The sequence below is a fragment of the Streptosporangium saharense genome, from assembly GCF_014203715.1.
Classification (GTDB): Bacteria; Actinomycetota; Actinomycetes; order Streptosporangiales; family Streptosporangiaceae; genus Streptosporangium; species Streptosporangium saharense.
In genome coordinates this window covers 108,536-165,485 of sequence record NZ_JACHJP010000013.1, presented here as the reverse complement: position 1 = coordinate 165,485, position 56,950 = coordinate 108,536, and the positions used below count along the sequence as shown (strand labels likewise).

53 protein-coding genes and 2 riboswitches (2 of these 55 cut by a window edge) are annotated in these 56,950 nt (G+C 69.8%); of the genes, 19 read left to right on the top strand and 34 right to left on the bottom strand.

The features are described 5' to 3' along the window. The 5 genes from FHS44_RS37340 to FHS44_RS37320 all read right to left on the bottom strand — a co-directional run. Positions 1-325, bottom strand: partial view of a glycosyltransferase gene (locus tag FHS44_RS37340; RefSeq protein WP_184724639.1) — the 5' portion only. 767 nt of this gene lie to the left of the window's left edge; only the first 325 of its 1,092 coding nucleotides appear in the window; the start codon lies at positions 323-325; the stop codon falls past the left edge of the window. Further along, positions 322-1,125, bottom strand: coding sequence for a hypothetical protein (locus FHS44_RS37335; protein WP_184724636.1), 804 nt, complete (start codon positions 1,123-1,125; stop codon positions 322-324). Before FHS44_RS37335 ends, FHS44_RS37340 begins: the two co-directional genes overlap by 4 nt. Before the next feature lie 156 nt (positions 1,126-1,281). Then, complete coding sequence (locus tag FHS44_RS37330; protein ID WP_184724633.1) at positions 1,282-3,432, bottom strand: (Fe-S)-binding protein; 2,151 nt, start codon at positions 3,430-3,432, stop codon at positions 1,282-1,284. A gap of 172 nt (positions 3,433-3,604) precedes the next feature. Beyond that, positions 3,605-4,225 carry a TetR/AcrR family transcriptional regulator gene (locus FHS44_RS42605; RefSeq protein ID WP_184724630.1) on the bottom strand — a complete coding sequence of 207 codons (621 nt, stop codon included), beginning with the start codon at positions 4,223-4,225 and terminating at the stop codon, positions 3,605-3,607. Further along, positions 4,222-5,055 carry a sugar phosphate isomerase/epimerase family protein gene (locus FHS44_RS37320; protein WP_184724627.1) on the bottom strand — a complete coding sequence of 278 codons (834 nt, stop codon included), beginning with the start codon at positions 5,053-5,055 and terminating at the stop codon, positions 4,222-4,224. The genes FHS44_RS42605 and FHS44_RS37320 overlap by 4 nt, the downstream gene beginning before the upstream one ends. Positions 5,056-5,223: 168 nt before the next feature. Between FHS44_RS37320 and FHS44_RS37315 the strand changes: the two genes are divergently transcribed. The 3 genes from FHS44_RS37315 (at position 5,224) to trxA (ending at position 6,697) form a co-directional block, all read left to right on the top strand. After that, complete coding sequence (locus FHS44_RS37315; RefSeq protein WP_184724625.1) at positions 5,224-5,922, top strand: class I SAM-dependent methyltransferase; 699 nt, start codon at positions 5,224-5,226, stop codon at positions 5,920-5,922. Between the two features lie 83 nt (positions 5,923-6,005). Further along, the gene (locus FHS44_RS37310; RefSeq protein WP_184724623.1) at positions 6,006-6,386 is read left to right on the top strand and encodes a MerR family transcriptional regulator; all 381 of its coding nucleotides are present in this window, start codon (positions 6,006-6,008) and stop codon (positions 6,384-6,386) included. Further along, positions 6,383-6,697, top strand: a complete 315-nt coding sequence (gene trxA / locus FHS44_RS37305) for a thioredoxin (protein ID WP_184724621.1) — start codon at positions 6,383-6,385, stop codon at positions 6,695-6,697. Before FHS44_RS37310 ends, trxA begins: the two co-directional genes overlap by 4 nt. A 44-nt stretch (positions 6,698-6,741) precedes the next feature. Here the strand turns inward: trxA and FHS44_RS37300 are convergent, their stop codons facing one another. The 6 genes from FHS44_RS37300 to FHS44_RS37275 are packed head-to-tail and all read right to left on the bottom strand — an operon-like array spanning position 6,742 to position 12,553. Continuing rightward, positions 6,742-7,728: an LLM class F420-dependent oxidoreductase gene (locus FHS44_RS37300; protein ID WP_184724619.1), complete on the bottom strand. Its 987-nt coding sequence runs from the start codon at positions 7,726-7,728 to the stop codon at positions 6,742-6,744. After that, positions 7,725-9,311, bottom strand: coding sequence for an ABC transporter substrate-binding protein (locus FHS44_RS37295; RefSeq protein WP_221461754.1), 1,587 nt, complete (start codon positions 9,309-9,311; stop codon positions 7,725-7,727). Before FHS44_RS37295 ends, FHS44_RS37300 begins: the two co-directional genes overlap by 4 nt. Then, entirely contained in the window at positions 9,308-10,066 is a 759-nt protein-coding gene (locus FHS44_RS37290) for an ATP-binding cassette domain-containing protein (protein ID WP_184724616.1), read from the bottom strand. Before FHS44_RS37290 ends, FHS44_RS37295 begins: the two co-directional genes overlap by 4 nt. Continuing rightward, entirely contained in the window at positions 10,063-10,830 is a 768-nt protein-coding gene (locus FHS44_RS37285) for an ABC transporter ATP-binding protein (protein ID WP_184724613.1), read from the bottom strand. Before FHS44_RS37285 ends, FHS44_RS37290 begins: the two co-directional genes overlap by 4 nt. Further along, positions 10,827-11,612 carry an ABC transporter permease gene (locus FHS44_RS37280; protein WP_184724610.1) on the bottom strand — a complete coding sequence of 262 codons (786 nt, stop codon included), beginning with the start codon at positions 11,610-11,612 and terminating at the stop codon, positions 10,827-10,829. Before FHS44_RS37280 ends, FHS44_RS37285 begins: the two co-directional genes overlap by 4 nt. Further along, on the bottom strand, positions 11,609-12,553 hold the full coding sequence (locus tag FHS44_RS37275; protein ID WP_184724607.1) for an ABC transporter permease: 945 nt from the start codon (positions 12,551-12,553) through the stop codon (positions 11,609-11,611). Before FHS44_RS37275 ends, FHS44_RS37280 begins: the two co-directional genes overlap by 4 nt. A gap of 192 nt (positions 12,554-12,745) precedes the next feature. Here FHS44_RS37275 and FHS44_RS37270 point away from each other — a divergent pair, with 192 nt between their 5' ends. The 3 genes from FHS44_RS37270 to disA all read left to right on the top strand — a co-directional run bounded on the left by FHS44_RS37270 (position 12,746) and on the right by disA (position 16,179). Beyond that, a complete protein-coding gene (locus FHS44_RS37270; protein ID WP_184724604.1) occupies positions 12,746-13,588 on the top strand; it encodes a helix-turn-helix transcriptional regulator in 843 nt (280 codons plus the stop codon). 10 nt (positions 13,589-13,598) lie between these two features. Next, the gene (radA, locus tag FHS44_RS37265) at positions 13,599-14,999 is read left to right on the top strand and encodes a DNA repair protein RadA (protein ID WP_184724601.1); all 1,401 of its coding nucleotides are present in this window, start codon (positions 13,599-13,601) and stop codon (positions 14,997-14,999) included. Between the two features lie 79 nt (positions 15,000-15,078). Then, positions 15,079-16,179 (top strand): DNA integrity scanning diadenylate cyclase DisA, encoded by a 1,101-nt coding sequence (gene disA / locus FHS44_RS37260; RefSeq protein WP_184724598.1) that lies wholly within the window; start codon positions 15,079-15,081, stop codon positions 16,177-16,179. Positions 16,180-16,182: 3 nt separating this feature from the next. Here disA and FHS44_RS37255 read toward each other — a convergent pair whose 3' ends face one another. Then, a complete protein-coding gene (locus FHS44_RS37255) occupies positions 16,183-17,058 on the bottom strand; it encodes an HhH-GPD family protein (RefSeq protein ID WP_184724595.1) in 876 nt (291 codons plus the stop codon). 122 nt (positions 17,059-17,180) lie between these two features. Between FHS44_RS37255 and FHS44_RS37250 the strand changes: the two genes are divergently transcribed. Then, positions 17,181-17,873: a hypothetical protein gene (locus tag FHS44_RS37250; protein ID WP_184724592.1), complete on the top strand. Its 693-nt coding sequence runs from the start codon at positions 17,181-17,183 to the stop codon at positions 17,871-17,873. Between the two features lie 358 nt (positions 17,874-18,231). Here the strand turns inward: FHS44_RS37250 and FHS44_RS37245 are convergent, their stop codons facing one another. The 6 genes from FHS44_RS37245 to FHS44_RS37220 form a co-directional block, all read right to left on the bottom strand. After that, positions 18,232-19,182, bottom strand: a complete 951-nt coding sequence (locus FHS44_RS37245; RefSeq protein WP_184724589.1) for a TIM barrel protein — start codon at positions 19,180-19,182, stop codon at positions 18,232-18,234. 349 nt (positions 19,183-19,531) lie between these two features. Further along, positions 19,532-22,039 (bottom strand): ATP-dependent Clp protease ATP-binding subunit, encoded by a 2,508-nt coding sequence (locus FHS44_RS37240; protein ID WP_184724586.1) that lies wholly within the window; start codon positions 22,037-22,039, stop codon positions 19,532-19,534. Between the two features lie 265 nt (positions 22,040-22,304). After that, entirely contained in the window at positions 22,305-22,637 is a 333-nt protein-coding gene (locus FHS44_RS37235) for a histone-like nucleoid-structuring protein Lsr2 (RefSeq protein ID WP_184724583.1), read from the bottom strand. 459 nt (positions 22,638-23,096) lie between these two features. Next, entirely contained in the window at positions 23,097-23,330 is a 234-nt protein-coding gene (locus FHS44_RS37230) for a hypothetical protein (RefSeq protein WP_184724579.1), read from the bottom strand. 674 nt (positions 23,331-24,004) lie between these two features. Next, a complete protein-coding gene (locus tag FHS44_RS42600) occupies positions 24,005-25,186 on the bottom strand; it encodes an RDD family protein (protein WP_184724576.1) in 1,182 nt (393 codons plus the stop codon). Positions 25,187-25,432: 246 nt separating this feature from the next. Further along, positions 25,433-26,017 (bottom strand): amino-acid N-acetyltransferase, encoded by a 585-nt coding sequence (locus tag FHS44_RS37220; RefSeq protein ID WP_184724573.1) that lies wholly within the window; start codon positions 26,015-26,017, stop codon positions 25,433-25,435. 335 nt (positions 26,018-26,352) lie between these two features. Further along, a riboswitch (cyclic di-AMP (ydaO/yuaA leader) is annotated at positions 26,353-26,503 on the top strand. 5 nt (positions 26,504-26,508) lie between these two features. Between FHS44_RS37220 and FHS44_RS37215 the strand changes: the two genes are divergently transcribed. Continuing rightward, entirely contained in the window at positions 26,509-27,555 is a 1,047-nt protein-coding gene (locus FHS44_RS37215; protein ID WP_312863976.1) for a C40 family peptidase, read from the top strand. 131 nt (positions 27,556-27,686) lie between these two features. Here FHS44_RS37215 and FHS44_RS37210 read toward each other — a convergent pair whose 3' ends face one another. The 4 genes from FHS44_RS37210 to FHS44_RS37195 all read right to left on the bottom strand — a co-directional run bounded on the left by FHS44_RS37210 (position 27,687) and on the right by FHS44_RS37195 (position 33,423). Further along, entirely contained in the window at positions 27,687-27,935 is a 249-nt protein-coding gene (locus FHS44_RS37210) for a helix-turn-helix domain-containing protein (protein ID WP_246436638.1), read from the bottom strand. 612 nt (positions 27,936-28,547) lie between these two features. Continuing rightward, positions 28,548-30,005, bottom strand: a complete 1,458-nt coding sequence (gene lysX / locus FHS44_RS37205; protein WP_221461775.1) for a bifunctional lysylphosphatidylglycerol synthetase/lysine--tRNA ligase LysX — start codon at positions 30,003-30,005, stop codon at positions 28,548-28,550. Between the two features lie 95 nt (positions 30,006-30,100). After that, on the bottom strand, positions 30,101-30,883 hold the full coding sequence (locus tag FHS44_RS37200; RefSeq protein ID WP_184724565.1) for a type III pantothenate kinase: 783 nt from the start codon (positions 30,881-30,883) through the stop codon (positions 30,101-30,103). Further along, positions 30,883-33,423, bottom strand: coding sequence for an L-aspartate oxidase (locus tag FHS44_RS37195; protein WP_184724562.1), 2,541 nt, complete (start codon positions 33,421-33,423; stop codon positions 30,883-30,885). Before FHS44_RS37195 ends, FHS44_RS37200 begins: the two co-directional genes overlap by 1 nt. A 179-nt stretch (positions 33,424-33,602) precedes the next feature. On the opposite strand from FHS44_RS37195, the gene FHS44_RS37190 reads away from it, so the two are divergent. Continuing rightward, positions 33,603-34,118 carry a hypothetical protein gene (locus FHS44_RS37190; protein WP_184724560.1) on the top strand — a complete coding sequence of 172 codons (516 nt, stop codon included), beginning with the start codon at positions 33,603-33,605 and terminating at the stop codon, positions 34,116-34,118. Between the two features lie 8 nt (positions 34,119-34,126). Here the strand turns inward: FHS44_RS37190 and FHS44_RS37185 are convergent, their stop codons facing one another. Then, positions 34,127-34,927, bottom strand: coding sequence for an SDR family NAD(P)-dependent oxidoreductase (locus FHS44_RS37185; RefSeq protein WP_184724557.1), 801 nt, complete (start codon positions 34,925-34,927; stop codon positions 34,127-34,129). Between the two features lie 76 nt (positions 34,928-35,003). Between FHS44_RS37185 and FHS44_RS42125 the strand changes: the two genes are divergently transcribed. Continuing rightward, complete coding sequence (locus FHS44_RS42125; protein WP_312863975.1) at positions 35,004-35,618, top strand: TetR/AcrR family transcriptional regulator; 615 nt, start codon at positions 35,004-35,006, stop codon at positions 35,616-35,618. A gap of 51 nt (positions 35,619-35,669) precedes the next feature. On the opposite strand, the gene FHS44_RS37175 is transcribed toward FHS44_RS42125, so the two are convergent. The 6 genes from FHS44_RS37175 to FHS44_RS37150 all read right to left on the bottom strand — a co-directional run bounded on the left by FHS44_RS37175 (position 35,670) and on the right by FHS44_RS37150 (position 42,432). Beyond that, complete coding sequence (locus tag FHS44_RS37175) at positions 35,670-36,170, bottom strand: TIGR03618 family F420-dependent PPOX class oxidoreductase (RefSeq protein WP_184724551.1); 501 nt, start codon at positions 36,168-36,170, stop codon at positions 35,670-35,672. Between the two features lie 172 nt (positions 36,171-36,342). Continuing rightward, entirely contained in the window at positions 36,343-38,904 is a 2,562-nt protein-coding gene (locus FHS44_RS37170) for an ABC transporter permease (RefSeq protein WP_184724549.1), read from the bottom strand. Further along, complete coding sequence (locus tag FHS44_RS37165) at positions 38,898-39,635, bottom strand: ABC transporter ATP-binding protein (protein ID WP_312863974.1); 738 nt, start codon at positions 39,633-39,635, stop codon at positions 38,898-38,900. Before FHS44_RS37165 ends, FHS44_RS37170 begins: the two co-directional genes overlap by 7 nt. Positions 39,636-39,735: 100 nt before the next feature. Further along, a complete protein-coding gene (gene panD, locus FHS44_RS37160; RefSeq protein ID WP_184724547.1) occupies positions 39,736-40,158 on the bottom strand; it encodes an aspartate 1-decarboxylase in 423 nt (140 codons plus the stop codon). Positions 40,159-40,240: 82 nt separating this feature from the next. After that, a complete protein-coding gene (locus tag FHS44_RS37155; RefSeq protein ID WP_184724545.1) occupies positions 40,241-41,566 on the bottom strand; it encodes a carboxylesterase/lipase family protein in 1,326 nt (441 codons plus the stop codon). After that, a complete protein-coding gene (locus tag FHS44_RS37150; protein ID WP_184724543.1) occupies positions 41,563-42,432 on the bottom strand; it encodes a VOC family protein in 870 nt (289 codons plus the stop codon). Before FHS44_RS37150 ends, FHS44_RS37155 begins: the two co-directional genes overlap by 4 nt. 84 nt (positions 42,433-42,516) lie before the next feature. Between FHS44_RS37150 and FHS44_RS42595 the strand changes: the two genes are divergently transcribed. Beyond that, positions 42,517-43,485, top strand: coding sequence for an Lrp/AsnC family transcriptional regulator (locus tag FHS44_RS42595; protein ID WP_184724541.1), 969 nt, complete (start codon positions 42,517-42,519; stop codon positions 43,483-43,485). On the opposite strand, the gene panC is transcribed toward FHS44_RS42595, so the two are convergent. Together panC and FHS44_RS37135 are read right to left on the bottom strand one after the other, a co-directional pair. Then, positions 43,475-44,320: a pantoate--beta-alanine ligase gene (gene panC / locus FHS44_RS37140; RefSeq protein WP_184724539.1), complete on the bottom strand. Its 846-nt coding sequence runs from the start codon at positions 44,318-44,320 to the stop codon at positions 43,475-43,477. The genes FHS44_RS42595 and panC overlap by 11 nt on opposite strands. After that, positions 44,311-45,201 (bottom strand): Rossmann-like and DUF2520 domain-containing protein, encoded by an 891-nt coding sequence (locus FHS44_RS37135; RefSeq protein WP_184724537.1) that lies wholly within the window; start codon positions 45,199-45,201, stop codon positions 44,311-44,313. The genes panC and FHS44_RS37135 overlap by 10 nt, the downstream gene beginning before the upstream one ends. Before the next feature lie 197 nt (positions 45,202-45,398). Here FHS44_RS37135 and FHS44_RS37130 point away from each other — a divergent pair, with 197 nt between their 5' ends. Then, on the top strand, positions 45,399-46,358 hold the full coding sequence (locus FHS44_RS37130; RefSeq protein ID WP_184724535.1) for an SAM-dependent methyltransferase: 960 nt from the start codon (positions 45,399-45,401) through the stop codon (positions 46,356-46,358). 64 nt (positions 46,359-46,422) lie between these two features. Next, positions 46,423-47,427 carry an NAD-dependent epimerase/dehydratase family protein gene (locus tag FHS44_RS37125; protein ID WP_184724533.1) on the top strand — a complete coding sequence of 335 codons (1,005 nt, stop codon included), beginning with the start codon at positions 46,423-46,425 and terminating at the stop codon, positions 47,425-47,427. Positions 47,428-47,563: 136 nt separating this feature from the next. On the opposite strand, the gene FHS44_RS37120 is transcribed toward FHS44_RS37125, so the two are convergent. Together FHS44_RS37120 and FHS44_RS37115 are read right to left on the bottom strand one after the other, a co-directional pair. Next, positions 47,564-48,760 carry a cytochrome P450 gene (locus tag FHS44_RS37120; protein WP_184724531.1) on the bottom strand — a complete coding sequence of 399 codons (1,197 nt, stop codon included), beginning with the start codon at positions 48,758-48,760 and terminating at the stop codon, positions 47,564-47,566. Between the two features lie 9 nt (positions 48,761-48,769). Further along, a complete protein-coding gene (locus FHS44_RS37115; RefSeq protein ID WP_184724529.1) occupies positions 48,770-49,504 on the bottom strand; it encodes a TerC family protein in 735 nt (244 codons plus the stop codon). A 139-nt stretch (positions 49,505-49,643) separates the two neighbouring features. Next, a riboswitch (SAM riboswitch) is annotated at positions 49,644-49,759 on the top strand. A gap of 45 nt (positions 49,760-49,804) precedes the next feature. Here FHS44_RS37115 and FHS44_RS37110 point away from each other — a divergent pair. From FHS44_RS37110 to FHS44_RS37100, 3 genes are read left to right on the top strand one after another with little or no spacing between them, the layout of a single operon-like run. Next, the gene (locus FHS44_RS37110; protein WP_184724527.1) at positions 49,805-51,106 is read left to right on the top strand and encodes an aminotransferase class V-fold PLP-dependent enzyme; all 1,302 of its coding nucleotides are present in this window, start codon (positions 49,805-49,807) and stop codon (positions 51,104-51,106) included. 18 nt (positions 51,107-51,124) lie between these two features. Then, a complete protein-coding gene (locus FHS44_RS37105; protein WP_184724525.1) occupies positions 51,125-52,291 on the top strand; it encodes an NADH-quinone oxidoreductase subunit D in 1,167 nt (388 codons plus the stop codon). A gap of 9 nt (positions 52,292-52,300) precedes the next feature. Then, complete coding sequence (locus FHS44_RS37100) at positions 52,301-53,410, top strand: acyltransferase family protein (RefSeq protein WP_184724523.1); 1,110 nt, start codon at positions 52,301-52,303, stop codon at positions 53,408-53,410. On the opposite strand, the gene FHS44_RS37095 is transcribed toward FHS44_RS37100, so the two are convergent. Then, positions 53,407-54,936: an MDR family MFS transporter gene (locus FHS44_RS37095; protein WP_184724521.1), complete on the bottom strand. Its 1,530-nt coding sequence runs from the start codon at positions 54,934-54,936 to the stop codon at positions 53,407-53,409. The genes FHS44_RS37100 and FHS44_RS37095 overlap by 4 nt on opposite strands. A gap of 135 nt (positions 54,937-55,071) precedes the next feature. On the opposite strand from FHS44_RS37095, the gene FHS44_RS37090 reads away from it, so the two are divergent. The 3 genes from FHS44_RS37090 to FHS44_RS37080 form a co-directional block, all read left to right on the top strand. Next, positions 55,072-55,656 carry a TetR/AcrR family transcriptional regulator gene (locus FHS44_RS37090; protein ID WP_184724519.1) on the top strand — a complete coding sequence of 195 codons (585 nt, stop codon included), beginning with the start codon at positions 55,072-55,074 and terminating at the stop codon, positions 55,654-55,656. Positions 55,657-55,899: 243 nt separating this feature from the next. Further along, positions 55,900-56,190 (top strand): hypothetical protein, encoded by a 291-nt coding sequence (locus tag FHS44_RS37085; protein WP_184724517.1) that lies wholly within the window; start codon positions 55,900-55,902, stop codon positions 56,188-56,190. Positions 56,191-56,272: 82 nt separating this feature from the next. Then, positions 56,273-56,950, top strand: partial view of an MFS transporter gene (locus FHS44_RS37080; RefSeq protein WP_376771647.1) — the 5' portion only. The gene runs 570 nt beyond the window's last position; the window shows 678 of its 1,248 coding nt (coding positions 1-678); it begins with the start codon at positions 56,273-56,275; its stop codon lies off the right edge, out of view.

The window sequence follows — 56,950 nt, the reverse complement described above, 5'->3', positions numbered from 1 at the left end:
GGGGGACGTGCCTGGCGACCAGGACGCTCAGGCCGGGCCTGGTGGCGATGACCGCGTCGGCCCGCAGGACGCGCAGCCGCCGCCACAGGGCGACCTCGGTGTGCACCTGTCCCCTGGGCAGCAGGTGCCGTACGCCGGGCCGCTCGTCGATGACCCACGAGAGGGTCACCTTCGGGGAGATCGGGAAGAACGGCCTGTCGCGGTGGCGCCGTACGCTGAGGATCTCCACCTCGTGGCGCTCGGCCAGCTCGTTGGCGAGGTTGACCACGGACCTGACGTCGCCACGCATGCCACAGACCGAGGGGACCAGCAGGCAGATCCTCATCCACCGACCTCGATCGTGAGCTCGTCGTCGGCGGTGTAGCGGGGGCGGATCGGCACCCCGTCAACCTTGGTCGCCGGATAGTGCAGGCGGCGGCGCTTGCCGTTCACGTCGTCGAGCCTGGAGGCCAGGCGCAGCGGGGCGGGAAGGTCGTCGATCTCCAGCGAGGGCGCCCAGGCCGTGGGCTGGCCGGGGTCGTCGGCCGCCACGTCGCACAGGTCGCACAGGGAGAGGGCGGCGTGGAAGCGCACCCCCTGGACCGTCGCGACCGAGGACAGCGCGGTGCCCGAGGCGTCGTGGCGCAGCGACAGGCGCGCCTCGTGCCGGGACTCGTCGTCGTCGAGACCGGTGTAGGCAAGCAGGCCGGTGACCTCGAACCTTCCCTCGCGGAACCACACCGCGCGGACCTCGGCGACCGGCTCGGCCTCGTCCACCTTCAGGGCCAGGAAGCCGTTGCGGGTCCGGTACGCCCGGTAGGACATCGTGCGCCTGCTCAGCGCGTAGGCGTCGATGTGGTCCAGGGAGAAGCCGGGATCGACGCTGTGCAGCCTGGTGCGCGACCCGTCCTGGGTGACGTAGGTGTCCCAGCGGCCGGGGCTGAGCGGCAGCGGGGCGAGTGAGAAGGCGAGCGTCGCGTCACGCGCCCTGGCCGCCGTGGCCCCCAGCGCCAGCCTGTGCTCGACGGACGTGCCCCGCTGGCGCAGGACGAGCTCGCTGCCCGCGCTGAGGGGTTCGTCGATGGCAAGGCGGAGGGACAGGACGTCAGCCAGGGTGACCTCGGCATCGGTTACGACGACACGCACCGTTGGCCCCCTCCCCGTCGAACGGCTGCCGCGACGTTGAGATTACCGTGATTTTTCTGTTATAGACAGGACAAGTTTCAGACCATCTGTCCTTTTCGCGGAATCTTGACCGCATGTCAGGTACGGCCCGCAAGAAGCGGGCCGTACCTGGAGGATTCAGACCGGCTGGGTGGGCTGTCCCTTGATGGACTTGATCAGCAGCTGGGAGACATCGACGACCTCAAGCGTCTCCTTGGCCTCACCGGTGTTCTTCTTCTCGTTGATCGAGTCGCCCAGCATGACCAGACAGAACGGGCAGGCGGTCGAGATGGTGTCCGGGTCGGTGGTCAGCGCCTCGTCCACGCGCTCGGTGTTGATGCGCTTGCCGATCCGCTCCTCCATCCACATGCGCGCGCCACCGGCGCCGCAGCAGAAGCCCCGCTCCTTGTGCCGGTGCATCTCCTGGGTCTTGACGCCGGGGACCTTGGCCATGATGTCGCGCGGCTGGGAGTACACCTTGTTGTGGCGCCCGAGGAAGCACGGGTCGTGGTAGGTGATCTTCTCCTCGATCGGCGTGACCGGGACAAGCTGCCCCTCGTCCACCAGCTTGGCCAGCAACTGGGTGTGGTGCACGACCTCGTAGGTGCCGCCGAGCTGCGGATACTCGTTGGCGAGGGTGTTGAAGCAGTGCGGGCAGGTCGCGACGATCTTCTTGACCCCGGCCTCGTTGAGGGTCTCGATGTTCTGCTTGGCCAGCATGTCGAAGATGTACTCCATGCCCAGGCGGCGGGCCGGGTCTCCGGTGCAGACCTCCATCGGGCCGAGCACCGCGAACTTCACGCCCGCGATGTGCAGCAGCTCGGCGACCGCCTTGGTGGTCTTCTTCGCCCGGTCCTCAAGGGCTCCGGCGCAGCCGACCCAGAAGAGGTACTCGGTGTCCTCGGGCATCTTCTCGTCCACGAGCTGGATCTCGATGGGGTCGTCCTCGCGGCTCGCGAGCTCCTCGATCCAGTCGGCCCGCTTCATCTCGGACATCCCCCACGGGTTGCCCTTGTTCTCCAGGTTCTTGACCATGACGCCGGCCTCGGACGGGAAGTTCGACTTCACCATCGCCTCGTAGCGGCGCATGTCCAGGATGTGGTCGATGTGCTCGATGTCCACCGGGCACTGCTCGACGCAGGCGCCGCAGTTGGTGCACGACCACAGCACGTCGGGGTGGATGACGCCTTCCTCGCCGACCAGCGGCTTCTCCAGCAGGGCGAGCACGTCCTTGGGCAGGTCTTCGCGCTGCTCCTGGGTCGCCGACAGGTACGGCGCGATCTTGAAGGCGTGGTCGCGCTGGTCGATGATGAGCATCTTCGGCGACAGCGGCTTGTCGGTGTTCCACGCCGGGCACTGCGACTGGCAGCGGCCGCACTCGGTGCAGGTGTAGAAGTCGAGGAAGCCCTTCCAGGTGGTCTCCTCGATCTTGCCCCTACCGAGCCTGTCGCCGTCGAGGTCGTCGTCCTCGAAGTCGACGACCTCGCCGTCGATCCGCACCGGCTGGGCGGGCCCGTTGCCGTCGGGCCGCCGGGAGAACAGCACGTTCAGCGGCGCCGTGAAGATGTGCAGGTGCTTGGAGTTCACCACGATCACGAGGAAGACCAGCATGACGCCGATGTGCAGCAGCAGCCCGACGCCCTCAAGGACCTCGTTGGCCGTCTCACCCAGCGGGTGCAGCACCGCGGCGGTGGCCTCCGAGGCGAACGCGCCCGAGGCGTAGGGCAGGTTGCCGGTGTTGTAGGCCGCCCCCCTGAAGAGGAACATCGTCCAGATCACGTTGAAGATCATGAAGAGGACGAGCCAGGCGCCACCGAGGTGCGAGCCGGAGAAGCGTGACTTACGGCCCAGCTTCTTCGGCGAGTTCTTGACCCTGATGACCGCGAAGACGACCAGGCCGACCAGGGCGGCGACGGCGATGAAGTCCTGCAGGAAACCGAGCACCGGCCAGGTCCCGACGAGCGGGATGTGGAAGTCGGGCTTCCCGGTGACGGCGCCCTGGATCAGCGCGCCGTACGCCTCCAGATAGACCGTCGCCAGGATGAAGAAGGCCCACATGACGAAGAAGTGGGCGGTTCCCGAGGGGTTCCACTTCAGCAGTTTCCGCTGTCCGAAGACCTCGACGAGCTGCGCCTTGATCTCGGCGCCCACGTTGTTCCTGGCGTACTCGATCCGTTCCGGGGCCGGTGCTCCCACGGTGGCGAGCTTGTAGAGGAACAACACGCGACGCGCGGCGAGCGCGAGCGCGACGGCTGTCATGATCAGCCCGATGATCGCTACCCAGAGCACGGGTCCTCCCACAGACGGCGGTGGCTGTCAGTCGTACGACCGCGGCCGTCCACGGTTGCGACGGATCGTCCCGTGCCCCGCGGTGCCGTACGGCGGACGGCGACACACGACGACCATGGCCACCATACGGTCAACCGGTCCTGTAGAACAATAATCTGTCCGCCGGACCACTTCAGGACGCGGGGTCGAGATATCCCTGGACCGTGGGCGCCAGATGCCCGGCCAGCTCCTCGACCTCGACCGAGGCGATCGGTTCCAGCCTGAGCACATAACGGGCCAGCACCGCGCCGAAAAGCTGCGAGAAGGCCAGCTCAACCCGGATGGGCGGGATGTCCAGCGCCTGGGCCACCCTGCTGATCAGGGCGTGCGTCAGGAACTCGCGGATCATGGTCGCCATCCGCTCGTTGGTCATCGCGGTGCGGACCAGCGCGAGCAACGGCTGACGCGCCTGGGCGTGCGAGGTCATCGTCAGCACGAACCTGGCCAGCCGCTCACCCACCTCCTCGCGCGGCCCGGCCAGCAGCGCCGGGATCACCTCGTCGGGGTTGATCGGCAGCTCCATGGCCGCGACGAACATGCCCTCCTTGCTGGCGAAGTAGTGGTGGACCAGCGCCGGATCGACCTCGGCCCGCCTGGCGATGCCCCGCACGGTCGCCTTGTCGAACCCCTTCTCCGCGAAGGTCTCACGGGCCGCCGCGAGGATCTGCCCCCGCGTGTCGGCGGAGCCGGGCCTGCGCCCGAGCCGCCGCCCGCCCGCCGTACGGCCCGCACCGCCCTCGACGTGCTCGGTCACCCCCGCGCGCCCTTGGCCTTCGCCGCGCGTGAGGGGGCCAGGTGCCGCCGCGCGAAGGCCAGCGCCTCGGTGAGGTCCTCGATCCGTTCGGTACGGCCACCGGCCTTGCGGGTGTTGATCTCCAGCACGACCAGGCCGTCGTAGCCGTTGCCCGCCAGGCGCTCCAGGATCTCCGCGCACGGCTGGTTGCCCCGCCCGGGGACCAGGTGCTCGTCCTTGTTGGGGATGCCGAGGCCGTCGGCCAGGTGCAGGTGGGCGAGCCTGTCGCCGAGCTTGGCGGACATCTCCTTGGCGTCGGAACCGGAGACCGCGGTGTGCGACAGGTCCAGGGTGACCTGGGGGAAGTCGTAGTCGATCGGGTTCCAGCCCGGGGAGTAGGGGACCATCTCGTTGCCCCTGGCCTTCAGCGGGAACATGTTCTCGACCGCGAAGACCACGTCGGTCTCGTCGCGCATCCTGGCCAGGCCGACCTCGAACTCGCGGGCGTAGTCACGCTGCCAGCGGAAGGGCGGGTGCACCACGACCGTCCTGGCCCCGACCCGCTCCGCCGCCCGCTGCGCCCGCTGGAGCTTGACCCACGGGTCCTTGCCCCACACGCGCTGGGTCACCAGCAGGCACGGGGCGTGGATCGCCAGGATCGGCAGCTGGTAGTGGTCGCGCAGCCGTTCGAGCACGTCGACGTCCTGACTCACCGGGTCGGCGCCGACCATGATCTCGACCCCGTCGTATCCCAGCCGGGCCGCCAGCTCGAAGGCGTCGGGGGTGCGCTCCGGGTAGACCGACGCCGTGGACAGGGCGATCTTCGGGGTGGATGCTCGGGTAACGCTCATTCGGATTCCTCGCCTCCCGGCCAGAGCTCACGTGAGCGGGTTCCCCCACCGCCGTCGGTTCTCACACTCACGTTGCCAGCCTAAGCGCGCTTGACGAACGGTGGCGTACTACCCGGGTGACGTGGCGCGGATCACCGCCGCAGGACCGAGTTCACTACCTTTGGGGGCATGCCGCGGTTTGCCAAGGGCGCCATCCCCAGCCCGAACATCTGGAACACCCCGCAGGTCTACGAGCTGGAGAACCGGGCCGTCGACCCCGAGGGGCTCGCCGACGCCGCGATGGACGCCATCAGGCCGCTGACCGGCGCGACGGTCGTGGACATCGGCTGCGGCACCGGCTACCACCTGCCCTCCCTGTCCGCGCGGGCCGCGAGGGTGGTCGGCGTCGAGCCGCACGACGACCTGGTCGAGCTGGCCCAACGCCGCTGCCGCGCCCTGCCGAACGTGGACGTGCGCCGGGGAACCGCCCAGAGCCTGCCGCTGCCCGACGCCTCGGCCGACGTGGCCGTCGCCCGCTGGGCCTACTTCTTCGGTCCCGGCTGCGAGCCCGGTCTCAAGGAGCTCTCCCGGGTCGTACGGCGTGGCGGCACGGCCTTCGTGATCGACCTGGACGCCACGCGCGGCGCGTTCGGCCGCTGGTTCAGCGCCTCCCTCCCGTCCTACTCGTCCGCCGCCGTCGAGGAGTTCTGGAGGCGCAACGGCTGGCAGACCCAGCCCCTCGACCTGCGCATGGCCTTCGAGCGCCGCGCCGACCTGGAGGCCGTGCTCCGCATCGAGTTCACCCCGGAGGTCGCGGCGCGGGCCATCGCGGAGACGCCGGGGCTGGAGATCGGCTATCCCAACCTCCTGCGCTGGAAGCGGTTCTAGCCTGTCGGGAATGTCCGGTCCGTCCCGGGGCTTGACCCTGACACTGACGTCAACGTTTACCGTGGCGCCGTAAGGAGGACCGGATGCGGATCGGGGAGCTCGCCAGGCGGGCCGGGGTCAGCCCGAGGGCGCTGCGCTACTACGAGCAGCAGGGGCTGATCAGGGCACGGCGGACGGCCAACGGCTACCGGGAGTACAGCGAGGCGGATCTCAAGCTCGTCACCGAGATCAGGTCACTGCTCACGGTCGGGTTCACCCTGGAGGACGCCAAGCCGTTCGTCGCCTGCCTGCGGGCCGGGCACGAGTCGGGGGCGGACTGCCCGGAGTCGGTCGAGGTCTACCGGCGCAAGCTGGCCGAGATCGACGACGAGATCCGCGCGTTGCTGGTCCGCAGGGCGGAGGTCGCCGGACAGCTGTCCACGGCCTGCCCCGGATGCGTGCTGACGAAGCAGGAGAAAACATGATCACCCTGACCGCGGAGAACTTCGCCGAACAGGTGCTGGAGAGCGACAAGCCGGTCCTGGTGGACTTCTGGGCCGAGTGGTGCCCGCCGTGCCGCATGATCGCACCGGTCCTCGACGAGATCGAGACCGAGTACGGCGACCGCGTCACAATCGCCAAGATCAACTCCGATGACTACCCCGAGATCAGCGCCAGGTACGGCGTGCTCGGCCTGCCCACGCTCAACCTCTACAAGGACGGCGAGGTCGTCAGGCAGATCGTGGGCGCCAAGCCCAAGCGCCTGCTCCTGGCCGAGATCGAAGGCCACATCTGAGCCCCACGGGTCCTCCCCGCTCAGCCGGGAGGACCCGTGAACGCTCAGCGGGGGCCGAGCTGCCCCAGGACCCGCAGCACCGCCTCGGGATCGCCCGCCACACCGGGAGGCAGGGAGACGTACAGCTGCAGGGACGTGACCCCTGGCCGGTGGAACCTCGCGATCCGCTCCCGGCACTCCTCGGGGGTGCCGTTGACGAACAGCTCGTCCACGACCTCCCCCGGCAGGGCCCGCGCCGCCCCCTCGGTGTCCCCGGCGTCCCACAGCCGGTGGACCTCGGCCAGCGCCTCCCCCCTGCCGAGCCACTCCTGGAAGCGCCGGTACGGCTCGCGGTTGAGGATCCAGGCCAGGAACGGCCGGGTGGCGCGCCGTACGAAATGGGGGTCGTCGGAGGGGCAGACGAACACCTTGACCACCAGTTCCTTGCCCGGCGGCTGCGGCCCTACCGCCTCGACGATCTTGGGCACGTCCGAGGCGGCCAGCAGGTTGGAGATCGCGCCGTCGCCCTCCTCGAAGCCCATCCTGAGCATCCCGGGGCGCAGCGCGCCCACGATCACCTTCGGCGGCTCGACCGGGACCCACGGCAGCCGGTAGCCGGTGATCTCGAAGGTGTCGAAGGGGCCGGTGACGTACTCGCCGTTGAGCGCCCGTTTGAGGAAGCGCACCACGTCGCGGGTCCGCTTGAACGGCTCGGTGAACGGGATGCCGTTGATGTCGCTGACGTGGGCGGGCACCGAGGAGCCGACCCCGAGCAGCACCCGCCCCGGAGCCACCTCGGCGAGCGTGGCCGCGTGCTGCGCGAGTACGGCGGGGCCCCTGGTCTGCGCCGGGACGATCCCGGTCGCGAGCCGTACCCGCGAAGACCAGGCGGCGGCCAGCGCGAGCGGGGTGAAGGCGTCGTGGCCACCGCCCTCGGCGGTCCACACGTCGGAGAAGCCCAGGTCCGGCATGCGCTCGACGATGTGCCTGTGGGCGGCCAGCGGGATGCCCGGCAGCGGCAGCGTCACGCCCCACGAGGGTGCCCGGTTCACTTGGTCACCGTCACGGTGGTGAGGTCCAGGAACCACGACTGCGGCTGGACGAGCCCCTTGACCTGCGGGGACAGGGCACGCGGGTTGCGGTCGTTGACCACGAACAGCCAGGGCGCGTCCTGGGTGACCAGGCCGAGCGCCTCCCGGTAGCTCGCGCTCCGCGTCGCCTGCTCCGGTGAGGCGGCTGCCTTGGCGAGCAGCTCGTCGACCTTCCTGTTGGAGTAGTGGCCGGTCCAGAACGGGCTGTCCGTGCCGAGGAAGAGCGGCAGCAGCGCCTCCGACTGGAACAGCGTCGTGGACTGGGCGATGGCGTCGGCGCCGAACGGCACCTTGCCGGACGCCTCCTGCCCGAGCAGCGTACCCCACTCGATGGTCTTGATCGTGACCTTGATGCCGACCTGGGCCAGGTCCCGCTGGAGGCTCTCGGCGATCGGCACCGGCAGCAGGTTGCCCGAGCCCGCGGTCGGCACGACGACCGTGGTCTCGAAGCCGTCGGGCACGCCCGCCTCGGCCAGCAGCGCCTTCGCCTTCGCCGGGTCGTGGGAGTAGACGTCCCCGGCCGGGTCGTAGGCCGCGGTCGCCCTCGGCGCCGCCTGGTAGGCCGGGTCCGCGGTCCCCCTGAGCAGGTCCCTGGCCAGGGACTCACGGTCGATGGCGTAGTTGGCGGCGCGCCGTACCCGCACGTCGCTCCAGGGTTTCTTGGTGGTGTCGAGGATCCAGTACCAGAGGTGGTCGTAGCCGTTGGTCGGCACCTGGAAGCCGCCGTCCTTCAGCGCCGTCACGTCGTCGGGCGTGGGGTACTCGATCCAGTTGACCTCCCCCGAGCGCAGCGCGGCGAGCCTGGCCGCCGGGTCGGGGATCGGCCGCAGCACGAGCTTGTCCAGCTTCGGCGCGCCCCGCCAGTGTTCCTTGTACGGCAGCAGCTCAAGGCGCTGTCCCGGCACCAGGGAGCCGAACCTGAACGGCCCGGTCCCCACCGGGGTCTCCTTGCCGAACGCCGTGGGGCTGGCGATGTAGAGGTGGGCCACGTCGTCGGGCAGGTGGCCGTTGGGGGTCTTGGTGACGATCTCCACGTGGTGGTCGTCGATCTTGCGGTAGGAGGCGAACGAGCCCGCGTACTCCCCGGCGGCGGCCTGCAGGGCGGCGGTGGCGTGCGGGTCGCCCTTCTTGGTGTAACGGTCGTAGTTCGCGATCACCGCATCCGCATCAAACGGCGTCCCATCATGAAATTTCACGCCCTGTCGTAGCTCGAAGGTCCACGTCCTGGCGTCGTCACTGTGCGTCCACGACGTCGCCAGCGCCCCGGTGAGCGGCGCGACCCCTTCGGGTTTGCTCAGGTCGTAGCGGGTCAGCCCCTCGTAGAGCTGGAAGCCGACGAAGCGCTTGCCCTCGAACCCCTGCCCGTTGAGGACGGTGTCGGCGTTGGGCAGGTCGGTCGAGGTCATGCCGACCACCAGGGTCCCTCCGGTCCCTGGCGTCTGTGAGCTTGCGGGGGACGCGCCACCCTTGGCGGCCGAGCAGGCCGCGACGGTGGCGAGCGTCAGCGTGAGCAGCCCGGCCAGGGCGGTGACACGCAGTCTCAAGGGAGTTCTCCTGTCAGGGGACGTACGGCCGCCAGCAGCGACCTGGTGTAGGGATGGCGTGGGGAACGCCACAGCTCCCGGGTCGGCCCCCGCTCGACGACCCGGCCCTCCCGCATGACGAGCGCCCTGTCACACAGGTGCTCGACGACGGCGAGGTCGTGGGAGACGAACAGGTAGGCCACCCCGGTCTCCTGCTGGAGGCGGGCCAGCAGGTTGAGCACCCGGGCCTGCACGCTCCTGTCGAGCGCGGAGACCGGCTCGTCGCACACGACGAGGTCGGGTTCGGTGGCCAGGGCGCGGGCGATGGCCACCCGCTGCGCCTGCCCTCCGGAGAGCTGGGCGGGATACCTCGCCGCGTGCTCGGCGCCGAGGCCGACCCGTTCGAGCAGCTCGGGGACCCGGCTGACGGGCAGACCGTGGGCCCGGAGGTTGAAGGCGACCGACTCCCCGGCCCGCAGCCTCGGGTTGAGCGAGGTGCGCGGGCTCTGCGGGACGAACTGGATGCGTGCCCTGAGCTGGCGCATCCGGCGTTCCGGCAGCCGCAGCAGGTCGTGCCCGGCGAACCTCACGGTCCCCGCGTCGGGCCGCAGCAGGCGCAGCACCAGCCTGGCGGTCGTGGACTTGCCCGAGCCGGACTCGCCGACGAGGCCGACGGTCTCACCCGCGTTCACGGTGAGATCGACCCCGTCGACGGCGAGCGTCCCCGAGGGGAAGCGCTTGACCAGCCCCTCGGCTTCGAGCAGCGGCCCGCTCACGCCAGTCCCCCGGCCAGGGCGCCCCTGGGCACGCCGGGGCGGGGCTCGGCGTCGAGCAGCCTCCTGGTGTACGGATGTCCGGGGAGCCCGAGCACGTCCCGCGCCTCGCCGTACTCGACGATCCTGCCCTCGCTCATCACCGCGACCGTGTCCCCGACGAGCCGGGCCACCCCGATGTCGTGGGTGATCATCAGCAGCGTGGTGCCGAGGCCGCGGAGCAGGTCGAGCACCTTCGCCTGGACGGTGACGTCGAGCGCGCTGGTCGGCTCGTCGGCGACCAGCAGCCGTGGCCCGCAGGCGACCGCGACGGCGATCAGCGCGCGCTGGCGCAGCCCGCCGGACAGTTCGTGCGGGTAGGCGCGGGCCACCCGTTCCGCGTCGCGCACCCCGGCGAGGCCGAGCAGGCCGAGCGCCCTGCCCTTCGCCTGGCTCCGTGAGCCGACGATCCCGTGGTGGCGCAGCACCTCGCCGATCTGGGCGCCGATCCTCCTGAGCGGGTCGAGGGCGGCCGTGTGGTCCTGCGGCACGAGCCCGACGTCCCTGCCCAGGGTGAGCGGGCCGCCGTTGAAGGTGACGTGGCCGCTCACCGAGAAACGCCGCCCGAGCAGCCCGAGGATCGCGCGGGCGGTCACGGACTTGCCGCTGCCCGACTCCCCGAGCACGACCATCGCCTTCCCCTGGGCGATCTCCAGGCCGACGTGGTCGACGATCCGCCGTCCTCCGACCGTGACGGTGAGGTCCTCGACGAGAAGTCCCCCGTTCATCGCACACTCCTTTCGCCACCCGTGTGACCCAGCGCGGTGAAGGCGGCCGAGACCACGAGGACGACCACCGCGGGGACCGCGGCGACCCACGGCGCGCTGAAGGCGTACTGCCTGAGTTCGTTGAGCATCGAGCCCCACTCGGCGGCGGGAGGCGCGACCCCGAGCCCGAGGAAGGACATCCCTGCCGCGTAGACGACGGCAAGCCCGACCAGCGCCGTGCAGTAGGTGAGCGCGGCGGGAAGCACGTTCGGCACGACCTGGCGCAGCGCGATGACGTGACCCCGCGCGCCGGAGGCCCGCGCGGCCTCCATGAAGTCGGCGCTCCTGATCGCGGCGACCTCGGTCAGCACCACCCTGGCCACGGCCGGGGTGAGCACGATCGACAGCGAGACGACGGTGCCCGCGGGCCCGGCGCCGAGCGCCGAGGCGATGGCGATGGCCAGCAGCACCGCGGGGAAGGCGTAGAGCACGTCGAGCAGCCGCATGATCAGGTTCTCCAGAAGGCGCGGGCCGAGCCCGGCGGCGATTCCCAGGACGGTCCCCGCGAGGAGCGCGAACCCGACCGGCAGCACCCCGCCGAGCAGCGAGGGCCGCGCGCCCCAGATCAGCCTGCTCAGCAGGTCACGCCCCTGCCCGTCGGTGCCCAGCAGGTGCCCGGCGCTGCCCGGCGGCAGCAACCTGTCCCGCAAAACCCCTTCCGCCTGGCCGTACGGTGCCAGCCAGGGGGCGGTGAGCGCGGCGAGGGCGACCAGGGTGACGACGGCGAGCGCCGGGCGCCTCATCGGCGGACCCTGGGGTCGATCAGCCCGTGGGCGGCGTCCACCAGCAGGTTGATCCCGACGAACGCAACCGCGACGACCAGTACCCCGCCCTGGATGACCGGCAGGTCACGCTGGGACAGCGCGGTGAACAGCAGTTGCCCGAGCCCCGGCCAGGAGAAGATCGTCTCGACGAAGACCACGCCCTCGACCAGGTAGGCGAGCTGGAGTCCGCCGATCGTCAACAGTGCGGGAGCGGCGTTGTGCGCGGCGTGCCGCAGGACGACCCGTTCGGGCAGCCCCCGCGCCCTGAGGTGCTCGACCATCTCCCCGTCGAGCAGCCCGGCCATCGCCGTACGGAACATCCGCGCCGTCAGGCCCATCGGCACCAGGGCCGCAGCCGTGGCGGGCAGCACCAGGTGGAGCGCCAGGTCACCCGGCCCACCGGGGTCCGCCGCGTCATACATGCCTCCCGGGGGCAACGCCCCGGTCCCCACGGCGACGAAGGCGACAAGCAGCAGCGCTACCGCGTACTGCGGCGCCGAGATCGCCAGGGTCGCCAGGCCGTCGCACAGCCTGCCCGGCCACCGTCCGGGGAAGGCCGCCCCCGCCGCCCCGAGCAGCGCGCCGCCGACGACCACCGGCACGAACGCCGCCAGGGCGAGGATCACCGTGTTGCCGAGCGCCGCTCCCAGCACATCGACGACGGGGACCTGCCTGGCGATCGAGACGCCGAGGTCGCCGGTGAGCGCGTGGCCCAGCCAGCGGACGTACTGCTCGGGCAGCGGGGCGTCGAGCCCGAGCCGCGCGGTCAGCTCGGCCCTGCTCGCGGCGGAAGCCGACGGTCCCAGGAGGGCCGTGACCGGGTCGCCGGGGATCAGCTTGACCGTGACGAAGACCACCAGGCTCACCCCGAGCAGCGTCGGCACGGCCAGCAGCACCCTGCCCATGAGGAAGCGCCCCATGGAGCCGCTCCCGCGTTTCCACTGCGGACCCGCCGACGGCCTCGGCCCACGCGCGGGTACGGCGGGCGACCGGAAAGTGATCACGATACGACCCCGTCCTGCCACGTCCCAAAGACCCTTTTCATCCCGATATTGGGGGAAATCCGTAAAATCAGGCAGATAGCGATTTATGCTGATACCGGAGGTCACAGGGTGAGCGCTGACGCCCGTCGCGAGCTGGGCATCTTCCTACGGGCCCATCGGGAACGGCTGAACCCCCAGGAGATCGGCCTGAACCCCGGGGGCAGGCGCCGTACGCCCGGCCTGCGCAGGGAGGAGGTCGCCACCCTGTCCGGGGTCGGCATCGCCTGGTACACCTGGCTCGAACAGGGCCGCGTCTCCGCCTCCCGCCAGGTCATCGAGTCCATCGCCAGGACCCTGCGGCTCGACGGCGAGGGCCTGCGCCACGTGCTGTCGCTCTCCGGGCTCGCCGCGCCCAAACTCCCCGCCGACCCCGGTCTCGCCGCGCGCATCCGTCCCGTCCTGGACAGTTGGCCGTTCTCGCCCGCCCTGCTGCTCGACCGGCACTTCGACATGCTGGCCTGGAACGACGCCTACGCCGCCCTGTGGGGCGACCCCGGGCTGGTCCCCGCGGAACGCCGCAACCTCATGTGGGTCATGGCCAACGACCCCCACGCCAGGAGGCTGGTGCTCGACTGGGAACCGCTGGCGATGACCGTCTTCCAGCAGTTCCGCCGCCAGGCCGGGCCGTACCTCGACGACGTCCGCACCGGGGAGATCTACGCCCTGCTCGAACAGGACCGCCCCGACCTGACCCACTGGTGGCAGTGCCCCTCGGTCGCCGCGCTGACCACCAGGGACGTCGTGGTCGAGGGACCGATCACGTTGATCTTCTCCCTCTTCCGGCCCGCCGAGGAGCCCGACGCGCTGATCCTGCTGCAGACCCCGCGCGAGGAGGCAGACCGCCTGCTCATGGCCGGTCTCGTCACCCGCACCCTGCCCGCGACGGGTGAAGTTGTCGGTCGGGACCGGTAACGTCGCGGCCATGGCAAAGAGGGTCGGCTATCGCTGTGGTGAGTGCGGTTGGCAGACCGCCAAGTGGGTCGGTCGCTGTGGCGAGTGCCAGGCCTGGGGCACGGTCGAGGAGGAGAGCGCGCGCGGCGGCGTCAACGTGGCCACCGCGGGTGCCGTCACCTCCCCCGCCGTCCCGATCGGCCAGGTCAAGGCCGAGGTCGCCCAGGCCCGCACTACCGGGGTCGGCGAGCTCGACCGGGTGCTCGGCGGCGGCCTGGTCCCCGGCGCGGTCGTGCTGCTGGCCGGAGAGCCCGGCATCGGCAAGTCCACCCTGCTCCTTGAGGCGGCCTCCAAGATCGCACGCCAGCAGACCGTCCTCTACATCACGGGTGAGGAGTCGGCCTCCCAGGTGCGGCTCAGGGCCGACCGCATCGGCGCCATCCAGGACCGCCTCTACCTCGCGGCCGAGACCGACCTGGCCGCGCTGGTCGCCCACGTGGAGAAGGTCCAGCCCGACATGCTCATCGTCGACTCGGTCCAGACGATCGGCTCGACCATGGCCACCGGCGTCCCCGGCGGCGTCACCCAGGTCAGAGAGGTCGCGGGAAACGTGATCAGACTGGCCAAGGAGCGCGGCATGTCCACGGTCCTGGTCGGCCACGTCACCAAGGAGGGCTCCATCGCGGGCCCCAGGACCCTTGAGCACCTCGTCGACGTCGTGCTCCACTTCGAGGGCGACCGCCACTCCCGGCTCCGCATGGTCCGCGCGATCAAGAACCGCTACGGCCCCGTCGACGAGGTCGGCTGCTTCGACCTGCACGAGAACGGCATCGAGGGCATCGCCGACGCCAGCGGCCTGTTCGTCTCCCACCGCAACGACCCGGTCCCCGGCACCTGCGTGACCGTCACCCTTGAGGGCACCCGCCCACTTCCCGCCGAGGTCCAGGCCCTGGTCGCGCGCACCGAGGCCCAGCAGCCGCGCCGCTCCTCCTCCGGCCTCGACACCTACCGCGTGACGATGGTCCTCGCCGTGCTCGAACGACGGCTCAACGCCAAACTCGGCGGCTGCGACGTGTTCACCGCGACCGTCGGCGGCATCAAGCTCAGCGACCCCGCGATCGACCTGTCGGTGATGCTCGCCGTCGCCAGCGCCGCGGGTGACAAGCCCCTGCCCCGCGGCCTGGTCGTGCTGGGTGAGGTCGGTCTCGCCGGTGAGCTCCGCCCGGTCCGTGACGTACGGCGCCGCCTGTCCGAGGCTGCCAGGCTCGGCTTCACCCGCGCCCTGGTCCCCGCCGGTTCCCTCGACGCGGGCAAAAGGCGCGACAGCGACCACACCCTCGTCCCGGTCGGTGGCCGCGGCACATCCTTCATGCCAGGTTTCGACGTCGTAGAAGCGGAAAACGTCTGGGACGCCCTTACCCATGTCACTTGACGGAGGCGATCCGGTGATTCCGGACTTGGCCGGACCTTCGCCGGTAAGCTAGGCGTTATACGCGGACCACGGGGGTCATGTGGCAGCCACCTACAGAGGACTCGACGAACAAGGACTCGACGAACGCCGTAGAAGTGTCCTGGCCGCGGTGGCGCCGGGCACCGCGTTGCGTGACGGCCTGGAGCGCATCCTTCGCGGCCACACCGGCGGCCTCATCGTGCTGGGCTACGACACCACTGTCGAGTCGATCTGCAGCGGCGGGTTCGAACTGGACGTCGAGTTCTCCGCGACCCGGCTGCGCGAGCTGGCCAAGATGGACGGCGCCATCGTGCTGAACTCCGGCGATCACAAGATCGTCCGAGCTGCGGTGCACCTGATGCCCGATCCGTCCATCCCCACCGACGAGTCAGGCACCCGGCACCGTACGGCCCAGCGCGTCGCCGTGCAGACGTCCCTTCCCGTGATCTCCCTCAGCAAGTCAATGCGGATCATCGCCCTCTACCTCGGCGGCATCCGTCACGTGCTTGAGGAGTCCGCGGTGATCCTGTCGAAGGCCAACCAGGCGCTGGCCACGCTGGAGCGCTACAAACTCCGCCTCGACGAGGTCTCCGGCACGCTGTCCGCCCTGGAGATCGAGGACCTGGTGACCGTCCGCGACGTGGCCGTGGTCGCCCAGCGCCTGGAGATGGTCAGACGCATCTCCGACGAGATCGCCGGCTACGTCGTCGAGCTCGGCACCGACGGACGCCTGCTCTCCCTGCAGTTCAACGAGCTGGTCGCCGGGACCGAGAGCGACCGCGAGCTGATCGTCCGCGACTACCTGCCCACCTCGACCCGCCGTCCGCGCCGCTTCGCCGACGCCCTGCACGAGCTCGACCAGCTCTCCTCTGACGCCCTGCTCGACCTGACGGCCGTCGCGCACGTGCTCGGCCAGTCGGGCACCGACGCCCTGGAGAGCCCGGTCAGCCCTCGTGGCTACCGCCTGCTGGCCAAGGTGCCCCGCCTGCCCGCCACGGTCGTCGACCGCCTGGTCGACCAGTTCGGCAGCCTGCAGAAGCTCCTGGCCGCCAGCATCGGCGATCTGCAGGAGGTCGGCGGCGTCGGCGAGGCCAGAGCCCGCCACATCCGCGAGGGCCTGTCCCGCCTCGCCGAGTCCTCCATCCTCGAACGCTACGTCTGACCCTCAGGCGGGCAGCTGATAGGTCCCGTCGTCGAGAACCTCCGCCAGCCCGTCGGCGACCAGACCGTCCAACGCGCGTTCCCGCTGGAGGGCGTCGTCCCAGACCACGTCGAGGGCGTCCTTGGGGACGGGGCCGTGGGCCTGCCGGAGCACGGCCAGCAGCCTTCCCCGGCACTGCCGGTCCGTACCCGCGTAGGTCTGTCCCTTGCGCGCCGGTCCCTCGTAGGGCGGTTTGCCCGCCAGCCGCCAGGCGCACAGGCCGACGATCGGGCAGTCGGCGCAGCGGGGGGCGCGAGCCGTACAGACCAGGGCTCCGAGTTCCATCACGGCCACCGCCCAGACCGGGGCGTCCGCTTCCCCGGGCAGCAGCGAGGCGGCGAGTTTGCGCTCGGCGGGCGTGGTGGCCTTCGGGGGATACTCCTCCCCCGTCACGGCCCGCGCGAGGACCCTGCGCACATTGGTGTCCAGTACGGCGTGCCGCCCCCGGAAGGCGAAACTGGCCACCGCGGCGGCGGTGTACTCCCCGATGCCGGGCAGCGTCAGCAGGGTCGCGTGGTCGGAGGGCACCTCACCGTCGTGCTCGTCGGTGATCGCCCTGGCGCACGCGTGCAGGTTGAGCGCACGACGCGGATAACCAAGCCGCCCCCAGTGCCGTACGGCCTCGCCGGGCGGCTCCTTGGCCAGGGCCGCGGGCGTCGGCCAGCGCTCCATCCACTCCGTCCAGATGGGGAGCACCCGGACCACCGGGGTCTGCTGCAACATGATCTCGCTGACCAGGATCGACCAGGGAGAGGCGTCCTCGGTCCGCCACGGCAGGTCACGCGCGTTGTCGGCATACCAGGAGAGGACAGGCTCCAACAGGAGGTTCGACTCGGGCACTCTCCGACGATAGTGCCGTTCCGGACGTGCTTCACCGCCTTCGCCCGGCTCCGTCCACCGAAACGACGACCGGAGCGGCGGGTCGCCCCTCACGGTCCGCGGAGAGTCACCATACTGTGCGTATGGATCCGGACACTTTCCGTAGCGACATAGGAGTGGACGTCTACTGGCGGCGGCGGATGGCCGCGCTCGTCGGTGTGCTCATGGTGGTCGCCGCGGTGGCGTGGGCCTGCTCCGCGAGCGGACAGGACGACGACCACCGCGCGAACGGCACGGCCACCGGCTCCCCGTCGCCGGATCCGATCCTGGCGCTTCTCCCCGCGGTGACGATCACTCCGACACCGTCCGCCCCCGGGTCCCCCGAGCCTTCCCCGGCGCCGAAGGCAGCCGCGAAGGAACGGCCCAAGGTCGTCGTCAGGCGCCCCGGCCAGACCTGCGACCCGTCCGACCTGGTCCTGGACATGCGGGGACGGAGCGAGGTCTACGCCGGGGGCAACCGGCCCCAGTTCATCGTCACGCTGGTGAACACCAGCGAGGTGATGTGCACCGCCGACGTCGGAGCGCGGGCGCTTGAGGTCCGCATCACCTCCGGCGACGACCGCATCTGGTCGTCCGCCGACTGCGTCAGCGGGGAGATCCAGGAGATCTACCGCCTCGACCGGGGCATTCCGTACGTCCGGCAGATCGAGTGGGACCGCCACCGCTCCGGCGGTGACTGCTCAGCCCAGCGCGCCACCGCCAAGGCCGGAACCTACGTGGCCGTGGTCCGCACCCCCGACCTCAAGAGCCACAAAGCCGTCTTCCACCTCCGCTGACCCACCCGGCCTCCCCCCGCGCCCCCTCCACGCTTTTCCAGGCTTTCTGTGTACCGATTTCCCGCAGATACACATCATGGATTCCCGCCCCCCATCCCCCGATTTCCCCGCCTTTGCCCTGCCCCAGAAAAGAACCCCGGCCCTGAGCTGGGAGCACGAAAGACCCCGGCCCACTCGCTGATGTCCGAAGTGAAGAGTTTGGTTTTGGGGTACCGGTGCCGGGAGTGAAGAGTTTCGGCTTGGGCGCCGTCGGTGCTTGGACTGAGGAGAGAGGGAGCGAAGCGGACGAACGACGAGGGGAAGCACCGACCCGCAGGCGCACAAGCCCGCGCCGCCGCCAGGCGGCGCAAAGCAAGCGCTACGCAGCCAGCGTCAGTCCCAAAGCCGTCAAGTTGCTCCTGGCCCAGTCGAGTTCCGCGGCGAGCATGTTGACCAGGGCTCCCGGTCCCTTCGCCCGCAGCGGTACGGCCAGGCCGTGGGTCTCGACCTCGATGTGGGCCGTGCCGTTCACCGCGCCGGAGAGCATGGCCGTGAGGGTGTCCTCAAGCACCGGGCGGGTGCTGGGGAGTTCCTGGCAGGCGTCGCCGAAGTGGTTGTGGACGTGGCCGAGCTTGACGACGGGGGCACCGGCGGCGGCCAGACCGCGCAGGGCGTCCTCGGGCTCCTCCGCGCCGCCCGCGAGATGGCAGGCGTCGAGGCAGACGCCGAGGTGCTCGGAGTCGATGTCGCTGACGCGTTCGAGGGCCTGCTTGGTGGTCTCCAGCACGCAGCCGGGCCAGGGCTCGAAGCCGACCCTGATGGTTTTGCCGGTGACGCTGTAGAGGCCGCGCAGTTCGCGGGAGAGCCTTTCGAGGCGACGGGCCGCAATAGCGTGCAGGTCGGCGGGCCAGTCGCGGCGCCAGCCGATGGGAATGGTGGAGATGCTGCCGAACTGGACGTCGTCGGGCAGCAGGAAGGCCAGGATCCTGGACAGCGCCATCGTGTAGCGGTAGCGCTCCGGCTTGGCCCAGTCGGGGCCGGGGCTCTCCTGGTTGCGGCCACCGGTGCCGTTGAGGCTGACGACCTCCAGGCCGCGCTCCTCAAGGGAGCGGCGCAGGCGGACCAGTTCGATCCGGTCGGCGATGAGGTGGTCGGCGACGCTGGGAGAGAGCCAGAGACCGACACCCATCCGCCTGACGCCGAGACGCTTGCGCACCGGGACCGCGTATCTGGTCAGGTGGGCGATCAGGTTCTCCAGGTCCTCAGCGGGATGGACGCCCGCGTTGTAGGACAGGTGAACGAGAGTCCCGTCCTGGTGTCGCAAACGCATCCGGTGCCTCCAAGGCGTGTGGTGCTTTCGGTCAGGTGGTCTCGGAACCCGGCCTGGTGCGCCGAGCATCCCGCGCGGGCACCGGTTGCCGCGTCACCTGCACAGGTGATTCGCCGGTACGCCGTGCGGCTGACCCCGGGAGGTGGCCTCGCCGCGGAAAGCACGATGTTGTGGGCTCACGTCGTGAGCCTGTCAGGCTCACTCTACAGAGTGTAGTACTACCTTTGGTGGTGGGACACCTCCTTGCGTAACAAATGAGCAGACCCCGCCGTGATGTCTCACGACGGGGCCTGCTTCTGTTCTCTGACCTGCCGGTCCTTCGGGGAACGAGCCCCGGGGACCGTCCGGCCTAGTGCTGGATCGGCTCCGCGATGGCGGCGGCCGAGTCCGGGACGCGATCCGCGGGCGCGGCCTCACCGACGAAGGTGAAGGTGGCGTTGTCGCCCTCGCCCTCGATGCCGATCTTGACGATCTGGCCGGGCCGGATCTCGCCGTACAGGATCTTCTCCGACAGCGTGTCCTCCAGCTCGCGCTGGATCGTACGGCGCAGCGGACGGGCACCCATCACCGGGTCGTAACCGCGGTCGGCCAGCAGCTGCTTGGCCTCGTCGGAGACCTCAAGGCCCATGTCGCGGTCCTTCAGGCGCAGCGCCACCTGGGCGAGCATCAGATCGACGATCTTGATGATCTCCTTCGGCGTGAGCTGGTGGAAGACCACGATGTCGTCGACACGGTTGAGGAACTCGGGGCGGAAGTGCTGCTTGAGCTCCTCCTGCACCTTGGCCTTCATCCGGTCGTAGTTGGACTCGTTGTCGTTGGCCTTGGCGAACCCGACCCCGATGCCCTTGGAGATGTCACGGGTACCGAGGTTGGTCGTCATGATGATGACGGTGTTCTTGAAGTCGACAACGCGGCCCTGGGCGTCGGTCAGGCGACCGTCCTCCAGGATCTGCAGCAGCGAGTTGAAGATGTCCGGGTGCGCCTTCTCGATCTCGTCGAAGAGGACCACGGAGAACGGCTTGCGCCGCACCTTCTCGGTGAGCTGGCCGCCCTCCTCGTATCCGACGTAGCCGGGAGGCGAGCCGAACAGCCTGGAGACGGTGTGCTTCTCCATGAACTCGGACATGTCCAGCATGATCAGCGCGTCCTCGTCCCCGAAGAGGAACTCGGCGAGCGACTTGGACAGCTCGGTCTTACCGACACCGGAGGGACCGGCGAAGATGAACGAACCGCCCGGACGGCGCGGGTCCTTCAGACCGGCGCGGGTACGGCGGATCGAGCGGGACAGACCCTTGATGGCGTCGTCCTGACCGATGATCCGCTTGTGCAGCTCGTCCTCCATGCGGAGCAGTCGCTGGGACTCCTCCTCGGTGAGCTTGAAGACCGGGATGCCGGTGGCGGTGGCCAGGACCTCGGCGATGAGCTCCTCGGTGACCTCGGCCACGACGTCCATGTCGCCGGCCTTCCACTCCTTCTCACGGCGTTCCCGCTTGAGCTGGAGCTGCTTCTCCTGGTCGCGCAGCGCCGCGGCCTTCTCGAAGTCCTGCGCGTCGATCGCGGACTCCTTGTCGCGCCGCACGTTGGCGATCTTCTCGTCGTACTCACGCAGGTCCGGCGGCGCGGTCATGCGGCGGATGCGCATGCGCGAGCCGGCCTCGTCGATGAGGTCGATCGCCTTGTCCGGCAGGAACCGGTCGCTGATGTAGCGGTCGGCGAGCTGCGCGGCGGCGACCAGGGCGCCGTCGGTGATGGAGACCCGGTGGTGGGCCTCGTAACGGTCGCGCAGGCCCTTGAGGATCTCGATCGTGTGGCTGAGGCTGGGCTCGGCCACCTGGATCGGCTGGAAGCGGCGCTCAAGCGCGGCGTCCTTCTCCAGGTGCTTGCGGTACTCGTCGAGCGTGGTCGCGCCGATGGTCTGCAGCTCACCACGGGCCAGCATCGGCTTGAGGATGCTGGCGGCGTCGATCGCGCCCTCGGCGGCGCCCGCGCCGACGAGCGTGTGCAGCTCGTCGATGAACAGGATGATGTCGCCGCGGGTGCGGATCTCCTTGAGCACCTTCTTCAGGCGCTCCTCGAAGTCACCGCGGTAGCGCGAGCCCGCGACCAGGGCGCCCAGGTCGAGGGTGTAGAGCTGCTTGTCCTTGAGCGTCTCGGGAACCTCGCCCTTGACGATCTTCTGCGACAGGCCCTCGACGACGGCGGTCTTGCCGACGCCGGGCTCGCCGACCAGGACGGGGTTGTTCTTGGTCCTGCGGGACAGGACCTGCATGACCCGCTCGATCTCCTTGTCCCGGCCGATGACCGGGTCGAGCTTGCCCTCGCGGGCGGCCTGGGTCAGGTTGCGGCCGAACTGGTCCAGCACAAGGGAGGTCGACGGCGCCGTCTCCTGCGGACCGCCAGAGGCGGCCGGCTCCTTGCCCTGGTAACCGTGGAGCAACTGGATGACCTGCTGCCTGACGCGGTTGAGATCCGCGCCCAGCTTCACCAGCACCTGGGCCGCGACGCCCTCGCCCTCACGGATGAGGCCGAGCAGGATGTGCTCGGTGCCGATGTAGTTGTGCCCCAGTTGCAAGGCCTCACGGAGCGACAGCTCAAGGACCTTCTTCGCCCGCGGGGTGAAGGGAATGTGCCCCGACGGCGCAGACTGCCCCTGGCCGATGATCTCCTCGACCTGCTGACGCACACCTTCAAGACTGATGCCGAGGCTCTCCAGAGCCTTGGCGGCAACGCCTTCACCTTCATGGATCAAGCCAAGAAGAATGTGCTCCGTACCGATGTAGTTGTGGTTGAGCATCCGGGCCTCTTCTTGGGCCAGGACGACAACCCGCCGTGCGCGGTCGGTGAACCTCTCGAACATCTCGTCGCTCCTCACAGAGCGGTCAGGCAGGTCCGGGATATCCGGGCCCTGTCATCCCGCATGGTAGCCCCGACCCGGCGACCGCTCTACGCAGAAGACGTTCCCCGAGAGCAGGGCGTTCACCCTCCATCCAACTACTTGCGGGGGGTGCGATGTTCCCGATACGCCGCAAGCGAACGACGTTTATCGGCCGCTCAAACGCGTCATGCGGTCATGGCCGCCACCGGACCCCACCGTGGCCGCCATAACCGCATGATTCAACGATCTAGTGAGCCGCTTCGTACTGCTCGACGATCTTCGAGGCGATTCGGCCGCGCTCGCTGACGTTGAGGCCGTGGGACTTGGCCCACGCCCGGATGTCCGCGCTCTTCTCTCTGGTGAGTGCCCGGGTGCCACCGGCACGACGACGGCGAGGAGCCAGAGCACCGGAGCGACGCGCGCTCTGCACGAAAGGCGACAGGGAGTCGCGGAGCTTCTTCGCGTTTACGTCGCTGAGGTCAATCTCATAGCTGGTGCCGTCAATCGCGAAGGCGACGGTCTCATTGGCCTCGCCCCCATCGAGGTCGTCGATGAGTATCTCCTGGATCTGCTTGGCCATCTACGCAATCCTTTCGCGGAGTATTGTTTCATTCGCTAGCTAAACATATACCCGCAATCGGAGAGCGGCAATTCCAGGAGCCCGGCGATTCTCGTCGCCCCGCGGCCCCGGGGAGTGATCAACCGTTCTGCGACTCGGCCTGATCGCGTCGTTTTGCCGGGCGACGGCCGACGGCTTCACTCCGAAGAACCTTGACAACTCCGTAGATGAAGGCCCCGCCGACGACCACCGGGGGTATCAACGCGGACAATACCTCGTTCATTCGTCCTCGCTCCGCACCGTGGGTAACTTTCGGGGACCATGGAAATTTTGCCTGCGACAACCCGGGCCACGCTGGGAGGACGCGCTCGATCGGTCCGGATCCGTCCACAGATGACCATAGCGTCACCTGCGGTCGGGGGGTGTCACTGGGGCAGACAGACCTGCCGCTCACTACCTTAATGCTTCTCTCCAGCCGTCTTACCGGTTGCGCTCCGTAAAGCCGGAGGGAAAAACCGGCAGGGCGATCTTGTGATGATCACTCCACCGGAAAACCAATGTGGTCCCTGCTCGGCGGCTACGGAGCTGTACGGCCTCCTGCCCGCGAAGCCCCTGGTGAGGGGTCTGGAAGAGAAGATCGGACAGACTGTCGGCGAAGCCGGAGATCATGTCTGGCGGGTTCACCGCCGACAATGCCCCCAGCGCGAAGAACACCCATATGGATAGTTGCCCTCTTCATGTTGCGGGAGGCCGTGGTGCGACTCCGCTGACAGAAGAAGACGGATCTTCCTTGTTTTCTTACCAAGAGTACGTCCTTGTCTGGCATCTAGGACATAGTCGTAGACCTTATAACCACCAAACAGGAGCGGACTCCGTAACAACCACGTGACACCGGGACGTCCCCGACGCCATCGCTAAGAAGCCGGGGGAAGGGCGAGACAATCCCTGCGGCGACACGAACGGGGACACGAAGTCGGCACCGTCCGGGAGGACGTCCTCCCCCGATCGTGGTTCATTCGGCGGGCCGGGCGCGAACTGCCCTCGGCGGGCGTTCTCCCTTTGGGGTCCCATAAGGCCGCGTGGACGGCTGTCCAAAGACAGCGTGGCGTAGTTGTTCTTAGGGCGGTACGGCCCGCTCCCCTTGGGGGCTGGTCCGCCGTGACGTCCGTGGTGCCCGGCGTTTGTCGTCGCCGGAGGCGGGTGGACGGCCATAACGCTCCTCGTGCCGCCGCGAATGGGTTTGCGCTTCCATCGCGTCCGGACGGGTCCTCGTTACCGGGTACGCCGTCCAACGTGTTTCCCGGCACGGGCGAAGGTTTCCCGGCACGCGCGAAGGCGGACACGAAAAGGGACCGGCGGGTTGAACCGCCGGCCCCTTTTTCCCGCGACTACTTGGTCTTGACGACCACCGTCGCGGCTGCCTTGTCGTGCAGGCACTGCTTGAGGGGCTTGTCCCACAGCTGCCAGAGCACGTTCACCAGGGTGAAGATGTTCAGCACGATTCCAAGGATCGGAATGCCGCTCAGCGCGTAGGGGCCGTAGGAGACACCCGCCCGCTTGATGGCGACGTCGGGGGAAAGACCGCCCTGCAGGGTGCCCCCCACGGGAACGACCTTGATGCCCATGACCATCTTGCCGACGGTCTGACCGTTCTGCCGCAGCATCAGGAACTCATACGCGACGTAGATCAGGCCGGCGACGATGGTGGTCAGGAAGCTCGCCAGAACGTAACCCGAGGGCTGGGTGACGACCCCGGAGTTGAGGTCGAAACCGCCGCTGGTGACCAGGATCGCCGTCAGCACGAGGCTGATGATCACCGTGGGGATCGCCATGATGATGCCGTCGATCAACCTCGCCACCAGACGCTGCCACCACTCGGCCAGCGGGGCGGGGGCGCCGGGGGGTGTGGCCCCCTGCGGCCCGTAGCCCTGGCCGTAGGCGGGCACCTGGGCGCCGTAACCGGGCTGCTGGCCGTAGCCCTGCTGACCGTAGTCGGGCTGGCCGTAGGACGGCTGTGCGGCCTGCTGGCCGTACCCCGCCTGCTGGCCGTAGTCGTTCTGACCGTAGCTCGGCTGGGCGGCCTGCTGGCCGTAGCCCTGCTGCTGGCCGTACTGCTGCTGACCGTAGCCCTGCTGCTGACCGTAGTCAGACTGGCCGTAGCCCTGCTGGGAGGCCTGCTGGCCGTAGTCGGGCTGCCCGTAGGAGCCCGTCCCGCCCTGCTGGCCGTAACCCTGCTGGGAAGCCTGCTGACCGTAGCCCTGCTGCTGGCCGTAGTCAGACTGGCCGTAGCCCGGCTGCGCGGCCTGCTGGCCGTAGCCCTGCTGCTGGCCGTAGTCGGGCTGGCCGTAGTCGGGCTGGCCGTAGGAGCCGGTGCCCCCCTGCTGGCCGTAGCCGGGCTGGGAGGCCTGCTGGCCGTAGCCCTGCTGCTGGCCGTACTGCTGCTGCTGACCGTAGTCAGACTGCCCGTAGGAGGGCTGCTGGCCGTAGGCGCCTGTGCCGCCCTGGCCGTAGCCGGGCTGGGTCTGCCCAGGTCCGGTGTTCGGCTGTGAGGCCTCCGATCGATATCCCACGACTGTCACATCGGGATCGAGTTCTCCAGGGGCTCGACCCGCGTTCTGTCCGTATTGCGGATGCCCCGACGGTGTGCGGTCGCGCTCGGGATCATCCTGCGGATACGGTGGCTGTCCGGTGCTCACCGCGTCACCTCACTTCGACTGCGCATGTGGCACATGTCAGACTCACATGCTTGCTGGTGCACAACGTATCGACATAGGTAACAACAGTCACCTTTCCGATCAGTCAGCACCGCAGTCAGCTCAGTCGCCCCGCGGTGTCAGATGGAGCAGCATGCGGGTGTTTCCCAAGGTGTTCGGCTTGACGTGCTCCAGATCAAGGAACTCTGCCACACCTTCGTCATAGGAGGCGAGAAGTTCCGCGTAGACCTCGGGAGAGACGGGCGTGCCCTGGATCTCCCTGAATCCGTGTCTCGCGAAGAAATTGATCTCGAAGGTGAGACAGAAGACCCTGCGCAGCCCGAGATCCCCCGCGGTGCGGATGAGGCTGGAGACAATCCGGTGGCCGATGCCCAGGCCCCGGCAGGCGGGATCGACGGCGACCGTGCGGATCTCGGCCAGGTCCTCCCACAGGACGTGCAGCGCGCCGCAGCCGACGATCTCCCCTCCCAGGTCGGCCACCCAGAACTCCTGGATGTCCTCGTAGAGGGTGACGGTCGCCTTCTCCAGCAGGCGCGGCCCCGCCCCGGCGTAGGTGTCGACCAGGCGGCGGATGGCGCGGACGTCCGGCGTCCTGGCGCGGCGCACGGTGACCTCGGCCGTGACATCGACGGGGGCGTCCTCGGGAACCTCGGCGAGGTCAGGGGACTGCTGCGCAACCTGCTCCATGACTGATCAGAGTACGTCCTCGTCACCGCTCGTTTACGGCCCGCCCTTAACTCGACCACGGGGTTCACCAGATGACCGTCGGCACCTCTACCACGGCGGGAACGGCACCCCGGGAACCCCGGCGTAGTCGATCTTTCACAGGAGCGCGGACCTGCGAAGACCTCCCCTTCGGCGGTCGGGAAAGAAGGATGACCAGCGTGACACATATGTCGATCATGAAATGGCGTGACCTGCCCGTGACATTTCAGTTGCGAAAGCTCTACCGACTTCGCAGTTCTGGTTGAGCATGAACCGCCAATTGCACTAATGTCCGTCCTCGATGTCAGCACCCGTAAAGTGCTGCGCCGCCGAATCCCCGACTCGGGGAACCGGGGACCCACCCTCCAGCCGTCCCCCGGGGTGAATCCGAAGTGCCACCGGCGCTCCGGTAGGGCTGCCTCGGCCCGAACCCGTCAGCTAACCCGGTAGGCGGCCGAGAGAGGAGCCTGTTGGTGAAGCGCACGCGCAACCGTGGGAGAGAGAGTGCGGGCAGGAACGCCCGCCATCGAGAACACCGGGTGCGCAGGCCGCCACACAAGGTGGTGATCGCCGGGCTCGCCTTCGCCGCCCTGCTCCTCGGCACCCCCTTCACCGCGACCGCCGAGCCGAAGCCGAGCCTGCAGGAGCTCGCCAAGCAGGCCGAGAAGCTGCACACCGAGATCGAGACGCTCAGCGAGCAGTACAACGGCGGGCGGGTCAAGCTCAAGCAGGCGCAGCGCGCCGCGGAGAGCGCGAAGAAGACCCTCGCCGTCAGCGAGTCACAGCTCGCCGAGCGGCGCACGAAGGCCACCCTGCTCGCCCAGAGCACCTACATGGCCGGTGGGCTCGCCTCGGCGCTCGCCTTCACCCAGTCGTCCAACCCCGACACCTTCCTCGACCAGGCCACCACGAACTACGCGCTCCAGCAGCAGCAGAGCGAGGAGGTGGCGCAGGTCAGCAAGGCGATCGAGACCGCGCAGCGCGCGCAGGCCAGCGCCAAGGCCCGCACCGACGAGGTCAAGGACCTGCTGGCCGACCTCGGCGACCGCCGTACCAAGATCGAGCGTCTGGTGAAGCGGGTCGAGAGCGACCTGTTCACCGAGGTGCGCTCGCAGGCCGGACGCAACCGGGGCAGCCGGGTCAGGGTCAACGTGCCGATCATGGGCAGCGGCAAGGCCGCGGAGGCCGCCCGCTGGGCCCTCACCCAGCAGCTCAAGCCGTACGTGTGGGGAGCCGAGGGCCCCAACTCCTTCGACTGCTCCGGGCTGGTGATGTGGGCCTACCAGAAGGTCGGCATCAGCCTGCCGCACTACACCGGCGACCAGTGGACGGCGGGCACCCACGTCTCCAGGAGCGAGCTGCGCCCCGGGGACCTCGTCTTCTTCTACGGGGACCTGCACCACGTCGGGATCTACATCGGCGCGGGCCTCATGGTCCACGCGCCGCAGACCGGTGACGTCATCCACATCGCGCCGATCGACAACCGCCCCTTCGCGGGCGGGGTGCGCATCGCCGACTGAGCCGCCGACCGCCCGAATCCCCAGTCGATGACTGGGGAAAGGGCGGACCCGCTTCGTGTACGGCCACAGCGGCCCCTCAGCGGGCTCCTGCCGTCCGCGGAGACCGGGGACGGCATCGGGTAAGGCTCGCCTCAGATGAGGCGTCTGCGGGCTGCCCAGGCGACGGCCTCGATGGCCGTCGCGACGCCGATGCGGTCGCAGATCCCGCGCAGCCTGCGGCGGACCGTCCTGCCGCTGATGTCGAGGCGGCGTCCGACCCGGTCGACCGTGACGCCCTTGGCCAGCTCCGCCAGCAGCACGAGGTCCTCGTCTTTGAGGCCGATCTCGCCCATGCCCAGGAGGCTGTCGCCGCGACGGGAATCCACTTCGGGATATGCCATCTGGAGTCGCTCCCCCCGCACCTGCTAATCGAGGCGTGAGTTGTCTGGAATCAGTGTCGCCCGTCAGGAACGGTAAACGGCTTGTTCAAAGGTCGTCAAGTTCCACTCTTCATAGAGGTAGCACGCGCTGTTGACATAGTGGGCGCTACGTGAAGTACTCATGATATGTCGGCGCCTTTATGGTTAAGTCACGGACAAGCCAGGGCCCGCTACCGAGGGCACCCGCCGCCGACCAGGTCCTCGTAGAACAAGGTTTCGCCAGGGCCCCGCCGGGGCCGGGAGCGTCGTGCGCCAGCCGTACGGCTGCGCCCTATATGTGAATTTAGTCGGAAAAAGCCGACTTCTTCCGTATGTCGCGCGGGACGGCGCCCTACCCCTTGACGTGACGGAGGGAAACCCCCCGCAATGGGAGGATGGCCTACCCCAGATTTGCGTCATTCGGCACAAATCTGGCGTAACCCTCCGTTCATCTGGCCGTATCGAACACGCTGGAAATAGAGTTTCCGGCTTTCGTTTGGCCCCAATCAGAACACAGGCCGCACGAGACCGGGCCCGCCGCCCGGCCTACCGTGAGGAGGCCGGGCGACGGGCCCGGACGCGGTGCTCGTAAGGTCAGCCCGTGGGCTTGACCAGCGGGAACAGGATGGTCTCGCGGATGTTCTTACCGGTGAAGGCCATGATCAGACGGTCCACGCCGACCCCGACGCCACCGGTCGGCGGCATGGCGTACTCAAGGGCGGTGAGGAAGTCCTCGTCGAGCTGCATGGCCTCGGGGTCGCCACCCGCCGCGAGCAGGGACTGCTCGGTGAGGCGGCGGCGCTGCTCGATCGGGTCGCTCAGCTCCGAGTAACCGGTGCCCAGCTCGGTGCCGAACCCGATCAGGTCCCACTTCTCGGTCAGCAGCGGGTTGTCACGGTGCGTCCTGGCCAGCGGGGAGGTCTCCAGCGGGTAGTCCATGACGAACGTGGGCTGGACGAGGGTGTGCTCGACGAGCTCCTCGAACAGCTCCTGCACGAGCTTGCCCTGACCCCACTTGGCGTCCCAGTGGACGTCGTGCGCGTCGGCGAGCTTGCGGACCTGGTCGAGCGGGGTCTCGGTCGTGATCTCCTCGCCGAGCGCCGTCGAGACCGAGCCGTAGACCGTCACCCTCGGCCACACCGGCAGCCCCAGGTCGATCTCCTGGCCCTCGTGGACCACCACGGAGTGCCCCAGGGCTGCCACGACCGCCTTCTGGATCATCCGCTGGGTCAGGTCCGCGATCCCGTTGTAGTCGAGATAGGTGCCGTAGGCCTCCATCATCGTGAACTCGGGGTTGTGGGTGGCGTCCGCGCCCTCGTTGCGGAAGTTGCGGTTGATCTCGAAGACCTTCTCGATGCCGCCCACCACGAGCCGCTTGAGGTAGAGCTCGATCGCGATGCGGAGGTAGAGCTCCATGTCGTAGGCGTTGATGTGGGTCTTGAACGGCCTGGCCGCCGCCCCGCCGTGGATCGGCTGGAGCATCGGCGTCTCGACCTCCAGGAACCCCTCCTCGTGCCAGAAGTCACGGATGGACCGCACGACCGCGCTGCGGGTGTAGGCCATCGTGCGCGCCTCGTCGTTGACGATGAGGTCCACGTAGCGCTGACGGACCCGCGCCTCGGGGTCGGTGAGCCCGGCGTGCTTGTCCGGCAGCGGACGCAGGCACTTGGAGGTGATCGCCCAGCTTTCGGCAAGGATCGACAGCTCGCCCCTGCGGGAGGTGATGACCTCGCCCTCGACGCCGATCTGGTCGCCGAGGTCGACGTCGCGCTTCCACGCCGCCAGGGACTCCTCGCCGACCCGGTCCAGGGAGATCATGACCTGGAGGTCGGCGGAGCCGTCACGGATCGTGGCGAAGCAGAGCTTGCCGCCCGTGCGCGACAGCATGACCCGCCCGGTGACGCCAACCCTGTCGCCGGTCGCGGTGTCGGCCTCAAGACCGGCGTATTTCTCGCGGATCTCACCGTTGGTCGCGGTGCGCGGGAAGTTCACCGGGTACGGCTCGACGCCCTCCGAGCGGAGACGGTCGAGCTTCTCCCGGCGCACGCGCATCTGCTCCGGCAGATCGTCGGCTGGGGTGGTCACTTCATCGGTCACAGGACAAGGTTACCGATGTCCGGCAGGGCGTTCTTCGCCGTGACGGGGGCCTACGGGGTGTTGCGGTGGTAGATGAGCCGCAGGCCGATGAGCGTGAGCCACGGCTCGTGCACGTCGACCGAGCGCGCCTCGCTCACCACCAGGGGCGCCGCGCTGCCGGTGGCGACCACGGTGACCTCGTCGGGGTCCTCGGCGAGCTCGGCCGCCATCCGCTCGACGATGCCGTCCACCTGCCCGGCGAAGCCGTAGATGATGCCCGCCTGCAGCGCCTCGACCGTGTTCTTGGCGATCACCGAGCGGGGCCGGATCAGCTCGACCTTGTGCAGTTGTGCCCCGGCCGCGGCCAGCGCGTCCACCGAGATCTCGATCCCGGGAGCGGTGACCGCGCCGACGTACTCGCCCTTGGCCGAGACCGCGTCGAAGGAGGTGGCCGTGCCGAAGTCGACGATGACGCACGGCCCGCCGTACAGCTGGATGGCGGCCAGGGCGTTGACGATCCGGTCGCTGCCGACCTCCTTCGGGTTGTCCATCCTGACCGGGACCCCGGTGCGGATGCCCGGCTCGACGATCACGGCGGTGACGTCGCCGTAGTAGCGGCGGCACATCTCCCGCATCTCGTTGAGCACGGACGGCACGGTCGAGCAGAGCACGATGCCGTCGACGTCGGTCCCCTTGAGCAACGGCGACTGCCCCAGCAGCCCCTGCAGCACGACCGCGATCTCGTCGGCGGTGCGCCGGGCGTCGGTGGCGATGCGCCAGTGCTCGATGACCTCCTCGCCCTCGAACAGGCCGAGGACGGTGTGGGTGTTCCCGACATCTATGGCGAGCAGCATCAGTTCCCCCGAAGGTCCAAGGCGATGTCAAGGGCCGGCGCCGAGTGGGTCAGCGCGCCAACCGCAAGATAGTCAACCCCTGTTTCGGCCACGTCACGAGCCGATTCCAAGGTCAACCCGCCACTGGACTCAAGCCTCGCCCTGCCCGCGACCAGCCGTACGGCCCGCGAGAGCTCCTCGACGGTGAAGTTGTCCAGCAGGATCTCCTGGGCCCCCTCCGCGAGGACCGGCTCGATCTGGTCGATCCTGTCCACCTCGACCTCGATCGGCAGCCCGGGGAAGGCGTCCCTGACCGCGCGGAAGGCCTCGGCGACCCCGCCCGCGGCGACCACGTGGTTGTCCTTGATCAACGCGGCGTCCGAGAGGGACATGCGGTGGTTGACGCCGCCGCCGCAGCGCACCGCGTACTTCTCCAGCGCCCGCAGGCCGGGAAGCGTCTTGCGGCTGTCCCTGATCCGCGCGCCCGTGCCCTCGACGGCCCGCACCCACCGGTTGGTCAGGGTGGCCACGCCGGACAGGTGGGTGAGCAGGTTGAGCGCCGTACGCTCGGCCGTCAGCAGGTCGCGGGCCGGACCCGAGACCGTCATCAGCACGTCGCCCCGCGACACGTGCTCGCCGTCCTTGACCACGCGCTCGACCGTCAGCCGCCCCCCGCCGACGCGGGAGAAGACGCCCTCGGCCACGGCCAGCCCGGCGACGACGCCATCGGCCCTGGCGACCACGTCAGCGGTCGCGGACAGCCCCTCGGGGATCGTGGCGAGGCTGGTGACGTCCCCCGCCTCCTGGACGTCCTCGGCCACGGCGACCTCGATCAGCGCCGCGATCTCGGCCGGTTCGACGCCCGCCTCGACCAGGTCCGCCTCGACCCTCGGCGGCAGCGCGTCCGCTTCCCGTCCGTGCGGCACGTATGTCATGGTCGTTCCCTCCGCTGTCAGGGTCACGTCGAGGTGCCCGAGCCACCACTCATCGTTCCGTCCCGCGAAGTCCTCACGCCAGTGCGACCCGCGGGTCTCCTCCCGGTCGCGGGCCGCGGCGACCAGCGCGGAGGCGACCGTCAGCAGGTTCGTGGTCTCCCACGACTCCGTGCACGGCTCGACCGCCACCGGGGTCCACCGGACGCTCAGCAGCGCCTTGGCGACCTCGCCCAGCGAGGCGGCGCCGCGCAGCACCCCGGCGCCCCTGCTCATGTGCCCCTGGATCCTGGGCCTGGCCCTGGGGTCGATCAGCCCGGCCTGGCGTCCGTCCTCGACCGGCTCACCGGGCGCGGGCCGTACGGCGTGCTCGGCGTGGATGTCGTCGGCGATGCGGCGGGCGAAGACCAGCCCTTCGAGCAGCGAGTTGGAGGCCAGCCTGTTGGCGCCGTGCACCCCGGTGCAGGCCACCTCGCCGCACGCATAAAGTCCCGGCACGCTGGTACGGCCCCGCAGATCGGTCCTGACGCCGCCGCTGGCGTAGTGGGAGGCCGGGGCGACGGGGATGAGCTGGGTGACCGGGTCGATCCCGTGCTCAAGACAGACCGCGTGGATCGTCGGGAAGCGGGTGCGCCACTTCTCCTCGCCGAAGTGCCTGGCGTCGAGATACATGTGCTCTGTGCCGGTCTCGCGCATCCGTCGCGTGATGGCCTTGGCCACGACGTCGCGGGGCGCCAGGTCGGCCAGCTCGTGGACGTCCTTCATGAAGCGGTCGCCCTCGGCGTCGACCAGTACGGCGCCCTCGCCCCTGACCGCCTCGGAGACCAACGGCTGCTGGCCGGTCGAGTCTCCGCCGAGCCAGAGCACGGTCGGGTGGAACTGGACGAACTCCAGGTCCCTGACCACGGCTCCGGCCCGCAGCGCGAGCGCGACGCCGTCCCCGGTCGAGACGACGGGGTTGGTGGTCGCGGCGTAGACCTGGCCCATGCCGCCGGTGGCGAGCACCACGGCCCCGGCCCTGACCGCGCCGACGCCGTCGCGTTCGCCCTCGCCCATGACGTGCAGGGTCACCCCGGCCGCCCGGCCCTCGGCGTCCTTGAGCAGGTCGAGCACCAGGGCGTGTTCGATCACCTGGATCGACGACTCGCCGACGGCCTTGACCAGCGCCCGCTGCACCTCGGCCCCGGTGGCGTCGCCGCCCGCGTGCACGATGCGGTCGCGCCGGTGGCCGCCCTCCCTGGTGAGCTGCAGCTCGCCCGCGGCGTCGGTGTCGAACCTGGCGCCGGTCGCGATCAGCTCGCGCAGCGCGCCGGGACCCTCGGTGACCAGGACGCGCACCGCCTCCTCGTCGCACAGGCCGACCCCGGCGACGAGGGTGTCCGACAGGTGTTCCTCGGGGGTGTCGGCCGGGTCGAGCACGGCGGCGATGCCGCCCTGGGCCCAGCGCGTCGAACCCGAGGAGAGCACGTCCTTGGTGACGACCAGGACCTTCGCGCCGGGGTCGAGGACGGTGTAGCGCAGCGCGAGGGTGAGCCCCGCGACGCCTGAGCCGACCACGACGACGTCGGCCTCGACCGTCCAGCCCGGTGGGGGCGCGGTCAACTTCAGGGGAATGGCCGGGATCGTCACTGCCGCCTCCTTGTGGGGATCGCTAGAGGCATCTCTATTTCGTCAATGTGACGATAACGCCCTCCCGTAAACCCTTGTTCCCCGGGTCCCCTTTTTCGGTCGTCCCCAGTTCCTCGGAAGCGTGGCGAAATAGGATCTATGACCTTCGACCACTTCACGGATGGAGGTGGGCGACCCTGATGCGGCGTCCTGGCACCCTGGCCGCGTGGTGTTCGACCGTCGCCGTCATCGCCGCGTGCGTGACGGGCTGCTCGGCCGTACCTCGCGAGACCGGCGCACCGATGCCCGAGCTGACGCGGGACATGGCGGAGGCGACGCTCGGGAAGGTCGTGAACGGGGTCTCCGAGAGCGGTGTCACCGGTTTCTGTTCGAGACATGTGCGCAGCGCCGGAAGCTGCGCGATGCTCCTCGACGACGCTCTCAAGCGGTGCCTGCTGCCCGGTGGCAGACCCCGGGTGGAGCGCGCCGCGCGCATCCCCCAGAAAGGGAAGTCGGAAGGAGGATGGCTGCTCGAACTCCACGGCCGGACGGCGGACGGCCAGCCGTACGTCTCGGAGTTCTTCGTGGTCCGACCGGCGGGCGAGCCTCCCCAGGCGGCCTTCGGCGTCTACTGGGCGGGGCTCGGGCTCGCGGGATCACCGTTCGGGCCGGGCAACACGAAGATCCCGCGGCACGCCTGCCCATCCTCGTCGTAGTCGCCCACTCAGTCGGGCGGGAGCATGGCGCGGCGGGTTGGGGCGGCTGGGGACTGGGTGGTCATGCCGCCGTCCACGACGAGGAGTTGGCCGGTGAGGTAGCGCGACTCGTCGGAGGCCAGGAAGACCATGACGTGGCCGATGTCCTCCGGGGTGCCGAGGTAGGGCAGGGCGTTGATCCGCTTGAGGTCGTCCACGACGTTCTGCGGAAGGTTGTCCAGCAGGGCCGGGGTGGCCACGGCGCCGGGCGCCACGGCGTTGCAGCGCACGCGGTGCGGGCCGTACTGCACGGCGATCGACTTGGTGAGGTTGATCACGGCGGCCTTGACCGCGCCGTAGGAGATCTGCAGGACGTCGCCGACCAGTCCGGCCACCGAGGCGGTGTTGACGATCGAGCCGCCCCCGGCCTCGATCATGTGGGGAAGGGCGTACCGGCAGCCGAGCAGGGTGCTGCGCACGTTGAGGGCCACGGCCCTGTCGAACTCGGCCATGTCCAGCCGCAGCAGGTCCAGGTCAGCACGTGGGTCGGTGCCGCCGACGTGGTTGCAGAGCACGTCCAGGCGGCCGAACTCCTCGACCGTCGCGCCCACCATGGCGGCCACGGAGCCCTCGTCCATGACGTCGACCGTCACCGCGAGCGCGCCGCCTCCGGCCGCTTCGATCATGTCGGCCGTCTCCCTGGCGGCCTGGCCCTCGCGGTCGGCCACGGCGACCCGGGCACCCTGCGCGGCCATCAGCAGCGCGGCGGCGCGGCCGATGCCGCTGCCCGCCCCGGTGATCAGCGCGACCTTCTCCTTCAGGCGGTCCATCGCCCTCCCCCATCGCTATGTCAACAGTGATGACATACTGTATGTCACTTATATCCCCTTAAAAGGTGGTTTAGCGGTGAGTGCGCAGAGTGGTGGTCCGGCGCGGCGCCGGTCGGCCGTGGCGACCCGGGAGGCCATCGCCGAGGCGGCACGGGCGCTCTTCACCGCCGACGGCTTCGAGGCGGTCGGCATCCGGGCCATCGCCGCCCGCGCCGGGGTGGACGCGGCGCTGGTCATCCGCTACTTCGGGTCCAAGGAGCGCCTGTTCCTGGACGTCATGACCGTCGATCTCCCGGTGGCCACGGTCATGGAGGGGCCGCTTGAGAACCTCGGCCGCGCCCTGGTCGAGCACGTGCTTGACCTGTCCTCGTCCACCTCAGGCGCCCTGGCGGTGACCTCGCTTTCGGCGCTTTTCCACGCCTCAGATCGGGAACCGGTCAGGCGGACCCTGCGCGAGACCGTCGAGCGGGCCTTCGCCGTACCCCTGACAGGACGCCTGCGCGGCGACGACGCCGAACTCCGCGCCCACCTGGTCGCCGCCCAGATCGGCGGCCTCCTCACCTCCCTGCACGTGGTCAGAGACCCGGTCCTCACCGAAGCCCCCCGCCCAACCCTCATCTCCTGGTACGGCCCGGCCATCCAACACCTCATCGACGGCCGATTTGACCCTGACGCCCAGGTCAGGCCTTAGCGTCGCGTCCACTCACCCACGAACAGACCATGGGCGGCACCGGGATCGGCCCTACCGGTCCTCGGCGGGGATGTCCAGGGCGGTGCCGTACAGGCGTGAGACCCGCAGTCTGATCACCACGCGTTGTTCCCTCACCGCCTGCCTGAGGAACGCCTCCTCCTGCGCCGGGTCGTCGAAGCCCGGGGTGAGAGCCAGGAGTTCCCTACCGGTCGCGTCTCCGGGCGTGGTCGTCACCTCCGACACCTCCGCTTCGCCCTCGGCGACGGCGAACGACCAGACGTCCGGCCCGTTCACGTGCAGAGCGAGGCGGGGGTTGTCGCGTACCTGACGTGCCTTGAGGCGGTCGTTCGTCGTGGAGATCCGTACGACTCGCTCGTCGGGATCCCAGTGGTAGAGGACGGTGGACAGATGGGGGTGGCCACTGCGCTTGACCGTCGCCAGCACGCCGAACTGCTGCTCGCCGAGCAGGCTCACCAGTTCCTGGTCGGCGAGGACGCGCGGCGCGGGGCCGGAGACCTGCTCGTTCTCGTTCGTGGCGGTCAGCTCGGTCATTGAACCAGTCCTTGTCTGCGCTGTGTTCCATGTCACGGAGCGGTGTGCGACATGGCCATCTCCTGCTCCGAAAGAGACCGTAGCAGATAGATCCGTTACAGACTATATTTTGTTGACCTGACTGCCGCCATCAGCCGCTGGTCATCCTGTTGGGGTCTCTCAAAGTGTGAGGTCAGGTGCGGATTTGGGTGGCTGGGTGGCCTTGTAGGGCGGTTCGGGTGGGGGTGAGGGTGGCGGCGTAAGCCAGGGTCAGGGTGATTGTGGCTATTGCGGCGTATGTCAGGTATGGCACGTGCGGCAGTGGCGATCCCGTGACGCCGTAGCTCAGTGCCATCAGGGTCGGGGCCGTGATCAGGGTTCCCGTGACGATCGCGAGGCCGCCGACCAGGAGTGCCTCCCAGCGGACCATGCCGCGCACCTGGCGCCGGGTCCCCCCGACCAGGCGGAGCAGCGCGAACTCCCGTACCCGGGCACCGGTGGCCGTCACCAGCGTGTTGACCACCGAGATCGCGATGAACACGATGATCAACCCGACCAGCAGGAGGTTGGCCCAGTCGCTGAACTCCTGGGCGGTGTTGGCCGCGACGCCCACGTCGTCCCGGTCGAGAACGGTAAGACCGGGGGCCAGGGCGGCGAGCCGCTCCTTGAGATCCAGGCCCGTGCCACCAGAACCCGAGCCGCCAGTAGCCGAGCTTCCGACGCCCGAAGCACCAGTGGCAAGGCCACCAGAACCCGCGCCAACCGTGACATAGAGGCGTTCGGCCAAGCCGGTCGCCGAGTGGTCGCGGACCACCGAGTACGGCAGGGCCACATCTCCGTAGCCCAGGCCCCGTTCGTAGACCGCCACGACGGTTCGGGTGACGCGGGTGCCGTCGCCGAGGCGCAGGCGGATCTTCTGGCCGACCGTGGCGCCGAAGCTGCCGGCGGCGAGCCTGCTCAGGGCTACGCCATCGTCGCGCAGCCGGTCAAGGGAGCCGGAGGTGACGCCGAGGTCGATGCCGTGGGCCGGGACGGTCAGGCCGATCGCCTCCATCGGCATCAGGATGGGGTCGCCCAGTTCGACCGTGTCGCCGAGCACCTTGCTCCTGATCGTCTCGGTGACGCCCGTGACGCCGGGCAGGTCGCGGGCGGCCCCGGCGACCTCGGGAGGCAGGCCGGGGCTCGCCTCCAGCACGTAGTCGGCGCGGTTGCCCTCAAGCGTCTGGGTGGTGGTCGCGTGTCCCAGCGTGGACTGGGCGAACAGGGTGGTCGAGGTGAAGGCGAACATCAGGATGAGCGGGGTGGCGACCGAGGCCAGCCGCTTGGCGGCCGTCCTGGTGTTGGCGACGGCCAGATAGCCGCCGACCGGTGAGGTCCGCCCGACCAGTCCACCCGCCAGACCTGCGGCGAGCCGTACCAGCCAGGGGCCGAGGAGGGCGGCGGCGGTGACGAGCAGGAGCACGATCGCGCTGGCGCTCATCGCTGCCGTCTCCCCCGCCACGACCATGGACAGGCCGGAGGTGGCCACGCCCAGGGCGAGGAAGACCAGTCCGGTGATCATGCGACCCCGGCCGAGCCCCTCGCGTTCGACCATGGCCTCCCCGAGGGCCTCGGTCGGCTTGATGCGAGCGGCCCGCCGTACGGCAGTGCGGGCGGCCAGCCAGGCGGTGAGCAGGCCGACGGCGGCGGCGCCGAGCAGCGGGAAGGGGCCGATGACCGGGGCGAAACCCTCGGGCACCATGCCACGGGCGCGGAACTGGCCGAACATCCACGTCCCAAGCACGGCCCCCAGCGGCAGCGCGGGCACCACGGCCAGGGCCGCGACGACCAGCGCCTGCCTGCCGATCATGGCGCGTACCTGCCCGGGAGTGGCGCCGACCGCTCTGAGCAGGGCGATCTCCCGGTCGCGCTGCCGTACGGCCAGGCCGAAGGCACCCGAGACCACCAGCACCGCGATCATGACCACGATGGAGATGAGGCTGGCGCCGATCGCGATGAGGGCCTCCCTGCCCTCGTGCGCCGAAGGGCTCTCGGCAAGGCCGCGCTGGTCGCCGGAGTAGACGGTCACGGAGTCGCCAAGCGCCTTTTCGACCCGTTCCGCCAGGCCGTCGCCGTCGCCGAAGACCCCGAACGCCGACACCTTCCCCGGCCTGGCGAACAGTTCCCCGGCGCGTTCCGCGGTGAAGAACACCGACGGCTGCCGGGCGAGACCGGGTCCCGCGACGCCGGTCACGACGTATTCGCGAAGGCCGTCCCTGCCGGTGACGCGGATCTTCTCGCCGACCTTCCCGCCGAGCGTGGCGTCGGTGACGACCTCTCCCGCCGCCGCGGGCGCGCGTCCCTTGACCAGCCGGTACGGCGTGAGCCCCGCGGACTCCCAGGAACGGCCGACCACCCGGCCCCCTGAGCCCGTCAGGCCTGAGCCCGTCAGGCCGATCGGGAAGGCCGTCTCGGGCACGACCTTCGTGACGCCGGGCACCCTGGTGATCTTCTCGGCGAGGGTCGCGGGGATCGCGACCGGCTCGGGGAGCGACTGTCCTGGATCGGTATCGTCCCCGACGAGGGTGACCCGCTGCTGTCCGGCCACCACGACCGGGGCGGCGCCGTACCGTTCGGCCGGGATTCGGGCGCGGATTCCGCTCTCCAGGAGCAGGCCGCACGAGGCGACCAGGGCTACCGCGAACATCAGCGCGAGGAACGAGCCGACGAGGGAGACCATGCGGCCACGCGAGGTGGCGAAGGCGAGTCTCAGCACGGTACGGCCCTCGGGCGGCCGAGTGCGGTCATGCGCTGGGCGATGGCGTTCGGGCCCGCGCCGTACACCTCGTCGACGAGCATGCCCTGGGCGAGGAACAGCACCCGGTCGGCGTAGGAGGCGGCGAGCGGGTCGTGGGTGACCATGACCACGGTCTGGCCGGTGCTGTTGACCACCTGGCGGAGCAGGGTGAGCACCTCGGCGGCGGTCTGGGTGTCGAGCGCGCCCGTCGGCTCGTCGGCGAAGACGACCTCGGGCCTGGTGACCAGGGCGCGGGCGATGGCCACCCGCTGCTGCTGGCCGCCGGAGAGCTGGGAGGGGCGGTGCCCGGCGCGGTCGCCGAGCCCGACGCGTCCGAGCACCTCGGCCACCCAGGCGTGGTCGGGCCTGGTGCCCGCGAGCCTGAACGGCAGCAGGACGTTGTCGGTCACGGTGAGCGAGGGGATCAGGTTGAACGCCTGGAAGACGAACCCCGCTTTGTCCCTGCGCAGCTCGGTGAGCTGGGTCTCGTTCATCCGCGACAGCTCGACGTCGCCGATGTGGACGGTGCCCGAGGTGGGGGTGTCCAGCCCCGCGGCACAGTGCAGGAAGGTGCTCTTGCCCGAGCCCGACGGCCCCATGACGGCGGTGAAGCCACCCTGGGGCAGATCGACCGTGACGCCGCGTAGCGCGTGCACCTTCCTGCCGTACGTCTTGGTCACCGCGTTGAGGCGCACCGCGTGCGTCGCCACCTGTCGTCCCCCGTCTTCGAATTCCTGCTTTGCACATGCAACGCTATGAATTCGGACATTCCGGGAACGAGCCAGCGAGCCACCCAACCGGTGGTAGGGCCTACCCTACGGTCGCCCCGTGCAGTTCGTCCCCGCGCAGCAGTCCTTCGGGGGCTTCGGCGGGGTCGTTGCCGAGATCGACGACGCGGTTGTCCCGGTCCACGTGCACGATCCTGGGCAGGAAGGTCCTGGCCTCGGCGTCTTCGAGCTGGCCGTACCCGATGATGATCACCAGGTCGCCGGGCTGGACGAGGCGGGCGGCGGCGCCGTTGATGCCGATGATCCCCGAGCCCCTGGGGCCCGAGATCGTGTAGGTCACCAGCCTCGCGCCGTTGTCGATGTCCACGATGTGGACCTGCTCGCCGGGGAGCAGGCCGGCCGCGTCGAGCAGGTCCTCGTCGATGGTCACCGATCCCACGTAGTGCAGGTCGGCCTGGGTGACGGTGGCCCGGTGGATCTTGGACGTGAGCATGGTGCGGAGCATGCGTCGATCACCTCTCGCTCGGTCGCGCCGCCGGGCGGCGTGCGCGCCTGCGCGGAATATATCCGACGCCACGCAAAGCCCCTCAGACCTCCTCCCCGACAAAGTGATGAACCGTGGGGTACGGTGCCCAGCCGGGGTCGCCGTGCCGTACGAAATCCGTCCAGGCCGTCCTGACCTTGGTGGCCAGCGCCTCGGGCGGCGGCTGACCGGCGAGCATCGGGGCGTCCCGCCACGCCTGGGGGTCGCCGAGCAGGAAGGGCAGCTCCAGGCAGTGGCAGGCGCCGTACGGGCTGCCCTCGGGGTGCCAGTCGAACCGGTAGACCCACACGGGGTCGGCGAGCGCGCCGGTCAGGCGCCGGGTCGGCTCGTCGAACATGTGCTCCGTCACGAGCTCGGAGGCCGTGCGTCCCTCGGCCCGTGAGGGGTCGCCGAAGCGCTCCTGCGCGAGCGCGGCGAGGTGCTCGGGGCCGAGTGCCGCTACCCGGTCGTCGAGCGCGTAGAACGCCTCGGTCTCATCGCGGGTGGTGCCGATGACCAGGCTGACGCCCTTCGTCCCGTTCTCGGCCACGGTCGTGACGGGGTCGGCGGCGACCAGCTCACCGTCCGCCACCAGGTGGAAGGGCGGCTCGGGATCGAGGGGACGGCCCGCCCGCAGCGCCACCCTCGTCTGCGCTGCCAGCAGGTCGGCCACGGGTGCCTCCCTGGGATCCCGCGACCCCAGCTCCTCCAGCAGGAGGGCGCCGATCTCGGCGGCCCGCTCCGGCGTCCTCGGGGCCATCCCCAGCGGCGCGCTCTGCAGGATCGCCCTGGTGAACAGCCCGTCCGCGGCGTTCCCCGACAGCAGGCAGAGGGTGGAGAAGGCGCCCCCCGACTGCCCCGCCACCGTCACCGCCCCGGGGTCGCCGCCGAACGCGGCGATGTTCTCCCGGACCCAGCGCAGGGCCTCGACCTTGTCCCGCAGGCCCAGGTTGCCCTCGCTGACCCCCGGCAGGCACAGGAAGCCCAGGGCGCCGAGCCGGTAGTTGACCGTGACGACGACGATGTCACCGTGCCCGGCCAGGTGGGCGCCGCCGTACCAGGGCAGGCCGCCAGAGCCGCTGGAGTAGCCGCCGCCGTGCAGGAACACCAGGACGGGCAGCGACCGTGCGTCGCGGGGTGCCCAGACGTTGAGGGACAGGCAGTCCTCCGCCTGCTCCAGCGGCGCCATGGGACCCATCACGCGTTCGAGCCGCGAGGGGGTCTGGGGCGCGGCGGGGCCGGGCGCGGTCGCGTCGAGGACCCCCGGCCACGCCGGTGCGGGGCGGGGCCTGGCGAACCGCTCCGCGACCGCATATGGGATACCGAGAAAAGCCGATATATCCCCAAAAATCCGGCCGCGCACCAGCCCCGAAGCCGTGTCGACGATCATGACGCGGTGAAGACCAGGCTCGCGCCGTAGGCGTCCCTGGCCGAGACCAGGAAGCCGTCCCCCAGCGGGCGGGTGACGACGCCGTTGCCCTCGATGAGGTCCCTGGCCGCGTCGAGGTCGGCGACCACGATGTTCATGGCGGCGAGATACGACGCGGCGGGGGCGGGCTCGCCGGGCAGGACCTCCTCGGCGTCGGAGGCGCGGACGATCTCGATGCGTCCCGCCCGCAGCGTCAGCACGGTCCGCACGCCCTCGCGGGTCGCGGTCCTGTCCAGGAGACGCTCGTAGCGGGCGACGACGGCCTCGTGGTCGGCGTCGGCGATCACGACCAGCACGCCGCCGACGCGCAGCGCCCCGTTGGGGTGGGTGAGATAGCGCGGCTGGTGGACGTAGCCGGGCGTCAGGTGCTGGGCGACGCCGAGATAGCCCTCGGTGACGACCCGGGGGTCCATGTGGACGCTGAGCGCCCGCATCGTCCTGGTTCCCTCCTCGGTCTCCACATCCCGTTCGAGGGCGAGCACCCCGGAGCCGGACAGCCCGGCCTCCTGGAGCCTCGGGGAGGCCGCCTCGACGTCGCCGCCGAGCTGGAGGATGCGGAACCCCTCCCTGGCGGCCATCTGCTTGGCCCGCCAGGGGTCGGGCGCCGACTCGTCCACGATGCCGAGCAGCTCGATGTAGGACTCGCCGAACAGCGCGCACCGGTTCGCGGTGCAGGTGGGCACCAGCGGGGCGCCGGGACGGTCGTTGAGCATGTGCCGTGACCTGGGGCTGAGCGTGAAGCCCAGCTCCTGGTAGCGCTTCTCCAGGCCGTCCAGGTCACGCGTCAGGATGCCCGGGTGGTCGATGTAGTCGATGTCGTAAGCCATGCCGGAAGCCTCCCCGGCACCCCGGCGACAGGCCAGGAAAAGTGGGGTTAACGCCGTTTTCCGACGTCGGTTACCGTGGTTCGGGTGGATCCGGTCACGCTCGACGATCTCGATCGACAACTGTTGCACGCCCTCCAGGTTGACGGCCGCGCGCCGTTCAGCCAGATCGCCGGTGTCCTGGGCGTGGCGGACCGTACGGTGGCCCGCCGCTACGCCCGGCTGAGCGCGCTGGGTGCGGTCCGGGTGCTGGGCTTCCCCGACGGCCGCAGGACCGGCCACGCCGAGTGGTTCGTGCGCCTCAGATGCCTGCCCGACGCCGCCAGGGCCGTGGGTGCCGCGCTGGCCAGGCGCCCCGACACCTCGTGGGTGACGCTGCTGTCGGGCGGCAGCGAGATCTCCTGCCTCGTGCGCACTGCGGAGCGGTCCGGCGACGGCCCCGTCCTGCTCGAACGGCTGACCCGCACCCCGCGTGTCGTCTCGGTCGGGGCGCAGCGGGTGCTGCGTGACTTCTCCGACCACGAGTCCGGCTGGCGGGCCCGCGCCAGTGCGCTCACCCGGGAGCAGGCCGCCGCCCTGCGCCCCTCGTACGGCGGGGCCGTAGCGTGGGACGGGCTCACCGACCTGGACCGGCGGCTGCTCCCCGCGCTCGCCGTCGACGGCAGGACCTCGTGCGCGAGCCTGGCGCAGGCCGTCGGCTGGTCGGAGTCGGTCGTACGGCGCCGCCTCACCGAGCTGCGCCGTACCCGCGCGTTGCTGTTCAGCGTCGAGACCGACCCCAGGCTCTTCGGCTACACCACCGAGTGCATGATGTGGCTGACGGTCTCTCCCGGGCGGGTTCCCGAGGTCGCCGAGGCGTTGTCGGGGGACGTGGAGATCGCCTTCGTCGCCGCGATGACCGGGCAGGCCAACGTGCTGGCCTACGTGGTCTGCCGGGACATCGACGCGCTCTACGACTATCTCACCGGCAGGGTCGGGGCCCTTCCCGGCGTGCAGCGTCTGGAGAGCGTGCCGGTGACCGGCTACGCCAAACGCATGGCCGTGCCTAAAGAGTGATCGCGACGTTGTCGATGAGCCGGGTCGCGCCGACCCTGGCGGCGACGGCGAGGACGGCCTCGCCCTGGTAACCGTTCTCGGCCTCGGTGAAGGTCGCCGGATCGACCAGCACCAGATAGTCGAGCGCGACCCCGGGCTCGGCGTCCAGCACGGCCCGCGCCTGCCCCAGGATCTCGGCGGGCGTACGGCCCCGCGCCCCGGCGAACAGGGCACGGGACAGGGCGAGCGCGGTGTGCCGCTCGTGCGGGGACAGGTAGCGGTTCCTGCTGGACAGCGCCAGGCCGTCCGCCTCACGCACGGTCGGCGCGCCGACCACGGAGACCGGCACGTCGAGGTCGGCGACCATCCGGCGGATCATGGCGAGCTGCTGGGCGTCCTTGCGCCCGAAGACCGCGATGTCCGGCTGGACCAGGTTGAACAGCTTGAGCACCACGGTCAGCACGCCGTCGAAGTGGCCGGGTCTGAAGGCCCCCTCGACGATCGTGCCCATCCGCCCCGCGGAGACCGAGACCTGGCGGTCCTGGGCGTACATGTCGTCGGCGGAGGGGGCGAAGACGATGCTCACGCCCTCGTCGGCGCAAATCTCCAGGTCGACATCAAATGTCCGTGGATAACGGGAAAAATCCTCGTTCGGCCCGAACTGGAGGGGGTTGACGAAGATGCTCACCGCGACGTGGTCGGCCTGCTCCCGGGCCGACCGGATCAGCGAGCGGTGCCCCTCGTGCAGCGCCCCCATGGTCGGCACCAGCGCCAGCGTCGCCCCAGAAGGGCCGATCCCCAGGCTGTGCCTCGCCTTGACCAGCCCGGCGCGGTCACCGGCCACGATCACGTCCATATGTTTCCTCCCAGGGCGTCGAGGAGACGCTCGGCGGCCTCTGGCTTGAGCAGCCCGGCCGCCAGAGCGCGGTCCGCGGTGAGCCTAGCGAGGGCCACGTAGGCGTCGGCCGCCTCGGGTGCCGCGAGGATCAGGGCGTCCACGTGCTTGCGGACCGTCCCGGCGTCGCCGCGCACCACGGGGCCGGTCAGCCCGGCGATGCCGAGCCGCAGCACGTTCTCCAGCGCCGCGCCCAGCAGTGGCCCGAGCATCCGGCCCGGCTGCTCGACGCCGACGCGTTCGAGCAGCTCGGAGGACTCGGCGACGAGCGTGACCATGTGGTTGGCGGCGCCCGCGAGAGCCGCGTGGTAGAGCGGCCTGTCGTCGTCGGCGATCCAGACCGGCTCCCCCTCCATCTCGATGACCAGCGCCTCGGCCACCGGACGAAGCATGTCGGGGGCCGTCACGCCGTACGAGATGCCGGTGAGACGACGCAGGTCGTCGTCCTTGCCGGTGAAGGTCATCACCGGGTGCAGGGCCAGCGGGAGGGACCCGGCCTTGATCGCGGGGTTGAGCACGGCCAGGCCGTACGCGCCGCTGGTGTGGGCGACGAGCTTGCCCTGCAGGGCGGCGCCGGTGCCCGCCAGCCCGGAGACCAGGTCCGGCAGGACGTCGTCGGGGACCGTCATGAGGATGAGGTCCGACTTGGCGACCACGTCCTCGGGCCTGGTCGGTGTGACACCGAGCCGTTCGACGGCCCGTTCCCTGGAGGAGTCGGAGACGCCGCTGGCCGCGACGACCCGGTGACCGGCACGTGCCAGCGCGGCGCCGAGCGCCGAGCCGACCCGGCCTGCTCCAATCACTCCGACGGCCAGCCGCGCCGGGCGATCGACTGCGTCCATGACGTCCCGTCCTTCGACAAGATTGGGGCTCCATGCCCAGTTGACCAGCGTAACGGGCCTTCCCCGCCGGGCTACGCGAAGGCACGTGTCCGAAAGCGGCGGCGGTCCTGTCCCAGGTCTGCCCCGCCTCCGGTCGCTTTTCCCCTCCTGTCGTGCGCTTTCTCCGCGCCGGGGGCGCCCCTGTACCGTCGGGGAGCGTGTGGCTCACCTGGCGCGCCGCGACACAGCGGGCGCTCTACGGCGAAAACGGCTTCTACCTGCGCGAACGTCCTTCCCGTCACTTCCGTACCTCGGTGGGCGCCTCGACCGTTCTGGCGGGGGCCGTGCTGCGGGAACTGGCCGGGCTGGCGGCCGGGCCGTACGAGATGGTGGATCTGGTGGACGTCGGCGCGGGCGAGGGCGCTTTGGCGGCGGACGTGCTGGCCCTGGCGCCGCCCGAGCTGCGTTCCCGGCTCCGGGTGACTTGCGTGGACCTCGCTCCCCGGCCTCCTGGGCTGCCCGAGGAGATCGGCTGGGCGGACACGGTTCCCGAGGGGGTCACCGGGCTGGTGATCGCCAACGAGTGGCTGGACAACGTTCCGCTCGACGTGGTCGAGCGGACGCCCGACGGTCCCCGGCTGGTCATGGTCGATCCCTCGGACGGCGCGGAACGGCTCGGCGACCGTCCCGAGGAGGCCGACCTGGCCTGGCTCGACCGCTGGTGGCCGCTCGGTGGGACCGGCGAGCGCGCCGAGATCGGCAGGCCCCGCGACGACGCCTGGGCCTCGGTCGTCGTACGGCTCGCGCACGGCCTGGCCGTCGCCGTGGACTACGCGCACCGGCTGGGCGCCCGCCCGCCGTACGGTTCGCTGGCCGGTTACCGCGACGGCGCGCTCGTGGCGCCGGTGCCCGACGGGTCGTGCGACATCACCGCGCACGTCGCGCTCGACGCCTGCGCCGCGGCGGGCGAGCGGGCGGGGGCGGTCGCGACGACGCTGACCACCCAGCGGGAGGCCCTGCGCGCCCTGGGCGTCACCGGCGCCCGCCCGCCCCTCGACCTGGCGGGCAGGGACCCCGCGGGCTATCTGCGCGCCCTGTCACGGGCCTCCCTTGAGGCGGAGCTGATCTCCCCCCACGGCCTCGGCGCCTTCGGGTGGCTGCGCCAGTCACGGCCCTGACCGTACGGCTAAGCCCGTGGTGAATTCGCTGGGGTGACGGGGCCGACGTGGTGAGGATGGGCGTATGAGACTTCTTGTGCTGGGTGGGACGCACTTCGTCGGCAGGGCCGTCGTGGAGGAGGCGGTTCGACGGGGTGACGAGATCACCCTGGTCAACCGGGGCAGGAGCCCCCTCCCCGAGGCGGTGGCGGCGGCCGTCGAGCCGCTCGTCGCGGACAGGACGGACGCCGAGGCGCTGCGCGCGGCCCTGGACGGGCGTGAGTGGGACGCGGTTATCGACACCTGGAGCGGGGCTCCCAAGGTGATCGGCGACGCGTGCGGGCTGCTCTCCGGGCGGGTCGGCCACTACGGATACGTGTCGAGCAGATCGGTCTACAGCTGGCCGTTCCCGCCGGGGGCCGACGAGAGCGCCCCGGTGGTCGAGGGCGACCCCGACTCCGAGGTCTCCGACGACTACGCGCAGGCCAAGCGCGGTGGCGAACTGGCCGTCCTGCGTGTCTTCGGGGAGAACGCCCTGCTCGCCCGCGCCGGACTGGTCCTCGGCCCCTACGAGAACATCGGGCGGCTGCCCTGGTGGCTGCGCCGCGTCGAGCGGGGCGGCCGGGTGCTGGCACCGGGCAGGCCGGACCGTCCGCTGCAGTACATCGACGCCAGGGACATCGCGGTCTGGATGCTCGGCGCGGCGCAGCGGGGCGTCGGCGGCGCCTTCAACACGGTAAGCCACCCCGGGCACGCCACCATGGGCGAGCTGCTCGACGAGATCATCAGGGTGACCGGCTCCGACGCCGAGCTGGTCTGGGCCCCCGACGAGGTGATCGCCGAGGCGGAGATCGCCGCGTGGACCGAGCTGCCGGTCTGGCTGCCCGAGGGCGGCGAGGAGGAGGGCCTGCACGACGGGGACGTCTCGGCCGCCCACGCGGCGGGCCTCGTCTGCCGCCCGGTCCGGGAGACGGTCGCCGACACCTGGGCCTGGCTCCAGGCTGAGGGCGACCCGGCCCTCAGGGCGGACCGCCCCTCGGTCGGCCTCGACCCGGCCAAGGAGGCGAAGGTGCTGACCGGTTTGTCCTGACATCTACCGAAACGCGATGCCGTACGGCGCGCAGTGCCTTGGCGCCGTACGGCAGGCGACCGTGAGCGGCCAGGCGATTGGCGCCGTACGGCAGGCAGATGCCAGAGCGGTGTGGCGGCCGGGCCGTACGGCAAGATCAGACCCGGACCTCCAGTGCCGTCAGGCCCCGGATGACGTAGCCGGGCCTCCAGGTGGGTTCGGCGGCGAGTTCCAGCCGGGGGGCGAGGCGCAGCAGGGCGCCGAACGACTCGGCCAGCTCGATCCTGGCCAGCGGGGCGCCCAGGCAGAAGTGGATGCCCGCCCCGAAGGAGATGTGCGGGTTCTCCCTGCGGCCCAGGTCAAGGCGGTCGGGCTCGGCGAACACCTCGGGGTCCCGGTTGGCCGAGCCGAACAGCAGCGCGACCTCGGCGCCCCGCGGGATGTCCACCCCGCCGACCGAGATGTCCTCAAGGACCCAGCGTTCGAACATCTGTAGCGGGGTGTCCCAGCGCATCAGCTCCTCGATCGCCGTGGGCAGCAGGCCGTGGTCGGCGCGCAGCCGTTCCAGCTCGGCCGGGTTGCGGAACAGCGACCACCAGCCGATGCCGGTGACGTTGACGGTCGCCTCGTGGCCCGCGTTGAGCAGCAGCACGCAGGTACCGACCAGCTCCTCCTCGGTCAGGGTGTCGCCGCCGTCCGCGACCAGGGCCAGGGCGCTGATCAGGTCGTCGCCGGGGTCGGCCCTGCGGGCGCGGGCCAGCTCGGACAGGTAGCCGGAGAACTCCTCGGCCGCCCGTACGGCGGTGCGCTGCGTCTCGACCGACGGGTTGAGCTCGTACATCCCGCAGATGTCGGCTGACCAGGGCCGCAGCAGGTGCCGGTCCGCCTCGGGCACGCCGAGCATCTCGGCGATCACGGTCACCGGGAGCGGTTCTGCGACCTCCGCGACGAGGTCGCCGCCGCCGCGCGCCACGAAGTCCTCGACCAGCCCGGTGGCGATCGCGGCGACCTTGGGCCGTAGCGCCTCGACCATGCGCGGGGTGAACGCCCGGGAGACCAGACGGCGCAGCCGGGTGTGGACGGGCGGTTCGACGTCGAGCATCCCGGCCCTGATCACCCGCCAGAACGGGTCGAGGAAGGCCGGGTCCTCCGGTCTGCCGAACTCGGTGTGCGTGGCCACGTGCAGGTAGGACCGGCCGAGCCGACGATCGCGCAGCAGCGCGTTGACGTCGGCGTGCCTGGCGACCAGCCACTGGCCCGTCGGCTCGAAGAAGGTGACCGGCCGCTGTCTCAGCTCGGCGTAGGCGTCATAGGGGTGGGCGACGAATTCCGGACTCCAGGGGTCAAAGCGCACATACCCATGCTAGGACTCCGGGGTCTTCGCGACTGCCTTGGAACGGCGGCGGGCTCGGATGTTGAGCAGTTCGACCACCAGCGAGAACGCCATCGCGAAGTAGATGTAGCCCTTGGAGATGTGCTGTCCGAAACCCTCCGCGATCAGCACGACGCCGATCAGCACCAGGAACGACAGCGCCAGCATCTTGATCGTCGGATGCTTGTCCACGAAACGGCTGATCGGCCCCGAGGCGAAGAGCATCACCACGACCGCGACGATGACCGCGATGACCATGATGGCCAGTTCGTCCACCATGCCGACCGCGGTGATCACCGAGTCGAGGGAGAACACGATGTCCAGGATCATGATCTGCAGGATCACCATGCCGAAGGAGGCCGCCACCGCCCGGCCGCCGGAGTGACCCCCGTCGTCCTCGGTGTGGCTGTGGATCTCGTGGACGCTCTTGACCAGCAGGAACAGCCCGCCAAGGATCAGGATCAGATCGCGCCCCGATATCTCGTGCCCGAAGATCTCGAAGAGTGGGGCGGTGAGCCGTACCACCCAGGACAGGGCGAGCAGCAGCGCGAGGCGGCTGACCAGGGCGGCCAGCAGGCCCAGCTTGCGGGCGTTGTCACGCTGCTCGGGTGGGAGCTTCCCGGCCAGGATCGAGATGAAGATGATGTTGTCGATGCCCAGCACGATCTCCAGAGCGATCAGCGTGAGCAGACCTATCCAGCTCGCCGGGTCGGCCACCCAGTCCATCGTGATTCCTCCAGTGTCGGGTGGGACGTTTCCGGTCACAGCTCCAGACGATCGGGTGGAACCGTAAGTTCCTTGGAATCACTGCCGAAATCCCGGGCTTGCCAAGCACCGTCTCTGTGTGGGTATAGTCCGGTTCGTAGGTCATGAGTGCCAGCGACAAGCCCCGGCTAGCTGGCCGGCAACCCTCGCGTCCGCGGCGGGGTGCCCCGGGTGAGGACCTGGTCCGGCACGAGGTGTGCCGGACAAGCGCGGGCACCAACGCCATGGCTTGGGGTCCGATGACCTCCAAGGAGAGCTGGCGTGTCCGCACTGACGATCTTCACCTCCGCCGCCGCGACCGAGACCGTGAGCGTCCCCGCGACCCGCGTCTCGGACGACCGGCCGATCCCCGCCGTCCTCGGCGCCGACCTTGAGGTGCCCGTCAAGGGCGGCAGGCTCGTGCCGTACGCCAACCTCGACTACGCCGCGAGCGCCCCCTGTCTTGAGCCGGTGAGCGCCGCCGTGGCCGCCGCGCTCCCGGCCTACTCCAGCGTCCACCGTGGCGCCGGATACGCCTCCCAGCTGACCACCGCCCGCTACGAGCAGGCCAGGCACACCGTGCGGGCCTTCGTCGGCGCCCGTCCCGACGACGCGGTGATCTTCACCAGGAACACCACGGACGCCACCAACCTGCTCGCCCGCAGCCTGCCCACGGGGACCACCGTCGTGGTCTTCGAGACCGAGCACCACGCCTCGCTGCTGCCCTGGACCGATGTCGTACGGCTGCCCGCCCCGGCCTTCCCCGGTGAGGCCGTCCGCGCCGCCGACGAGGCGCTAGCCGCGATCGACGGCCCCAAGCTGCTGGTCGTCACCGCCGCCTCCAACGTGACCGGCGAGCTGTGGCCGATCGCCGCGCTGGCCCACATCGCCCACCGGCACGGCGCCCGCGTCCTCGTTGACGCCGCCCAGCTCGTCCCGCACCGCCGCCTCAACCTGACCGCGCTCGACCTGGACTACGTGGTCTTCTCCGGCCACAAGCTCTACGCCCCCTTCGGCACCGGCGCCCTGATCGGCCGCGCCGACTGGCTCACGGTCGCCGAGCCGTACCTCCGTGGCGGCGGGGCGGTCAAGGCCGTCGAGGACGAGGGCACCGACTGGCACGACGACCCCGAGGCCCGCCACGAGGCCGGCACGCCGAACGTCCTGGGCGCCATCGCGCTTGCCGCCGCCTGCGACGCGCTGAGCGCGACCGGCTGGGACGTGCTGGTGCGCGAGGAGGAGCGCCTGCTCACCCGCCTTCGCGCCGGTCTTGCCGACATCGAGGGCGTGCACGAGCTGTCCCTGTGGGGTCCCGACCACGCCCGCGTCGGCATCGTCTCCTTCGTTGTGGACGGCTTCACGGCCCGCGAGGTGGCCGAGGCGCTGTCCGGTGAGTACGGCATCGGCGTGCGGGACGGCAAGTTCTGCGCCCACCCCTTCGTCAGGCATCTGCTCGGCGCCAAGGACGGCGGCTGCGACGACGTCACCGCCTCCGCGGTGCGCGCCTCCATCGGCATCGGCAGCACGACCGAGCACGTGGACCGTCTGATCGGGGCTCTGCGGGATCTCGTCACGCGCCGCTGACGTGACAGCATGGGGCCTATGACTGAGCCCCGGGAAGTGAACGTGGGGATCGGGGCGGGAGCGGCGGCGACCGGCAAGGAACTGGCCACCGAGGACATGGTCCTGAACATCGGCCCGCAGCACCCCTCGACCCACGGCGTGCTGCGGCTGCGCCTGACGCTGGACGGCGAGCGCATCAGCGCCGCCGAGCCGATCGTCGGCTACATGCACCGGGGCGCGGAGAAGCTGTTCGAGGTCAGGGACTACCGGCAGATCATCGTGCTGGCCAACCGGCACGACTGGCTGTCCGCGTTCGCCAACGAGCTGGGCGTCGTGCTCGCGGTCGAGCGGATGCTCGGCATGGAGGTGCCGGTCAGGGCCGTGTGGGCGCGCACGCTGATGGCCGAGCTGAACCGGGTGCTCAGCCACCTGATGTTCCTCGGCTCCTACCCCCTCGAACTGGGCGCGATCACCCCGGTCTTCTACGCCTTCCGCGAGCGCGAGACCCTCCAGGCCGTGATGGAGGAGATCTCCGGCGGCCGGATGCACTACATGTTCAACCGGGTCGGCGGCCTCAAGGAGGACCTGCCGTACGGCTGGCTCGACCGGGTGACCCAGGCCGTCACGGACGTACGGCGCCGCCTGCCCGACATCGAGAACCTGCTCACCGGCAACGAGATCTTCCTGGCCCGCACGGTCGGCGTCGGTGTGCTGGACCGCGAGACGATCATGCAGTACGGCGTGAGCGGCCCCATCGCCCGTGCCTCCGGGGTGGCCCTCGACCTGCGCAGGGACGACCCCTATCTCGCCTACGGGGAACTGCCGGTCAAGGTGGTGACCCGCTCGGCCGGTGACTGCAACGCGCGCTTCGAGGTGCTGCTCGAACAGGTCCGGGTCTCCCTCGACCTGGCCGACGCCTGCGTGGAGCGGCTACGGTCCCTGCCGAGGGGGCCGATCAACCAGCGGCTGCCCAAGGTGCTGAAGGTCCCCGAGGGCCACACCTACGCCTGGACGGAGAACCCCCTCGGCATCAACGGCTACTATCTGGTCTCTCGTGGCGAGAAGACCCCCTGGCGGCTGAAGCTCCGCTCCGCCTCCTACAACAACGTCCAGGTGCTGAGGGAGATGTTGCCCGGCCACCTGGTTTCCGACATGGTGGCCATTCTGGGGTCGATGTTCTTCGTGGTCGGCGACATCGACAAGTAGAGGGGGCACATGAGCGAGCGCGTGGACGCCACGTCCCGCACCGACGGCCCGAAGCGGGACAAGTACGTCGACTGGCTCCGCGCGGTCAGCCTGATCGTCGTCGTGGTCTGGCACTGGGCGTTCACGATCCTGCAGTGGGGTCCCGACGGGCCCTCCCCGACGAGCCCTCTCGGCTTCACCTCGGGTCTGTGGATTCTCACCTGGCTGTTCCAGGTGCTGCCGCTCTTCTTCTACGTGGGTGGATACGTCCACCTGATGTCGTGGAACCGCGCCTGTGAGCGCGGGGTCGGCATCGGCGCCTTCGTGTGGCGGCGCATCCGGGCCCTGGCGATCCCGGCGCTTGCGCTGTCCTTCGCGTGGCTCGTCTTCGGTGCGGTCATCTGGTGGATCTTCGACGTGCCGTGGATCGGCAGGGCCGTACTCCTGGTGCTGAGCCCGCTGTGGTTCATCGGCGTCTACCTGATGCTGGTTGCCCTGCTGCCGGTGATGCTGTGGCTGCATCAGCGCTTCGACGTGCTCGTGCTCATCTGGCTGGGCGGCGCGGCGCTGGTGGTCGACGTGCTGCGGCTGCGGTACGGCCTTGAGGCGATCGGCTGGCTCAACATGGTCATCGTCTGGGGCCTGGCCCACCAGGCCGGGTTCTTCTACGACCGGATGGTCGCGATGCCCAGAAGACTGGACGTCGCGACCCTGTGGACGGGCCTGTTCTCCCTGGTCGGCCTGGTCTACTCGGGCATCTACCCGGGCTCGATGGTCGGGGTGCCCGGCGACAAGCTGTCGAACATGGCGCCCCCGACCTTCGTCATCGTGGCCCTGCTGGTCTTCCAGATCGGCCTGGTCGAGGTGCTGCGGCCCGCGATGGAACGCTTGCTGGAACGGCCCCGCTGGCAGTGGGTCAACACCACGATCAACCGCTTCGCGCTTCAGCTCTTCCTGTTCCACACCACCGGCATGGCGATCCTGAACGGCGTCTTCTGGGGCCTGACCGGCTCCCCACCCGGCAGCCAGGTCCCCCCAACCCTGATCTGGTGGCTGGAACGCCCCCTGGCGATAGCCGGACCGCTACTGTGCACGATCCCGTTCCTGTTGATCTTCGGCCGCAGGAACTCGGCGGCCTAACCCGCCGCCACGGCCTCCTTCTCGGCGGGCAGGTCCACGCTGTCGCGCAGCCTGATGGGCTTGAGGAACAGGGCGGCGACGACGCCGACCAGGGCGACCGCGGCGGAGACGAGGAAGATGTGGCCGGTGGCGTCGCCGTACGCCGCACGGACGATCTCCTTGATCGGCTCAGGCAGGGCCTGGATGTTGAGGGTGCTGCGTCCGCCCCCGGTGGCCGGGGTCGTGATCCCGGCCTTGGCCAGGCCCTCGGCGATGCCGGTCGCGACCTGGTTGGCCAGGACGGCGCCGAGGACCGAGACGCCGATGGTGCCGCCGAGGGAGCGGAAGAAGGTGATCGCGCCGCTGGCCGCGCCCAGTTCGCTCAGCGAGACGGTGTTCTGGATGGCCAGCACGAGGTTCTGCATCGACATGCCGACCCCGGCGCCGACCAGCACCATGGCGGCGGCGATGATCAGCAGTGAGGTCTGGTGGTCCATCGTGGACAGCACGAGGAACCCGATCGTGAGCACGATCGCCCCGGTCACGATGTACGGCTTGACGTGCCCACTCTTGGAGATCATCCGCCCGGAGACGGTCGAGGAGACCAGCACACCGAGCATCATGGGGATCGTGAGCAGCCCCGCCTCGGTCGGGCTGTAGCCACGGCCGATCTGGAAGTACTGCCCCAGGAAGACCGCGCCGCCGAACATGGCCATGCCGACCGCGAGGCTCGCCAGGATGGCCAGGGCCGGGGTGCGACGACGAATGATCCTCAGCGGAACGACCGGCTCGGCGACGCGTGACTCGACCAGGGTGGCCAGCACCAGGAGCAGCACGCCGCCCCCGGCCATGGCCGCGGTCTGCCAGGACAGCCAGTCGAAGGAGTTGCCGACGAAGGTGACCCAGATCAGCAGGACGCTGACCCCGGCGGCGATCAGCGTGGCGCCCGCGTAGTCGATCTTCACGTCGGTACGGCGCACGGTCACCACGCGCAGCGTCTTGTGCAGCAGGGCGAAGGCGACCACGGTGAACGGCACCGCCACGAAGAAGCACCAGCGCCAGCCGAGCCAGGAGGTGTCGGCGATCAGGCCGCCGAGCAGCGGCCCGGCCACGGTCGCCACGGCCATGACACCGCCGAGGTAGCCGTTGTAGCGTCCTCGCTCCTTGGGGCTGATCATCGCGGCGATGATGACCTGCACCAGGACCTGCAACGCGCCCATGCCCAGGCCCTGCACGGCGCGGAAGGCGATGAGCTGGGCGGTGTTCTGCGCGAACCCGCAGGCCAGCGAGCTGACCATGAAGATGACGATGGAGACCTGCAGCAGCAGTTTCTTGCTGAACAGGTCGGCGAGCTTCCCCCAGATCGGCGTCGAGGCCGTCGAGGCGAGCAGCGAGGCCGTGACCACCCACGTGTACTGCGACTGGGTGCCGTTGAGCGCGCCGATGATCTGCGGAAGCGCCACGGACACGATCGTGCTGCTGATCATCGCGACGAACAGGACGAGCAGCAGACCGCTCAACGCCTCCAGGATCTGACGATGGCTCATTCGAGCGGTCTCTGTGTGGGCGCCCACGCGCACACCTCCAAAGCGGGGGAAACGGGATGACCGTGACACCATACATGCCCACTGGGAAAGTTTGCGCACTGGGCATCTCTTCCCGGAGAGTAAGATACTGGTGCCATGGAGAGCACCGCAGGACTGCGCGAGCGCAAGAAGGCCGAGACCCGGCAGGCCGTCCACGAGGCCGCGTTACGGCTGTGCGCCGAACACGGCCTGGACAACGTCACCGTCGAGGCCATCGCCGACGCCGCCAACATCTCCCGGCGGACCTTCTCCAACTACTTCGCCGGCAAGGAGGACGCCCTCCTGTACGGCGACGAGCAGCGCATCAGGCTCCTCGTCGAACGCGTCCGCTCCCGGCCTCCCGAGGAACCCGCCTGGCAGGCGCTGCGCGGAGCCGTACGAGACCTCTATGGCGAGCTCGGCGAACCCGAGGTCGCCTGGGCGGTGCGCGCCCGCCTCGCCAAACGCCACCCCGCCCTGCTGGCCAGGCAACTCGCCAACCACGCGGCCCTGGAACGCGAGCTGGTCCAGGCCATCACCGACCGCGACGGCACAGCCGATCCGGTACGGCCCCGCGTCCTGGCGGCGGGCTTCCTCGTCGCCCTCCGCATCGCCACCCACATGTGGACCGACGAACAGGAACCCCGCCCCCTCCACGAAGTGATGAAACAGGTGCTTGATCACATGGAGGCCCCTTTCTAAAGCGCCGCCTGCGGCGGCGCGGGCTTGGGCGCCTCAAGTCGGCTCTTTCCCTCGTCGCTCATCCGCTGCCCTGCCTCTTTGCGACGCCTGGCGGCATCGCGGGGCTTGGGCGCCCTGAGTCGGTGACTTCCCTCGTCGTTCCTCCGCTGCGCTCCGTCACTCCTCAGTCCAGCTCACCGACGCGCCCAAGCCGGTCACTCCTCAGTCCAATCGCCGACGCGCCCAAGCCGACACTCCTCACACTTGGCGCCGGTAAAGCACAAGCGGAAACTCCTCACGCTTGGCGCCGATAACTCCGACCCCTTCATCGACGATGGGTTCGGGCGGTTTTCCCGAATGGCGTGGTCTTCGGTACTGATCACCCTCAGTCCGGAGACCGACGCGCTCAAGCCGAAACCCTTCACGCTTGGCGCCGATAACCCCGACCCCCTCATCGACGATGGGTTCGGGCTGGGCTTCCTGGATGGTGTGGTCTTCGGTACTGATCGCCCTTGGTCGATCGACTCGTCTACCGGACGTCGAAACAGGACCTAACCCCCCGAACCCGTGATCCGGTTTCGAACCGGAAGGACCGTCCCTACGTAGGATCGAAGATCCATATGACGCGGGAGGGGCCTTGCTGGCGCCGTACCGGACGATTCTGGCTCTGCCTGGGGCTCTCGCCTTCAGTGGGGCGGGGCTGTTGGCCAGGGTGCCGGCCTCGATGATGGGGCTGAGTCTGATCCTGCTGCTGTTCGCGGAGCGGGGGTCGTACGCGCTGGCCGGGCAGGTCACCGCCGCCTATGTCTTTCTCGCCGCCGTCGTCAGTCCCTTCCAGGCACGGTTGGTCGACCGGCACGGGCAGCGGGCCGTACTGCTGCCGCTCTCCCTGGTGAACCTGGCCGCCAAGGTCGCGATGGTGCTCGCGGTGACCTCGGACCTTCCCTCGCCGTTCCCGCAACTGTGCGCGGCGGCGGGTGGCGCCACCTCACCGCTGGTCGGGGCCTACGCGCGGGCCAGGTGGAGCGCGCTGCTCGGGGACCGGCCAGAGCTGCGGGCCGCCTACGCCCTTGAGTCGCTGGTCGAGGACCTCTGCGCGGTCTTCGGCCCACCCCTGGCCACCCTCCTGGCCACCGCCTTCTCCCCGCTGGTGGGTCTCGTCGTGGCGATCGGCTGCGGCTTCGCCGGGACGACGCTGTTCGCGGTGCAGCGCCGTACACAACCATCCCCCAAACCCCGGGGACAACGGGCAGGTGACCCCCTGAGGGTGTCACGGCTTGGGCCGGTCTGTCTCACCTCGGCCGGGCTTGGCCTC

Bases quoted from the DNA above. Each gene is read 5' to 3' on its own strand.
- FHS44_RS37250 (WP_184724592.1), top strand. From the start codon at position 17,181: ATGGATCCGGACACTTTCCGTAGCGACATAGGAGTGGACGTCTACTGG.
- FHS44_RS37115 (WP_184724529.1), bottom strand. From the start codon at position 49,504: ATGGACTGGGTGGCCGACCCGGCGAGCTGGATAGGTCTGCTCACGCTG.
- lysX (WP_221461775.1), bottom strand. From the start codon at position 30,005: ATGCGCGTGCGCCGGGAGAAGCTCGACCGTCTCCGCTCGGAGGGCGTC.
- FHS44_RS37235 (WP_184724583.1), bottom strand. From the start codon at position 22,637: ATGGCCAAGCAGATCCAGGAGATACTCATCGACGACCTCGATGGGGGC.
- FHS44_RS37210 (WP_246436638.1), bottom strand. From the start codon at position 27,935: ATGGCATATCCCGAAGTGGATTCCCGTCGCGGCGACAGCCTCCTGGGC.
- FHS44_RS37155 (WP_184724545.1), bottom strand. From the start codon at position 41,566: ATGATCGTCGACACGGCTTCGGGGCTGGTGCGCGGCCGGATTTTTGGG.
- FHS44_RS37320 (WP_184724627.1), bottom strand. From the start codon at position 5,055: ATGAGCGTTACCCGAGCATCCACCCCGAAGATCGCCCTGTCCACGGCG.
- FHS44_RS37240 (WP_184724586.1), bottom strand. From the start codon at position 22,039: ATGTTCGAGAGGTTCACCGACCGCGCACGGCGGGTTGTCGTCCTGGCC.
- FHS44_RS37220 (WP_184724573.1), bottom strand. From the start codon at position 26,017: ATGGAGCAGGTTGCGCAGCAGTCCCCTGACCTCGCCGAGGTTCCCGAG.
- FHS44_RS37125 (WP_184724533.1), top strand. From the start codon at position 46,423: ATGAGACTTCTTGTGCTGGGTGGGACGCACTTCGTCGGCAGGGCCGTC.
- FHS44_RS37150 (WP_184724543.1), bottom strand. From the start codon at position 42,432: ATGGCTTACGACATCGACTACATCGACCACCCGGGCATCCTGACGCGT.
- FHS44_RS37185 (WP_184724557.1), bottom strand. From the start codon at position 34,927: ATGGACCGCCTGAAGGAGAAGGTCGCGCTGATCACCGGGGCGGGCAGC.
- FHS44_RS37315 (WP_184724625.1), top strand. From the start codon at position 5,224: ATGCCGCGGTTTGCCAAGGGCGCCATCCCCAGCCCGAACATCTGGAAC.
- radA (WP_184724601.1), top strand. From the start codon at position 13,599: ATGGCAAAGAGGGTCGGCTATCGCTGTGGTGAGTGCGGTTGGCAGACC.
- panC (WP_184724539.1), bottom strand. From the start codon at position 44,320: ATGGACGTGATCGTGGCCGGTGACCGCGCCGGGCTGGTCAAGGCGAGG.
- FHS44_RS37100 (WP_184724523.1), top strand. From the start codon at position 52,301: ATGAGCGAGCGCGTGGACGCCACGTCCCGCACCGACGGCCCGAAGCGG.
- FHS44_RS37105 (WP_184724525.1), top strand. From the start codon at position 51,125: ATGACTGAGCCCCGGGAAGTGAACGTGGGGATCGGGGCGGGAGCGGCG.
- panD (WP_184724547.1), bottom strand. From the start codon at position 40,158: ATGCTCCGCACCATGCTCACGTCCAAGATCCACCGGGCCACCGTCACC.
- FHS44_RS37310 (WP_184724623.1), top strand. From the start codon at position 6,006: ATGCGGATCGGGGAGCTCGCCAGGCGGGCCGGGGTCAGCCCGAGGGCG.
- FHS44_RS37090 (WP_184724519.1), top strand. From the start codon at position 55,072: ATGGAGAGCACCGCAGGACTGCGCGAGCGCAAGAAGGCCGAGACCCGG.
- trxA (WP_184724621.1), top strand. From the start codon at position 6,383: ATGATCACCCTGACCGCGGAGAACTTCGCCGAACAGGTGCTGGAGAGC.
- FHS44_RS37095 (WP_184724521.1), bottom strand. From the start codon at position 54,936: ATGAGCCATCGTCAGATCCTGGAGGCGTTGAGCGGTCTGCTGCTCGTC.
- FHS44_RS37175 (WP_184724551.1), bottom strand. From the start codon at position 36,170: ATGACCGAGCTGACCGCCACGAACGAGAACGAGCAGGTCTCCGGCCCC.
- FHS44_RS37280 (WP_184724610.1), bottom strand. From the start codon at position 11,612: ATGAGGCGCCCGGCGCTCGCCGTCGTCACCCTGGTCGCCCTCGCCGCG.
- FHS44_RS37135 (WP_184724537.1), bottom strand. From the start codon at position 45,201: ATGGACGCAGTCGATCGCCCGGCGCGGCTGGCCGTCGGAGTGATTGGA.
- FHS44_RS37190 (WP_184724560.1), top strand. From the start codon at position 33,603: ATGCGGCGTCCTGGCACCCTGGCCGCGTGGTGTTCGACCGTCGCCGTC.
- FHS44_RS37200 (WP_184724565.1), bottom strand. From the start codon at position 30,883: ATGCTGCTCGCCATAGATGTCGGGAACACCCACACCGTCCTCGGCCTG.
- FHS44_RS37245 (WP_184724589.1), bottom strand. From the start codon at position 19,182: ATGCGTTTGCGACACCAGGACGGGACTCTCGTTCACCTGTCCTACAAC.
- FHS44_RS37275 (WP_184724607.1), bottom strand. From the start codon at position 12,553: ATGGGGCGCTTCCTCATGGGCAGGGTGCTGCTGGCCGTGCCGACGCTG.
- FHS44_RS37285 (WP_184724613.1), bottom strand. From the start codon at position 10,830: ATGAACGGGGGACTTCTCGTCGAGGACCTCACCGTCACGGTCGGAGGA.